This is a genomic window from Rothia sp. HMSC075F09, assembly GCF_001810515.1.
Lineage (GTDB): Bacteria > Actinomycetota > Actinomycetes > Actinomycetales > Micrococcaceae > Rothia.
Genome location: NZ_KV801798.1, coordinates 150774 through 208444, shown reverse-complemented (window position 1 = coordinate 208444; position 57671 = coordinate 150774). Strand labels below are relative to the sequence as shown.

The window sequence follows — 57671 nt, the reverse complement described above, 5'->3', positions numbered from 1 at the left end:
CACGATAAATAACACTAGATAAGGAGCCCGGCGTGGCTTTTGTGAATAAAACAATGCTCCATATCGATCATTCCGAATTGCACTCTTTGCAGCAGGAAACCTCGTGGGAGGCTCTACCCGAGGAAGCACGCACTCTCAGCGTTGCGGCGGCTTTCTCTCTGCTCCGCCATTTTGAGCGCGCGCAGGATCGTGGCGAGAAGGTTTTCTTCCCCGATATGTACACCCCGGTTGGCGTGGACCTGGGTTTCAACATGACTCAGCGTTTCATTGCGGTCGGTGACAATGTCCTCTTCCGTGAGGCACTCAATAAGCTGATTGCGGCGCTGGTCAATGCTGATTATCTTGAGGTGTCCCTCAGCCAGTTGCATCCGGGCAATCTGCACTACACTCTGAGCGAAGCGGGCCGCGAGCTTCTGGGCACCGCGAAGGAGCAGCAGGCGCAGGCTCTTCTGCCGGTTCTGCCTCTGCAGAGCGGCGTGTACCTGCACTATCTGAAGCAGTTCTACCCGGTTCTGCTCTCGCACATTACGGTGCGTGAGCTTCTGCCCATTGTCCTGAGCGTTACCCCGTCCTACCCTGCGGCGGCGCCCGTGAAGATTCGCGAGCTGGTGCTGCGTGAGTGCGGTTTTGTGCAGGGCTGGTACGGTCTGTCGTACCTGGAGCAGCGCATTGTTGAGCCGGTGATTGCTCAGGCGTTGAGCCTGCTGACCCGTGAGGGCTACCTGCGCACCAAGACCATTCACGAGCACACGGATTCTCCGCTGACGCTGTACTCGCTGTCGCCTTCGGCGAAGGATCTGGTGGCACGCCACGGGGAGACTGGCGTGCCGGCAAGCGAGCTGAGCTCCGTGCTGGCGCTGGTGAAGGATGAGGGCGCCTCCATTACGGCTGAGGATATTGCCGCAACTGACGCTCTGCTGACTCATATGGGCGTTCTTCTGCTCGACACCCTCAACGACCACGGCGCCGATGTGGAGCTGAGCCTTCCGAGCCTGGAGCAGGTCTTTGACCGCGACGAGCGCATTCAGCAGGCGTCCTCGAACCCCTATTTTGTGCAGATTGACGCGCAGGATTACCTCTACGATGTGCTGATTGCCCACCACTATCTCTCCGAGCGTGAGACCGTCTACTCGCTGGGTCCTGCGTTTGCACCGGCTTTGGCGCAGATGGTTGAGCCGAGCGTTCAGAAGCTGGTGGCTTCGGCTCTGCTGGATCCCGCGGCGGTGGATGCTCTGCCGTACCCGCATCAGTTGCTGTACCCGATTCTGAAGCTCGTGGAGGAGAACCCGCGTATCTCCTACTACGACATCTACGATGAGTTGAAGCTCGCCCTGGATATCCCGTACCTGCAGGGTGAGATTGCTCCGCACCGTTATAAGCTGACCCCGCGTCTGCGTAACCGCTATTCGGTGGCGATGCACGTGCTCAAGGGCGAACGCTACCTGAACGCTCTGCGTGAGGGTACGGGCCGTACCTCCCGCAAGAACCCGGAGCGTTACGAGCTGAGCGAGGCGGGTAAGGAGCTGCTCAAGCGTTTCCCGGAGGGTGCTCCGGAGGCGGTGACCGCCCGCATGGCGCCGCTGCCGCCGCAGTCGCTCAAGCACAAGCTGCCTCAGGATATTGCGGCTGAGCTGCAGGCTCGTGAGGAGGCTCTTCAGGCTGCTAAGGAGGCGCGCGCGGCGGAGCGTCAGGCTCGCCTGGCGGCTCGTGAGGGTGCTTCGCGTGAGCCGTTGGCTCCGGTGCCGGGTGCTTCTCCGGCGCTGTTGGCGCGTCCGGCTGGTTCGCCGGTAGCGGCTCCTACCCAGGCGACTACTGCCCAGGCACCCGCTGAGGTTCCGGCGGCACCGGTCGCTGCGACTACCGCCCAGCCTGCCGTGCCCGCTCCTGCTGTTTCTGCACCCGTTGCAGCTCCCGTTCAGCCGGTTGTTTCCGCTACTGCTGTGTCCGCTCCCGCTGGTTCGACTGTTGAGCCCTCGACTGCTCTGCAGGTGGCTGCCACTCAGGTGCGTGAGGCTCTGAAGCGTTACCGTCAGGTCTTCCGCCGTGAGGCTCTGGCTCCGGCGCTGGCGCAGGTGTCTGAGGAGCGTTTCCGTAGCATTGGTTTCGATTTGTTCCTGATGCGCGGCTACACGGTAGAGGCGCTGGAGGCTCGGGGTGTGGACGGCGTGGCGACCCCCGCCACCGGTGAAAAAGAGCGAGCGTTCTACGTTCGTACTCTGCGCCCGGCATCTAACGGCGTGCTGTCCGCGAGCGTTCGGCCTCAGGACATTACCGCGTTCTTCCTGGCAATTCACGCCCGCGGCGGTCAGCTCGGCACCTTCATCACGAACGCCACATTCAGCGATGAGGCGTACGACGAGTTCATCCGCTGCTCGACCAAGTACCCGAACATTCTGGTGGATCTGGTATCCGGCGATGAGCTGCAGGACCGCCTCATTGCGCACCGCCTCGGCGTGGTCCAGAGCGCGAACGGTCTGCTCGGGCTCAACGGTGAATACTTCACCGGCTAAGTCGCCAGCTAGCAGCTTGTAACCCATCTGGGTGACGCCCCGGTCTTCCTCTCCTGCACGTTCAGGAGAAGAAAGCCGGGGCGTTTTCGCGCATCCTCCCCGGTGAGTTGTCCACAGGTGGGCCCTTTTCTTGGCGTTCGGTGCCGCTCAGCACGTAATATTGCCGGTTTAAGCGACCCATATCACCGAAAATCGTGGTTGAAGGCACACCCCTGAGTTAGGATATGAACATGAGCACTTACCAGGAACTTCCCAGCATCTACCGATTGAAGCGCTCGCTGACCGACGTCGATCAGATTGCTAACGAATATTTTGAAAAGGTCCTCGACCTGAACCCCGTCCATGCAACCGAGCTTGGTCGCAAAGGCGTAGAGACCCTGTACCCCGACTACTCGCCCGCCGGCGAGAAGGCTTTCGCGCGCCTTGCGAAGAAGACTTTGAAGAAGGTCGATAACGTCCTGCCTATTGATGACGTTGACCTGGTCACCCTGGATGCTCTGCAGGAGCGCCTGAGCCTGTACCGCAAGCAGCACAAGGCTGGCTTTGGTGGCTGGCAGCTGAACAATATTGCCTCCGTCCCGCAGGAGGTGCGCTCGGTCTTTGACCTGATGAAGCGCAACACCCAGCAGGACTGGGAGCACATTATTGGTCGTATGCACCGCGTGACTGAGGCGCTGGAGGGCTACATCCAGACCCTTGAGGCGGCTCGTGAAGAGGGCAAGGTCGCCCCGCGCCGCCAGGTGGATATTGTCATTGAGCAGACCGCCGCGTACTACGCTCCCGGTGGTTTTTTTGACGAGCTTGCCGCTGAGGTCGCCGAGGCTGTCCCCTCGCTAAAGGATGAGGCTACCGCAGGTGCCGAGGCTGCAAAGGAAGGCTACCGCCGCCTCAACAGCTACCTGGTGGAGAAGCTGCAACCGGTCGCTCCCTCCCGCGACGCTGTGGGCCGTAAGGCGTACAGCCTGCACTCCCGTTCGTTCCTGGGTACCACCATTGACCTGGACGAAACCTACGCTTGGGGCGTGAAGGAACTGGAGAGCATTATCGCTCGTCAGCGTGAGGTTGCCGAGGAGATTGAGCCGGGCGCAAGCATTGAGCGTGCGAAGCAGCTGCTCGATGAAGATCCGGCACGTCAGCTGCACGGCACCGATGAGCTGAAGGCGTGGATGCAGAAGCTCGCCGACGCCGCCGTGGAGAACCTGGCGGGTAGCCACTTTGAAATTGGCGGCCCCATGCGCCGTATTGAGTGCTGCATTGCGCCCACGAACGAGGGCGGTATCTACTACACCGGCCCCTCCCCTGATTTCTCGCGTCCTGGCCGCATGTGGTGGTCGGTTCCCGAGGGTGAGGACACGTTCACTACCTGGCGTGAAACCTCCACCGTGTACCACGAGGGCGTTCCGGGTCACCACCTGCAGATTGCGATTGCTACGGCTCTGCAGGGCACCATGAACTCTTGGCGCACGAACATGCTGTGGGTGTCCGGTCACGGTGAGGGCTGGGCGCTGTACGCCGAGCGCCTCATGGAGGAGCTGGGCTATCTGAAGGATCCGGGTGACCGCATGGGCATGCTGAATGCTCAGCGTATGCGCGCCGCCCGCGTGGTCTTCGATATTGGTGTTCACTGCGAGATGCCGATTCCGGACGAGTGGGCTGAGCAGCTGGGCGTTGAGCCGGGCACCATCTGGACTTCTGAGCTGGGTTACGAGTTCTTGAAGCTGAACCTGGACGAGTCCGAGGGCCACCTGCGTTTCGAGTTCCTGCGTTACCTGGGTTGGCCGGGTCAGGCGCCGAGCTACAAGATTGGCGAGCGCCTCTGGCTGGAGCTGCGCGATCAGGCTGTGCGCCGCGGCGATGACATGCGTGCATTCCACACGCGTGCGCTTCTGCTCGGTTCGGTGGGTCTGGACACTCTGCGCCGCGCTCTGACCGATGAGATGATGCTCCCTCTGGACACTGAGGATGACGACGATGAGGACGACGAGTAGCCTCTAGTCTGCTCGCTCCTCGCCGAGTGGATTTCTGGAGTCTCTGGTTAAGAGCTCTATAGATGAAGCCCCCGCTTCAGCTTTATAGCTGAGGCGGGGGCTTCACCTTTTCATGCAAGGTTTATCTATCGGGATTCCGGGCTATCCGAAGTTTGCGGTGCCAGGGTCCGTGGTGCCGAATCCCATGCCGGTGGAGTCGTTCAGGTCCACCAGGTGCGGGGCGAAGCGGCACCAGTAGTCGGTGAGCGCGCCATTCGATTCGCGGATGCCCACGCCTACGGTGCGTCCGTCGACCACCCACACGCCGAGAATGGGGTGGCTGACCGGATTGATGATGCCCTCGTAGCGCGGTGCCGGGATGTACTCCTGGTAGATGAATTCGCTTTCGGGGGCGTTGGCGAAGAAGTCGTCGTCTTCGGGCTTGATGAAGACGTCGTAGTCGGGGGCGTAGATTTCTACGCCGTCGCCTTCGCGTCCGAAGATGGGTTTGCGAACCCAGTTGCGCATGCCGCCGCGGTGACCCGCGTAGGTGGGTACGAGGTTCGGGTGGCCGGGGTACTTATCCCAGAGCGCGGCAAGCAGCAGCTTATTGGAGAGGAACATCTTCCACGCCGGCTCAATCCAGCGGTCCATGGCGCCGTGGTAGGCGAAGAGGAGCTTGTCGTAGCCTGCTTCGCTGTCGGTGACCAGGTCTTCCCAGGGGTAGAGCTTGAAGAGGTTGGTGATGGCGCGGCCTTGTGCGTCCTCCCAGCTCTTGGTGTCCTCGTTGAAGATGACTTCGTCGATGGGCATCATGTGGGTTTTGATGCCCGCCTGCTGCGCCGCGTAGGCGATGAGCCAGAGGTTGTTGTAGTCCTCGTTGTTCTCGTCAATCTCGGGGCTCACGTGCGCCAGGTGCAGTACGGGCTGCACGCCGGCGGCAATTTCGGCTGCGAAGATGTGGCGCCAACGGTTGGTGAAGGCTTCGCCGATTTCACCCCAGTGGGCGTAGCCGCGGGTATCGAGGCGCTGGTCTTTCGCCCAGGTTTTCTGGCTGACTGCCGCCTCCACGATGCCAGTGGGGGTGTCTGCGTTGTATTCGAGCAGCTTCATGGGGTCGCCAGGCACGCCCGAGTAGGTGAAGTCGAAGCGTCCGTAGAAGTCGGCGTCGCGGCGGTTCCAGGATTCTACGGCGAGGTTGAACGCCGCCTGGGGCAGACCGAGGGTGCCGAACGCGCCGGAGGCAATGTACTCGACGGTTTCCAGGCACATGCGGTGCATTTCTTCCGCCTGGGCGCGCACAGAGTCCATTTCTTGCGGGCTGAAAATGTAGGCGGCGTATTCGTTCCAATAGTGGTCGGTGTCGTGGGGGCCGTCCACGCTGTAGGTGAGGCCTTCCTCAATGATGACGTTCTCCCAGTCGGGTCGGCCGACGGGAAATTCTTCACGGCGCATGAGGGGCTAGGCTCCTTCGAAGTAGTGATTGGAAAATAGTGAGGAAAATGCGGGCGGGACCGTTCAGTCCCTGCCCGCATTTAGTGTGATGGCTTATGGCTTAGCCGCCGGAGGTACCGCCACCGGACTTGGAGCCGCCACCGAAACCGCCCTTGCTACCTGACTTCGAGGAAGAGCCAGACTTGGACGAAGAACCCGATTTAGACGAGGAACCGGACTTCGAGGACGAACCCGACTTCGAGGTGTTCGACTTGCTGTAGGAGCCGGTGCTACCGCTATTGCTGGTGCCCTGCTTACCGCTGGAGACCGAGCCGGTGGTCTTATTACGCACCGAAGAGGTCTTACCGGAGTTATTGGTGCTGGTCACCTTACCCGAGGAGACAGTGGAGGACTTCTTCGCACTACGGTAGGAGTCTTCGAAACTACCGCCCTTGGAGGACACGCCGCTGTAGACGGTGCCGTTGCTGGGGCGGGTGGTGCTGCCTCCGGAGAGCTTAGTGCCCACACCCGGAACCGTGGGGGTGCCGGTGGAGTTTGCGGCACTCTGGCGACCTAGGTAGTACCAGAGGAACGCATTCGAATTATTGTGAGTGGTGGTCGAACCAGAAGTGCCCGAAGACCCAGAAGATCCGGAGGAACTAGAGGAACCCGACGAGTTCGAGGAGCCCGAGGAATCGCTGCTGGATGAGTCGGTCGGCTCCTGAACGCCTGCCTTCTCACATTCGCTATCTTCCACGCGCAGGCCGGTCTTCGCGTCCTGGCAGACGCGGGCGTACTCTTCGCCCTGCGACAGGAACGCGTTCTCTTCCTGGTGCATGGAGTTGTAGGCGAAGATGCCACCGCCAACCAGCAGCACGCCAGCGCCCGCTACGGCAATCATCTTGGCGATGCCGGGGCGGGTCGCGCCCAGGTTCAGGGTCTGCTGGGCAGAGGTCTGTGCGGCGCGGGTAGCAAAGTTGGCGACTGCTTCCATGCGGTTGCCGGGCTTCTTCGGGCCGTTGGGGGTGGTGGTTCCGCCGGGGTATTGGGGAGCAGAACTCATGCATCTCTCCTTGAAAGGTGGTGCGTGGCGTATTGCTCAACGCGTACATGAAGCTGAGTGGGTACAGCATCATCCGGCGACTTTCGCCGGACTATCGGTGTGATTCCAGCATATCAAGCTCTAGCTTTCGGCTTATTAGCTGACGGCAAAATCTCAGCAAGCTTCCCCGCATGTTGCGCAGTTGTTTCCTTTCTGTTTGCTTTTGCGGCAATTCCTAATTAACTATCAGCCGATTTAACCGCCTATGTGGGGGGCTGCTGGCGGCACTGGTGGCGGCGTTGCTGGTTGGGCAGCGGGGTTGGGCTGTGTTGCTGGTTGGGCTGCGGGATGTACAGCCGAAAGGTGCCGCCGGAAAGTCATGGTTCGTCATACATCCCCTACACTGCACCGGGTTTGCAATACTTCTTCACACAAACTCGCGCCGGAGCGCGTAAAAGTTTTAGAGTATGCCACATGTCTACACCGCATGCATCATCTCGTTCACGTCTGCCCAAGTGGGCTACTTCTTTCGGCAACCAAATCATTGCTTCCCTCATTCTGGGTATTGTTCTCGGCGCGCTCGCCCTCGCACTGGGCGGGGACGCGAAGAGCAACCCCAACTGGCTCATGGTGACCTTAGATACCATCGGCTCCTCCTACGTCACCTTGCTGAAGGCGGCCGTTGTTCCGCTGATTTTCACCGCCGTGGTCGCCTCCATCTCGAACCTGTCGCAGGTGACGAACGCGGCGCGTCTGGCGGTTAACACGCTCATCTGGTTTGCGATTACCGCGTTCTTCGCGGTGCTCATTGGTATTGCGATGGGCCTGATTGTTCAGCCGGGCGTGGGTGCGCAGGTGCAGGGTAAGGCGTACACCGGCTCGACCGGTTCGTGGACCGCGTTTTTGACCGGTCTGATTCCGGTGAACTTCTTGGGTCTGGGTGTCAGCGCTAAGTCCGGTGATTCCGGCATCACCGCCTCGGCATCCTTCAACGTGCTGCAGATCCTGGTCATTTCCGGCGCAGTCGGTATTGCCGCGCTGAAGGTCGGTGAGGCAGCCAAGCCGTTCATTGACGTAGTCAAGAGCGCTCTGGCGATTATTCAGAAGATTCTGTGGTGGATTATTCGCCTGGCACCGCTGGGTACCGTGGGTCTGATTGCTAAGGCAGTGTTCGCGTACGGTTGGGCGTCGATGGGTTCGCTGGTCGCGTTCGTCATCGCCCTCTACATTGGCCTGCTGCTGGTCTTCCTCGTGGTCTACCCGATTATTGTTCGCGCGAACGGCCTGTCGGTCCGCCAGTACTTCTCGGGCGTGTGGCCGGCGCTTCAGCTGGGCTTCGTTTCCCGCTCCTCGATGGGTTCGATGCCGATGACCCAGACCGTTGCCGAACGCAACCTGGGCGTTCCCCGCGCCTACGCATCCTTCGCGGTTCCGCTGGGTGCGACCACCAAGATGGACGGCTGCGCTTCGGTTTACCCGGCTCTTGCCGCAATCTTCGTGGCTCAGTTCTACGGTATTCAGCTGGACTTCACCCAGTATCTGCTGATTGTGATGGTGTCCGTGCTCGGTTCGGCTGCGACTGCCGGTACGACCGGCGCTATCGTGATGCTGACCCTGACCCTTTCCACTCTGGGTCTGCCGCTGGACGGTGTGGGTCTGCTCCTGGCGATTGACCCGATCGTTGACATGGGTCGTACCGCCCTGAACGTTGCCGGTCAGGCTCTGGTTCCCGCGATTGTGGCTCGCCGCGAGGGCATCCTGGATGAGGAGCTTTACAACGCTCCCCGTTCGGAGGGCGGCTTCGTGGCTCAGGAATTCTACGATGAGCGCATCGCCGGTGAGGCGCAGCGTCTGCACGAGGTGGAGGACAACACCGTCGCGGCACGCCGCTAACCTGGCGACTCTTGAAGCTACACGGCGCTAGGCTGTACTGCCTAGCGCCGTGTAGCTTTCTCGCTCTCGTGCCCCAACATGGATGACATACTTTTGCCAAACGTCATAAAACGTCACGATTGATTCTTCTTTTCTTTAATGTTTGAGAAGAGTTATGATTTTGAACGGCGTGTTCCATCTCCTACGTGGTTGAGGGGGATGGGACACGCTCTTTCTCTATATCCCCTGCTTTTCCGCTCCCTCCCACCGGCTTCTCAGCACCCTCAATCTGCACCCGAGAGTAAGGGTCACTCGTGAGGCTCTAAAATAGAACCTATGAGTACCACATCGACCCGACTGATTCTTGCCTCCGCCTCCCCGGCTCGCCGCAAGCTCCTGGAGGACTCCCGCATCGCGTTCACGGTGCGCGTCTCCTCCGTAGATGAGGACGCCGCGCTCGCTACCACCAACGAACAGGCGCGAGCGCAGGGACGTGCGGGACTCACCCCGGCTGAAACCGCCTCCCTGCTGGCGCAGTTGAAGGCGCAGGCAGTTGCCGCTGAACTTGCCGCCGAGGGTGTGCGCGATGCGCTGGTTCTGGGATGCGATTCGGTCTTCGAGTTTGAGGGAGTCGCCTACGGCAAGCCCCACACGGCGGAGGCGGCACGCGAGCGCATCAGTGCGATGAGCGGCAACTACGGCGTACTGCATACCGGTCACGCGCTCGTGGATTTACGCGGTATTGAGCCGGGCGCCGCACTGCCTGTTGCTTCCGACCTGCCTACCGTTTCCGAACTGCGCAGCGCCACCGTCCACTTTGATGAGCTCAGCCCCGAAGAAATCGAGGCGTACATTGCTACCGGTGAGCCGCTCTGGGTGGCGGGATCCTTCACCCTGGACGGTTACGGTTCGGCGTTTATTCGCGGTATTGAGGGTGAGTTCCACACGGTGGTGGGCCTGTCCATCCACGCACTACGCGATATGCTGCGCCGCCGCGAAGTAGCGGTGACCGAGTTGTGGCTACCGCCCGAGGAAGAGAATTAGAACCAACCCACAGTATAAATCTGTCTCAAAGCGCGCCCTGAAATACACATTGTTGAACACCAATCGATAAGATAGAACAGTATGATGCGCGTTATATTCGCCAATCCTGCCGATGTATCCTTGGAGCAGGAGATTAAAGGAGAGCTTTAAGTGACTCAGCACCAGGCAGAAGCCGCCAAGAAATTTACTGCAGTCCCCGGCCGTCACACCGGCCCGGTCAGCAAGATTCTGATCGCTAACCGCGGTGAAATTGCTGTCCGCGTGATTCGCGCAGCCCGCGATGAGGGTCTGCAGACCGTCGCCGTCTACGCTGACCCGGACCGCGACGCCCAGCACGTGAAGCTTGCCGATGAAGCCTACGCTCTCGGCGGTGCCACTGCGGCGCAGTCCTACCTGGTGATGGATAAGCTCATTGAGATTGCTATCCGCTCCGGCGCTGACGCCGTGCACCCCGGTTACGGTTTCCTGTCTGAGAACGCGCAGTTCGCTCAGAAGTGCATCGACGCGGGTCTGACCTGGATTGGCCCCTCCCCCGAGTCCATTACCCAGCTGGGCGATAAGGTGGCGGCACGCCACATCGCGCAGAAGGTGGGCGCTCCCCTGGTGCCCGGCACCAAGGATCCGGTCAAGTCCGCCGATGAGGTTGTTGCCTTCGCGGATGAGCACGGTCTGCCCATTGCGGTGAAGGCCGCATTCGGTGGTGGTGGCCGCGGCATTAAGGTTGCCCGTGACCGCGAGAGCATCGTCGAGATGTACGAGTCCGCTGTTCGCGAGGCTACCGCGGCGTTCGGTCGCGGTGAGTGCTTCATCGAGCGCTTCCTGGATTCGCCCCGCCATGTTGAGACCCAGTGCCTGGCGGATGCGCACGGCAACGTCGTGGTGGTTTCCACCCGTGACTGCTCCCTGCAGCGCCGTAACCAGAAGCTCGTTGAGGAGGCGCCCGCCCCCTACCTGAGTGATGAGCAGAACGAGCGTCTGTACGAGGCGTCCCGCGCGATTCTGCGTGAGGCTGGCTACCAGGGTGCCGGCACCTGTGAGTTCCTGGTCGGCACCGACGGCACCATCTCCTTCCTTGAGGTGAACACTCGACTGCAGGTGGAGCATCCGGTTTCCGAGGAGATTTCGGGTATTGACCTGGTACGCGAGCAGTTCCGTATTGCCCGCGGCGAGAAGATTGAGGAGAAGGACCCGGTTCTGCGCGGTCACTCCTTCGAGTTCCGTATTAATGGTGAGGATGCGGGCCGTTCCTTCATGCCCGCCCCCGGCACCATCGAGAAGATGACCGTGCCCACCGGCCCCGGCGTTCGCTGGGATTCCGGCTTCGTGGCTGGCGACGTTATCGGCGGCAACTTCGACTCCATGCTGGCTAAGCTCATTGTCACCGGCGCGAATCGTGAGCAGGCTCTGCAGCGTGCCCGCCGTGCCCTGGCTGAGCTGACCATTGAGGGTATGCCCACCGTCATCCCGTTCCACCGCGTCGTGCTGGATGATCCCGCCTTCGCGCCGGCTGAGGGCGGCGAGTTCAAGGTGCACACCCGCTGGATTGAGACCGAGTTCAACAACACCATCCCCATGTACTCCGGTGCGCCCGGCAGCGTGGATTCCGATGAGGACGAGCGCACCACCGTGGTCGTTGAGGTCAATGGCAAGCGTATGGAGGTGTCCCTGCCCGATCTGGGCGGTGGCGCGAAGCCTGCCGCTAAGCCCGCCGCCAAGACCCGCAAGTCCCGTTCGGCACGTAGCGCGGCAATGGGTGGCGGCGACGAGCTGACCAGCCCCATGCAGGGCACCATCGTGAAGGTAGCGGCTTCTGACGGCGACACCGTCGCTGAGGGCGACCTGATTCTGGTGCTGGAGGCGATGAAGATGGAGCAGCCCATTACCGCGCACAAGGCGGGTAAGGTTTCGGGTCTGTCCGCTAAGGCCGGCGATACCGTCACCTCCGGCGCGGTGCTGGCGACCATCAAGTAACGCGCTCTATCTCGCTACTGCGGTCTCGCGACTGCGAGCGCCATAGGCTATACGAATCCCCCGGGAGGGCATGAGGTAATGTCTCATCTCTTTCCGGGGGATTTTCTATGTCCGCTCTTGCCTGTTTAAGTGGGATTTACGCCGCTAACCCTTGTGTTCGCGTCCAGATAGTGGCTGTATTTGTTTGGGTTTTTCTGAACAGAGTTATAATGTTGCACTTTAGAGGAGCCTTTCAGAATCCGACGCCTGCCGCACCCCACCCGGTGCGGTCACGGCACCCAGTACGCGCCTACGGCACACCCGCCTCACGCGCTGACCGGTAACGGACGCCCCGGCTCCACCTGTACACACAGTTCACCATTTCGGGAGTTTTCCTTATGAGCACCTCTGCACCCGACACGAAAGTGTCTGCTGCATCGGTGAAGAATACGACTCCTCGCAGTCGAGTTATTCTCGCCTCGCTCGTTGGTACCACCATCGAGTTCTACGATTTCTACATTTACGCCACCGCAGCAGTGGCGGTGTTCCCTGTGCTGTTCTTCCCCGCGAAGGACGCAACCACCGAGCTTCTGGCTTCCTTCGCGACCTTCGGCGTCGCCTTCATTGCCCGCCCCCTCGGTTCCGTAATCTTCGGTCACTTCGGCGACAAGATCGGTCGTAAAGCAACCCTCGTTGGTGCGCTACTGACCATGGGTCTGGCGACCTTCATCATCGGCCTGCTGCCCACCTACCACCAGATTGGTCTGTGGGCACCGGCCATGCTGACCATTATGCGTTTCTGCCAGGGCCTGGGTCTGGGCGGCGAATGGTCCGGTGCGGCACTGCTCGCCAGCGAATATGCTGAGGACGGCAAGCGCGCCCGCGCCGCCATGTGGCCTCAGCTGGGTGCACCCATCGGCTTCGTGCTTGCGAACGGCTTCATGCTGCTGCTGACCAGCTGGATTTCCTTCAACTCCGCAACCGACGGCAAGAACCTTGATCACCCCTTCCTCATTTGGGGTTGGCGTATTCCGTTCCTGCTGTCCATCGTGATGGTTGCTGTCGGCCTGTACGTGCGTTTCAAGCTGGAGGAGACCCCCGTCTTCGCCAAGGCTGCTGCTAACAACGAGAAGGTTAAGACCCCGCTCGTTGAGGCGTTCAAGGTCGCTTGGTGGCCCATGATTCAGGGTACCTTCATCATGGTGGCATGCTACGTGCTGTTCTACCTGATGACCGCGTGGGTTCTCTCCTACGGTATCGGCAAGGCGGATAAGGGCGGCCTGGCTATCCCCTACCGCGAGTTCCTGATCATTCAGCTGATCTCCATTATTGGCTTCGCAATCTTCATTCCGATCTCGGGTTGGCTGGCTGACAAGTACGGCCGCCGCACCCAGCAGCTGTGGACCACCATCGCTATGGCTGTCTTCGGCCTGTCCTTCGGCCTGTTCATCTCGCCCTCCGTCGTTGGTACCGGTGCGAACGCGAACGCCGCAGTGGTTACCCTCTTCATCTTCATCGGTATGTGCCTGATGGGTCTGTCCTTCGGTTCCATGTCCGCATACCTGCCGGAGCTGTACCCCACCAACGTGCGTTACACCGCCAGCGGTATCGCCTACAACGTGGCATCCATCCTCGGCGCGGCACTGACCCCGTTCGTGGCTGTTTGGTTGAACTCCACTTACGGTGTGGCTGCAGTGGGCGGCTACCTGGCATTCGCATCGATTCTGAGCGTTGTCTTCATTCTGCTCACTCACGAAACCCGTGACGTGGACATGAACGCCGTCAGCACCACGAAGTAAAGCTTCGCGGCGCTAAGCGTCTCTACGGCAAAGCGGTGGGGGTCACCTCCTGATTCTTAGGAACTCAGGAAGTGACCCCCACCGCTTTTGTGCGTTTCAGAGATTCTGTGAGCTTCTGAGATAGCGGCTCTCTACAAGCCCAGGGTATCTATGCGCCGGCTACAGGCCGCGAGTGTGCAGCTTGCGCGCAGCCTCAGCAATAGAGCCGGAGAGCGAGGGGTAAACCGTGAAGGTGTCCGCCAGGTCATCCACCGCGAGCTTCTTCTCCACAGCCAGGGCGATAGGGTAAATCAGCTCGGAGGCGCGCTGACCAACCACCACGCCACCGATGACGGTGCCGGAGTGGCGGCGAGCAAAAATCTTCACGAATCCATCGCGCATCGCCATCATCTTCGCGCGCGGGTTGGTGCTCAGCTGCAGGGTCACCGCATCGCCACGGTACGCCCCCTCGGCAAGGTCCTTCTCACTCACACCCACAGTCGCAATCTCCGGGGAGGTGAAGATATTTGCGGCAACCTTATCGGTACGCAGCGGGCGCACCGCATCACCGAGGATGTGCGCCATAGCGATACGGCCCTGCATTGCAGCCACGGAAGCCAGTGGGTACACGCCCGTGCAGTCGCCAGCGGCGTAAATGCTGTTCACGCTCGTGCGGGACACGCCGTCCACCTTAATATGGCCGCTCGGGGTCTGCTCCACACCGGCAGCTTCCAAGCCCAAATCCTCAGTGTTCGGAATCGAACCAATAGCCACCAGGCAGTGAGTGCCAGAAACCTTACGACCATCCGACAGGGTCACGATAACGCCGGAGCCATCCTCAGTACGCTCAACAGCAGCCGCACGGGAACGCGGCATCACTCGCACGCCGCGACGCTCAAAGACGTCCTCCAGCACGCGGGCTGCGTCCTCGTCCTCACCGGGAAGCACGCGGTCACGCGAAGACACCAGGGTCACCTTCGAACCCAGACCGTTATACGCCGAAGCGAACTCGGCACCGGTCACACCCGAACCAATCACAATCAGTTCCTCGGGAACCTCGGAGAGGTTGTACAGCTGAGTCCAGGTCAGGATGCGCTCGCCATCGGGCATACCGGTCGCCATTTCACGCGGATGCGTACCCACCGACAGCAGCACAAAGTCCGCGTGCAGGGGGTAGACGAGGCCCGCCTCATCAGTCACCTGGACAGTGTGGCGGTCAAGAAGCTTACCAGTACCGTGAATAATCTTCACGCCAGCAGAAGCCAGGGCACGCTTAATGTCGGCAGACTGCTGCTGGGCCAGGTCGCGGACTCGGCGGTTCACGCGGTCCATATCAACACGAAGCTGCGGCGCCTTACCCTTCGTGTTTTCAATGCCCAGGCTACCGGCCTCGGAGAAGCGGGTCATCATATCCGCCGTAGCGATCAGGGTCTTAGAGGGCACAACGTCAGTCAGAACGGCGGAGCCACCAATGGCATTACGCTCAATCAGAGTCACGTCCGCGTTGGATGCGGCAGCCACCATCGCTGCCTCGTAGCCGCCGGGGCCACCACCGATAATTACAATTCGCTGAGATGCGTAGTTCACCTTTGAAGTCATGCCTTAATTGTGAGCTATGCCGCCCCTACGGGGCAAACGCACTCGCCGTGCAGATATGCCATATTGTGGCAACCTGCACGGCGAGCATCTTCATGGTTCGACAGCATGGTTCGGCAGCCCGATATGACAGGGCGGCACCTACCCCTGTAGGTCTCTACTCCTCGAGAGCCTGCGGCTTCTCCGAGTAAATCGAGTTAATGAACTTCTCAGCCCACTGCAGCATCGCGCCGTCCATCAGGTCCTTACCGCCCACCGGCATGGTCTTCGGGCGCGGAACCAGCGTCAGCCAGGTGTCCATACCCTTCGGCTGGGTGTGCGTGGAACCCGGGTACACGCGCTTCAGACGCATCTGGCGGGACTCCGGCAACGGCGTAGCGGTTACCACGCGAACCTTCGGACCCAACACCACCAGCTCGTGAATACCGGCGGCACGAGCGTGCATACGCACCGTCGCCACAGCAAGCAGATTCTCTACCGCCTCCGGCAGCTCGCCGTATCGGTCGACCAGTTCCTCGCGAGCCTCCGCGATCTTCTCTTCGGTATCGGCGGCGGCAATCTGACGGTATGCCTGCAGGCGCAGACGCTCCGAGTCAATGTAGGTGTGCGGAATATGCGCGTTGACGGGCAGGTCAATCTTCGTTTCGACCTCGCGTTCTTCCTTCTCGCCGCGGTAGTTCGCCACCGCCTCGCCCACCAGACGCAGGTACAGGTCAAAACCGACACCGGCAATATGGCCGGACTGTTCGCCACCGAGCAGGTTGCCGGCACCGCGAATCTCCAGGTCCTTCATCGCGAGCTGCAGACCCGCACCCAGCTCATTGTGGGTCGCGACGGCCTTCAGACGCTCGTGCGCAATCTCGCCGAGGGTCTTATCCACCGGGTACAGGAAGTACGCGTAGGCGCGCTCGCGGCCACGACCCACACGTCCGCGCAGCTGGTGCAACTGGCTCAGACCGTAGTTCTGGGCGTGGTCCACGATGAGCGTGTTCGCGTTCGAAATATCCAGGCCGGTCTCCACGATGGTCGTGCACACCAGCACGTCAAAGCGGCGCTCCCAGAAGTCCACAATAATCTGCTCCAGGCGCGACTCACTCATGCGGCCGTGGGCGGTGGCGATGCGCGCCTCCGGCACGAGCTTGCCGATTTCGGCGGCAACATCGTCGATGTCAGCCACGCGGTTGTGCACGAAGAAAACCTGTCCTTCACGCATGATCTCGCGGCGGATCGCGGCGGTAATCTGGCTGTCGGTACGCGGGCCGACGAAGGTCAGCACGGGGTGGCGCTCCTCCGGCGCGGTGGCAAGGGTGGAGGTCTCACGAATACCGGTTAGCGACATTTCCAGGGTGCGCGGAATCGGGGTAGCACTCATGGCGAGCACGTCCACGTTGGTGCGCATCTGCTTGAGCTTTTCCTTATGCTCCACACCGAAGCGCTGCTCCTCGTCAATGATGACCAAGCCCAGGTCCTTGAACACCACGCTGTCCGAGAGGATGCGGTGGGTACCGATCACCACGTCCACCGCGCCGGATGCGATTTCTTCGGTAATCTGGCGGGTTTCTTTCGCCTTCTGGAAACGGGATAGCACACGAATCTTCACGGGGAATCCCGAGAAGCGCTCGCTGAACGTCTCGTAGTGCTGCTGAGCGAGCAGGGTCGTGGGCACGAGCACCGCAACCTGTTTGCCGTCCTGTACCGCCTTGAATGCGGCACGCACGGCGACCTCTGTTTTGCCGAAGCCCACGTCGCCGGAGATGAGGCGGTCCATGGGGATTTCTTTCTCCATGTCTTCCTTCACCTCGTGGATGGCGGTGAGCTGGTCGGGAGTCTCGTTGTAGGGGAAGGATTCTTCCAGCTCTCGTTGCCAGGGGGTGTCTGGGGCGAAGGCGTGACCGCGCGATGCCTGGCGTGCCGAATAGAGTTTCACCAGGTCGGCGGCGATTTCCTTGACTGCCTTGCGAGCGCGGGACTTGGTCTTAGCCCAGTCGCTGCCGCCCATCTTGGACAGGCTCGGGTTCTCGCCACCCACGTAATTGGAGATGAGGTCCAGCTGGTCGGAGGGCACGAAGAGGCGGTCGGGTGCGCCGCCGCGCTTGGCGGGGGCGTACTCGATGACCAGGTATTCCTTCATGGGCTGCACGCCGTTGACCGGGGATGCACCAGCCACCGGGCGGGAGGTCATCTCGACGAACCTGCCGATGCCGTGGCGTTCGTGTACCACGTAGTCGCCGGGGTTCAGCGCGAGCGGGTCGACGGCGTTGCGGCGGCGGCGCGTGGCGAATTTCTGTCCGGCGGCGCCTCGGGGTGCGTAGGTTCCGCGGCGTCCGAGCAGTTCGGCTTCGGTGAAGACGGCGAGCTTCGCCTCCTCAACGAGGAAGCCTGCGGAGGCGGGCGCCTCGCACACCTCGACGATGCCGTGTTCGAGTTTGCCAGCGGGGTCGGCTTCGAGGCTGGTTCGGCGGGCTGCGGGTACGGCGGGTGCCCCTTCGCCGGAGTGGAAGAGGTCGATGAGTCGGTCAGTGGAGCCGCGGCCGTTGGTGAGGGCGAGGACGGTCCACTGTTGACGGATGAGGTCGCCGACCTGGCTGAGCATGCGTTCGACGGAACCGTTGAATGCGGTTGCGGGGGTGGCGTTGACGGTGTAGGTGTCGATTCCGTCTTCGATGGCGTCAGCGATGTTCTGGTTTTCGAGTGCGCCTGCGGCGGCATCTTCGAGCAGGTCTGCGTCGGTGACGAGTTCGGTGATTTCCCACCAGCTGAGTTTGGCTTCGAGTGCCTGTGTGGTGGTTTGGTCGATGGTGCGGAATCCGCTGTCGCTCATGCGGAGCTGGCCGAGGTCGATGGGTGCTACTGCGTCGGCTTCTGCGGAGGTGTCCCAGGCGGCGGCGAGGAATTCTTCGTTGGTGGCGACGAGGTCTTCGGCGCGGGCACGCACACGCTCGGGTTCGACGTTGATAATCATGGACCCAGCCGGCAGTAGCTCGGTGAGGGTGTTCATGGATTCGATGAGTAACGGGGTGAGCGATTCCATGCCTTCGACGTAGATTCCGCCGGCAATCTTTTCGAGCATAGTTGCGGCGGCCGGGTAGTCGGCTTTCAGGCGTGCGGCGCGGCTCATGACCTCGGGGGTGATGAGCAGTTCGCGGCAGGGCAGCAGGGTGAGTTCGGTGAGCTCTTCTCCCCCGCTGAGGGTGCGCTGGTCGGCGACGGAGAAGTGGCGCATTTCGTCGAGTTCGTCGCCAAAGAATTCGAGGCGCACGGGGGTAGTTGCGGTGGGCGGGAAGACGTCGATAATGCCGCCTCGTACGGCGTATTCGCCGCGCTTGGCGACCAGGTCTACGCGGGAGTATGCGGCGTCGTTGAGGCCGCGCACCACATCTTTGAAGGGGTATTCTTTGCCGCGGACCAGGTGCACGGGTTCGAGCTTTTCGATGCCGGTGACGATGGGCTGGATGACGGCGCGTACGGGTGCGATAACGACCTGGGGGCGTTTATCTGCGTCCCCGGTCATGGCGCGCAGTACCTGCAGGCGGCGGCCTACGGTGTCGGAGCGCGGTGAGAGGCGTTCGTGGGGCAGGGTTTCCCAGGCGGGGAAGAGCGCGATGTCTGCGGCGGGCAGGTAGGAGCGCAGGGCTGCGGCGAGGTCTTCTGCTTGGCGGTCGGTGGGGGCGATAATGAGGCTGAGCGCTTCAGCGGTGGTATCGCGTACTGCGGTGGAGATGTCTGCAATGAGCGCAGCGTGGGTTCCGGCGACGGCGCCGATGAGGGAGCGTGCGCTGCGTTCGGTGGGCTTCGCGGAGGCGGCGGTACGGATCGCGGCCCAGCTGCTGAGTTGGTTGAGGGTGTTCAGGAGGGGGTGCAGGGGTGCCTCGAGGGGCTGTGCGGTAGCTTTTCGGGTGGTGCTCACGGGTTCTCCTGAATCTGGGGTCTTCGCCTGCAGCGGTTGAGCTGGTGGAGGGCTGCTATGGATGGTCGGTATTGGGCGGTGCCGGTTGGGGGTGTCCGAGTGAATTTGCCTTTATTTCACGGTGCTTTATATGTGTTTTGGGTGTGTTTTATGCAGCTTTTCCATTGTAGGGCTAGTCTGCTTTTTCTGGCATTTTTCTCTGGTGTTCTTCTGCGATGGAATATATTCCTTTTTGCACTCGATTGTCGCTTTCGTGGGTGATACTTGAGTATGGTTTTCTTCCGTGTCTGTTCCTGTGCCACAACGTTCATCGCATGGAGCGTAAATCACACACTCACGGGCATCTTTGCACTTTGTGCACCATTATTTTCACAGCTTCATCCTGTACCCTAATCATTAACGCTTACAGAAAAACCAGACAGTATATCCCCTTCCGGATTCTGTTTACCTCTTCCAACCAACCTCAGGTTTTCAGTATTTACTGCGGTTTTTCTAGTGCGCTAAATTCACCGTATCTTTCGATGTTTCTTCCGGAACGTCGCATCAGAAAGACGCATATGACAACCACATACACGAACAAACCCGCTGAAAAGCGCCATGCCCGTTCATGGTCTGCTAAAAAGTGGGCCGCTTTCGCACTCGCTTTTGGTACCGCTTTCACTGCGGCACCTCTTACTCCTACTACTCCCGCCTCGGCTACGACCGGAACCCATGACGGTTCCAGCAGCGATAAAGCGGCTGCTTCCTGTTACGAGGTCAAGCAGGTTAATCCTTCTGCCTCCTCTGGCACTTACTGGCTGTACACCCCGCAGATGAGCGGCCCGGCGCAGTTCTACTGCGATCAGGAAACTGATGGCGGCGGCTGGGTCATGATTGGTCGCGGTCGTGAGGGTTGGACCGAGTCTTACAACGGCACCGGCGACCCGAATCAACTGCACCAGAACCCCACTGGCCCTTCCGCTTTTACTCCGGTCCAGCTTCCCGCAAACACTGTTGATGCACTGCTGAACGGCATTAAGCCTCAGGACCTTCCCGACGGCATGCGCCTGCATCGTGCCCACAATGCAAGGGGCACCCAGTGGCAGAACGTTTATGTTCAGCGTCCTCAGACTGAGCAGTGGACCTGGGCGATGAGCTACGGTCAGCGTTGGGGCACCGTGAAGTTCACCGGTGCCGGTATTAACCGCACCGCTCATATGGGTCGTCATGCTTCGGAGATGGCTCCGGGTATTACCACCAGTTCTGTTCGTTTCTTCGCGAACCCGAACCAGGGCTACCAGATTGGTTTTGCGTACGGTGCGCTGGTGAACTTCGGTAATGAGAATCCGGATTCATACATTTACCAGAAGCGCGGTTCCTTCGGTTACTCTATCCCCTTCACTCAGGTGTTCCTGCGCCCGAAGCTGACTCAGCGTGACTTGAACTTCTCGCAGATTGGTTCTGGCTCTGCCGCCAGCAACCGTCGTGCTCTGCCCAATAGCTACACGATGCCCGTTCGTTGGCGCACCAGTGAACAGACTGGCACCGGCAAGAAGAACGAGATGAACACTTACGTTCAGGCTATTACTCAGGTAGGCGACACCGTCTTCACCGGTGGCGACTTCAAGTATGTGGAGTCGGCTGGCGGCGAGCGCGTTGATCAGTCGTACCTGGCTGGTTACAACGTGGATTCGGGTGAGCTGGTTCGTTCCTTCCGCCCGACTTTCAACGGCCAGATTAAGGCTCTTGAGGCTCTGCCGAATAACCGCCTGGCAGTTGGCGGCGAATTTACCGAGGTGAATGGCGAGAAGGTTAACCACTTCGTCATTCTGGACGCGACCACCGGTCAGATTGACCGCACCTGGGACCTTCAGATTCAGCGTCGCAATGGCGATGCCGCACAGGTGAAGACTCTGCTGGTTCAGGATGGTTACCTGTATATTGGCGGTAACTTCACCCACGTGAAGGGCAATACTTCTAAGGCGTACGCTTACTCGCGTGGTGCCGCTCGTATTAAGCTTTCGAACGGCGAGGTGGATTGGAACTGGCGCCCGAACTTCAACGGTACGGTCAACGGCATTACTGCCGCCTCGGATAATTCCACTGTTCACGCTGCGGGTTACTTCACTGAGCTGAATAACCAGCGTGCGTTCCGTCTGGCTGCTTTGAATGGTTCTAACGCTTCGAACATTAAGTGGGAGTGGGAGCCGTCGTTGAAGCTGAACATTACTGACCGTATTGTGTACGCGTTCCAGTTCGATGTTCAGGATGCCGGCTCGACTGTGTGGACTGGCGGTGCTGACCACCTGATTGCGAACTACTCGAAGAATGGTTACGGCCGTATTTCTTCGTCGATTTCTAAGTACGGTGGCGACTGGCAGGATCTGCACTTGAGCGGTAACACCATTTACGGTGCATGCCACTGCGGTGACGTACTCTTTGAGGGCTCTACCGGTTACCACACCTACTGGAAGGAGTCGAAGGCAGTTCACCGTATGCGCCTGGTCGCAGCGTTCGATAAGGACAGCGGCGAGGTTATCGGTGAGTTCAGCCCGGTTCTGAAGGGCGCTAGCGGCTACGGTGTTTGGGAGTCCTTCGTGGATTCTCGCGGCAACCTGTGGGTTGGTGGCGACATTAACCGTTCGCTGGGTGCTAATGGTGAGCAGCGCACTGTCGGTTTTGCTCGTTTTGCTCCTCGCGATGTGACCGCCCCGTCGACTCCGTCGAATCTGTCGGTTCAGCGTGATGGCTCGACCGATAAGCTGTCTTGGTCTGGTGTTCGTGAGAGCGGTGCTCGCTACCAGGTGCTGCGTGATGACCGTGTGATTGCTACGGTCTCGGGCACCAGCTACGAGGTTGAGCATACTGATGGCGCTCGCTACTATGTGCGTTCCATCGATGCGTCTGAGAACTTCTCGGCTTCCACGGGAGCTGCTCAGGCTTAGATCAGATTGTTGATCTAGTTTCTTTGAGCCGCCGCCTGGTTCGGGCTCTGCAGGGTTTGCGGGGTCCGAATCAGGCGGCGGTGCACCCGGGGTGTATGCCCTCTATAGTTTTGGTTCGGTCCGGTTTTCCCAGTTTGCTATCTCTTCGCCCCTGTGGCGGCTATGATGGGTTGGGATTCATTGCGTCGGATGGGTTGCTTCCGTCCTTTCCGATGATGGGCTGAATCTTGATCTGTGGTGTTTCTTCGCTGTTGGTACGACAGAGGAAACTTCACAGATTTTTAGCGTTCCGCTTCGTACGGGTGCGTTGCCACTGTTGGCTTCGTGCGTGAGGGGTGGGGCGTATTCATTCAATTTCCGATAACTACACTCACTGATTCCGGCTACAGACTCGCTGTTAGCGCAGTTCATAACGCTTCCCCCTTACCCCGATGCCTGGTCACTATGCTGTGCCTTGTGTGGGGTGGGTGTTGCTGTGTGAATTGCAGTTTTCTGCTGTGTGCCGGTTGAGGTCTCTAGGAGAGACAAATGAATTTTCTTCCGTTCACGCGTGGAGGGCGCGCGCAGGGTGCTGCTTCCTCCGCTTCTGAGGGCTCTCGCGTAGCTTCTCGCTCCGGGTCCCGTGCTTTGGGTGCGGCGGCTGCTTCTTTTGCGATGGTTGCGGCTTCTTTGGGTCCGATTGCTTCGGGCGCGCAGGCTGCTGATGCACGCTACTATGACGGTTCGTCGAGCGAGCGCGCGGCTGCGAGCTGCTGGGAGGTTAAGCAGAATAATCCGCGTGGCAAGAGCGGCGCGTACTGGCTGTACACCCCTGCGATGAGTGCTCCTGAGCAGTTCTATTGCGATCAGGAAACTGATGGCGGCGGCTGGGTTATGATTGGCCGCGGTCGTGAGAGCTGGACTGAGAACTACTACGGTCGCGGTAATGCCGATCAGCTGTATAAGAACCCGACCGGCTTTGATGCGGTGCAGCTCTCCGGCGTGACCGTGAACGCGCTACTGAACGGTACCCGTCCGCAGGATTTGCCCGATGGCGTGCGTTTCCATCGCGCGATGAACGTTGAGGGCACTACCTGGCAGGATTTTAAGGCTCACCGTGATTCCAGTACCGAATGGACTTGGACTTTGCGTTCGAAGATGTTCTGGTCAAATATTTCGGTCAAAAACACCTGGCAGTACAGTAACCGTTATGACTACGCCAACCGTGGTCAGGTGGCTGGTAACATCTTCACCCATGATTCTGATGACTTCCGTTCCCTGAACTTCGAAGAGAAGGCATCGCAGGGCTACAAGTTGGGCTTCACCTACGGTCGCAACGCCAAGATTACATGGTGGACCGAGACCTACCTGATGAACCGTCCTTCGGCGTATATTTACCGCCCGGCGGATGATTCGACCACTCCCCTGGTATTTACTCAGATGTTCTTGCGCCCGAAGGTGACTCAGAACGATTTGGTGGCTAAGGGTCTGCATGATTATGGCCAGCAGGGCGCTGCGGCAAGTAACCGCCGCGCGCTACCCAATAGCTACTCCGAGAAGTGGAAGTGGCGTACCAGCGCTGATACCGGAACCGGTAAGAACGGCGAGATGAACACCCAGGTTGAGGCGATCACCGAGGTCGGTGGCGCTGTCTTTACCGGTGGCGATTTCGCGTATGTTGAGTCGGCAAGCGGCGAGAAGGTTGAGCAGGCTTTCTTGGCTGGTTACGAGGTGGGTACCGGCGAGCTGCGCCGTTCCTTCCGCCCGAAGATTAACGGTCAGGTGAAGTCGGTTGAGGCTCTGCCGAACGGCCTGCTTGCTGTGGGTGGTTCTTTCGACCAGGTGAACGGCGAGTACTACAACGGTTTTGTAATTCTGGATCCGCAGACCGGTCAGGTTGCTAAGGACTGGGATATCCGCGTGGTTAGCCGCATTGCTTCCGTACCGGTACAGATTAAGACCCTGCACGTGCGTGATGGCTACCTGTACATTGGTGGTTCCTTCACTCACTTGAAGGGCCAGACCTCCCCCACCTACGCGTATGCGAGGAACCTGGCTCGCATTAAGTTGAGCAACGGTGAGGTGGACTGGAACTGGCGTCCGGTCTTTAATGGCACAGTTAACGGCGTGAGCGCTTCTGAGGGCAATGCCGATGTGTACGTCGCTGGTTACTTCACCCAGCTGAATAACCAGGAGGCGTTCCGTCTCGCTCATATGCAAGGCAGTAGCACGAACCCGGTAGCTTGGCACCACCGTCCTTCGTATACCCCCAAGAATGCCCAAACCTGGGATTTGAAAAACGAGCGCAGGATGTGGGGCTTCCAGTTCGATGTTCAGGATGCTGGTTCCTCCGTCTGGGTGGGTGGCACCGAGCATATGATTACCCGTTACGAGAAAAGCTCGATGCGCCGCACGGACAGTGCGATTACTCGTGAGGGTGGCGATTTCCAGGATCTGCACCTGAGCGGCAACACTATTTACGGTGCGTGCCACTGCGGCGATTTCCTCTTCCAGGGCGCAGACACTGTCTATTCGGAGTGGGAGAACGCGACTAATGCTCAGACCATTCGCCTGGTAGCTGCGTTCGATAAGGACAGCGGCAAGATGCTGCCGGAGTTCGCACCGATTATGAACGGCGCGTATGGCTACGGTGTGTGGGAGTCCTTCGTGGATTCCACCGGCACTCTGTGGGTTGGTGGCGATATCCGTAAGTCGCTGGGTGCTAACGGCGTGCAGCAGACCGTTGGTTTCGCACGTTATGCACCTCGCGATGTAACGCCTCCGGCTCCCCCGAGCAACCTGAAGGTTACGACGAACGGCTCCAAGGATCAGCTGACCTGGTCGGGTATTTCCGAGCATAGGGTGAAGTATCAGGTTCTGCGCGATGATCGTCCTATTGCGACGGTTACGGGCACGAGCTATTCGGTGGATCACCGCGACGGCGCCCGCTACTATGTGCGTGCGGTAGATACTGCGGATAACTATTCGGCAAGTACCGAGGCTGCTCAGGCGGCATAACCCCTCATCAGGGCGATATTCACTTTTATGACAAATAATTTTAGTGATGTTCGCCCTATTCTCCCGGGCTGGTTTTAAACCAGCCCGGGATTTTTTTGCACATAGTGAATCTATTTCATTCATTTACATGAAGGTTTTTTCATGCAGAGATATATACTTACCTTCTAATCGAGTCAAAATAGAGCATTAGTTAGGGCTTATTCTCATCATTTATAAAAACGTTATTTTTGCGGGTCTAAGTATTTTCCCAGCTTTGCGTGTTAGCCTTTAGGTGCCTTACCTTCGTGCGAGGTATTATCTTCCGGAATATAGTCATTCTCACTCCAACCACTAAAGAGGCTTCCATGTCAGTGTTCTTCAAGTACCCCTCCCGGTCCCGCCTTCTGGGCACCTTGGGTACCGTTGCGGTATCCACCCTGGTCCTGAGCGCTTGCGCTACTGAAAACCCGAGCTCCGATAGCTCTTCGCCTGCTTCTGCGTCCGCGAGCGTTTCCGCGTCGGCGCATGCTTCCTCAAACAAGTCTTCGAGCGCTTCCCCCCAGGTTTCTGAGCAGGGCACCGCAGAAGCATCCGCCAATGCTTCCTCTGGGGCTTCGGCTGAGGCAAAGGATGGGGCAAAGAGTGAGGCGACCTCTTCTGACGGCCAGAAGCTTGAAGAGATTTACACTGGCGCTGAAGAGATGAGGAACGCTTCTTCCGTACCTGTTGACGCTGAAGAAGTTAAGAAGACTACCGAACTGGTTAACTCTTTTGAGACCATTCTGACCAAGGTGAAGGCAGCCCCCTCTGCTGAGGCTTCGCCTGAGCGTGCCGCTGATCCGACCAGCGACGAAGAGGCTGAGCAACAGAACGTTGAGCGGGCCCGCGCTGTTCTCGATGATGAGACGATTCGCTCCATCGAGGCCGTGGCTGTTGATTCCGCTGCCGCTGAGTTTGCCGTGCAGGCTTCCGAGTACGCACTGGCTGGCTGGCACTATGAAGGTTCTTCCACTGTCGTGGGCACTCCCCGTATGACTGAAACCCAGTACAAGGGTCAGCCCGCGCGCATGCTGGAAGTATGCATGGATTCTTCCTCTGTGAAGATCTATGACGAGAATAATCAGCCCGTTAAGGATGACAATTCTCCGAAGCGTTCACTCAATATTTACACCCTCGTTCAGGTCGATGGTCAGTGGAAGATTGCGACCCATGATTTCCCGAACAATCCTGATTGTTAGGGTCTAATTAAAGATGCCGGTTTCCAGCTATGATTCGCTGGAACCCGCGCATTATCATCCATAGCGCATTAATGTTGATGCGCACTCGATAACATTTCTTGGCATTCATTTGGAGATATTATGAAAGCCCACCTTGGCATGACGGGCTCTGGCTTTTCACGTTCTGCTATAACTCGCTCAACTCTTTGCTTGAGCATTGCTACGGCGTTGGCTTTGCCCGTAGCTATCCCCGCTATTACGCCGAGTACCGCTGTCGAACAGACTGCGGAAAAAAGGGACTCTGCTTTCTACAATGGCACGACCTCCGAGCGTGCTGCCGCTAGCTGTTGGGAAGCCAAGCAGGCTAACCCCGAGGCAAAGAGCGGCGCCTATTGGCTGTACACTCCTTCGATGAGTCAGCCGACTCAGTTCTACTGCGATCAGGAAACTGATGGTGGCGGCTGGGTCAAGATTGGTGAGGGCCGCGACGGCTGGACTGAAAACTATGAAGGTCAGGGTGACACTTCGCAGCTCTACAGCGATGCCGCACCCGCATCTTCCGGTATGACTCTTGAACAGGGCAAAGCTCTGAGCTCCCTGCCCGCCGCGAAGACCCCGATTCAGCTTTCGGGTACCACCATTTCGCAGTTGCTCAACGGCACCCGCCCCGATCAGTTGCCCGATGGTTACCGTTTCCGTCGCGCGCTGAACACCTCGGGCACCAAGTGGCAGGAGGCGACGGTTGACCGCCGTCAGACCTCCGAGTGGACCTGGGCTCTGCGTTCGAACGCTGTCTGGTCTAATGCGATCGTCACGAACCCTGACGAGTTCTCTTCCTACAATGAAAATGGCCGCAGGGACTGGCCTGATGGCACGTGGGAAGACCACATTCTGCGTGGACAGAACAACGGCTTCAAGACTTTGATGTTTGATGAGTTGGCGTCCCAGGATTACCGTATGGGTTTCCGTTACGGTGCAAACTCTCCCATTTCGCAGGATGGCTCTGAGCCGGCAATCACCGATGCGCGGAACTCCTACATCTACGGTAAGGAAAGCAACGGTGAGGCCTCTTTCGGTTACACCCAGATGTTCCTGCGCCCGAAGCTGACCCAGAATGATTTGAACCTGGGCGCTATCCCGGATTCCGGTACCCCGGCGAGCGCTCGTCGTGCCCTGCCCAATAGCCGTTCGGCGGATTGGCGCTGGCGAACCAGCGCCAGGACCGCCTCCGGTAAAACCGGCGAAATGAACACCTACGTTGAGGCCATTACCGAGGTCGATCACGGTAACGGCACCTCCAGCGTGTTTATTGGTGGCGACTTCGAGTACCTTGAGTCCTCTACCGGTGAGCGTGTTGCGCAATCTAATATTGCTGCTTTTGACCCGGTGACCGGCGAGTTGCGCCGCGATTTTAAGCTGACTGTTGACGGTCAGGTGAAGGCTGTTGAGGCTCTGCCGAATAACCGTTTGGCTGTTGGCGGTAACTTCAAGCTTGTTAACGGTGAGAAGCATGAGAGCTTCGTCGTTGTTGACGCCACAACCGGTGAAGTTGCCCCTGAATGGGCCCAGGTTAAAGTCGAAGATCGCATTCGTACCGAGGTCATGACGGTGAAGACCATTCACCGTCAGGGTGACTACGTGTATATTGGCGGCACCTTTACCCACATTTATGAAAGTGAAAAGGCGGGTGAGGCGTATTCGCGCAATATTGCCCGTTTTAAGTTGGGCGAGCCTTCTAACGGTGTGCCCGGTATTGTGAGTATAGACCGTAACTGGCGCCAGGTGTTCAACGGTACTGTCAACGGTATTAGCGCCTCCGCTGATAACTCTCATGTTTACGTAGCCGGTTACTTCACCTGGCTCAACGGTGGCCTTGCCTACCGCGTGGCTGATATTACTCAGCATATGCAGAAGGGCAGCCCGTGGGCGTACCAGCAGTCTGAGATTCCTGCTGGCGCTAATGTCTCTGACCTGCGTAATGAAACCAAAATTTGGGGTTTCCAGTTCGACGTCCAGGATGCCGGTACCGGCGTCTGGGTGGGCGGTACTGAGCACCTCATCTCTCGTTACGATAAGGCGTCCTTGACCCCCACCTACACCGCGATTACCCGCGATGGTGGAGACTTCCAGGATCTGCACCTGCACGGTAACACCATCTACGGCGCCTGCCACTGCGGCGACTTCCTCTACCAGGATTCGCGTAACAAGCGGACCCCCGTGGGCGGTTCGAGCGTGATTCACTCGGTCAAGCTGGTTGCTGCTTTCGATAAGGACAGCGGTAAGATGCTGCCGGAGTTCTCCCCTGCTATTAAGGGTGACCACGGATTCGGTATCTGGGAGTCTTTCGTGGATTCGAAGGGCACCCTGTGGGTTGGCGGCGATATTCACCGTTCGCTGGGTGTTCACGGTACTCAGGATACCGTCGGTTTTGCGCGCTTTGAGGCCCGCGATGTGACTCCTCCGGCTACCCCGCAGAACCTGCAGGTTGAGCTGAAGGACGATAAGGACGTTCTGACCTGGGATGCTGTACAGGATACCGGTAGTGTCCGCTACCAGATTCTGCGTGATGACCGCGTCATTGCTAGCACTTCGGGTACGAAGTTCGAGATTGACCACACCGATAACGCACGTTACTTTGTGCACGCTGTGGATAGCTCGGATAACTACTCTGCGTCCACTCCGGTCCAGGTAGCTCCGGTGCGACCGACTCCTACCCCCACGGAGACCGCGACCGCAACGCCTACCGCTGACCCGACTGCTACTGCAGACCCCACGGCAAGTGCTGACCCGACCGCGAGCGCTGACCCCAGTGCTTCGGCAAGCGCTACCCCGAGTGCAGAAGCGACTACTGAGGTACCGAAGGAAGAGAACCCGAAGCCTGCCGATCCGAAGGAAGAAACTCCTAAGGACGATCAGAAGGACGAGGCCGCTAAGGACCAGATTGTTCTGCCCTACGCGTCCGAGTGGAAGTACATGGTCTCCAGCAAGGCTCCCAACCGTAAGTACGGTTGGAAGTACAACTTCCACTTCAGCCTGGAAGATATCGCGCAGGAAGCATGGCAGACCGGCAAGACCCCGATTGGTGTCGGCTCCGGTAACCTTAACACCTCCGTTAATGTTCCGCTTGTGCGTACCCGCCCCAATATCTACGCCTACACCACCATCCAGCTCACTCGTGAGCAGGCGAGCCGCGATCTGGTGCTGACCACCTACGCGGATGACGCTATTGCGGTGGGTGTCAACGGTAAAGAGGTTGGTCGTTCCAACTTCGACACCCGTGGAAAGCTGTGGAATAGCGCGATTGCATCGAGCTCGATTGATACCGCTACGGCTCAGAAGACTCCGGTGACCTTCACCGTTCCGGCTTCTCAGCTGAAGGCTGGTGAGAACCTCATCGCTGTTGAGGTTCACCCGGGCATTAGCCGACGTAACGTTCGCCCGAATGTGAGCTTCGATTTGCAGGCTACCTCCAAGGCACCGGTTGCTGAGCAGCCCGCCGAGAAGGAAGGCGACAAGGAGGCGGATGCTCCCGCCGCACACGAGGCTGAGCAGCCCGTGGTCGACAACGCGAACAACGCGGCAGCCGGCCCGGGCGAGCGACGCATCGTCAATAACGGAGTCGGAACCCGCGTTCCGATGCAGTCCCGAAGGAACTAATACCTTCTAGACAATCTCAGCTAAATGGGGTTTGATTTTCTGAATGATTCAGGAAATCAAACCCCATTTGCGTATATTCCCCACTTTTCCGTGTTTTTTGCATCATTTATTCCCATTATTTGTGCTTCTGTCATGCGCCTCTCTGCACAATGTTCAGAAATGTTTTCTAAATCCACAATTCACGAGAACAAAGCGCCGATAACCCCCTCTAACAGCACACCAAGCCTACCCGAAGGATCCCGCAAATCTGCACCAAAGCGCATTGTCAGAGGGTTTTTACGACACAATTGTTGACCCTGACCACACGCCCCCTGTTGCACTTCATCTCGTTGTAAAATATCTATATAGTGGTGTACGTGAAAAAAGGGACCAACCACCTCTTTTTTCGCGTGCGAGACTTCCGGACTTTCTCGCAACCACCCCGAAAGAGAGTAATTCACTCTCCTTCACTCCTCTCACCGATTAAAAAGGAATGTGCATGTCCACCTCTGAGGCACCTCACGCCCCGAACTCCGCACCCGCATCGGGATTTTCTGCGAAGTTTTCCCACACCCTGCGCTCCCTTGAGGCAGCGCAGAAGCCCGGCGTCGGCGTTCCCGCCTACACCCGCTGGGTCAACCGCCGAGTAGCACGCTACTTCGCTGCGGCAGCTGTTGCGCTGGGCATCACCCCCAACGGCGTCACCGCAATTTCCGCTGCATGTTCCGCGGCAGGCATCATCGTTCTGATTACCTGCCCGCCCAGCGTTGGTGTAGGTATCTGCGTTGCCCTGCTTTTCGCGCTCGGTTACGGTCTGGACTCCGCTGACGGCCAGGTTGCTCGCGTGACCGGCGCGTCCTCCCCCGCCGGTGAGTGGCTCGACCACGTGGTCGACTCCATCCGCGTGCCTTCCGTGCACATGGCAACCCTGCTCTCCTTCCTGCTGTACCCGGCGCACTACTCCTTTACCGGCTCCAGCGCATTCAACGGCTGGATCATTGCGATGCCGATGATTTTCACCGCGCTGACCGCAGGTCACTTCATGAGCCAGATTCTTGCTGAGCAGCTGCGCAATAACCGCAAGACCGCCGCTCCCCCGACCGGTGGCCCCCTGCGCTCCTTCATCAACCTGCACATGGACGCTGGCACCCTCTGCTGGATTTACATTTTCCTTGGCTTCGGCCCGGTATTCGTCATCGTCTATGCGCTGCTTCTGCTGGCTAACGCCGCAACCGTCCTGCTGTCCATGCGTCGCAAATACGTTAGCCTCGCGACCCCCGCTGAGTAAGGAGAATCCCAATGATGCACTTCACCTCTCGCACCCCTGCTGTTTCCGCCGTTATCGCAACCAACGGCAAGCGCCCCGAACTGCTGCGCGTGGCTGTCCGCTCCATCCTTGAGCAGAGCTACCGCGGTTTCGTTGAAGTTGTTGTTGTCTTTGACCGTGTTGAGCCCGACCGCCTCGAGGACATTGAGGTCGGCGAAAACCGTGCCCTGAAGATTGTCTCCAACACCCGCTCCGGCGGTCTGGCTGGCGGCCGCAACAGCGGCATCATCGCCTCCAGCGGCGAGATGATTGGCTTCTGCGATGATGACGACTACTGGATGCCTTCCAAGCTCACCCAGCAGGTCGCTCTCTGGCGCGAAAACCCCGAAGCAACCGCTATCTCTTCGGGTATTACCGTCCGCTCCGGTGGTCAGGATATCGTGCGCCTGGCGCCCGAGCGCGCAACCTTCGCTGACTTCCTGCGTTCGCGCATTACCGAAATTCACCCCTCCGCCATGCTGTACTCCCGCGAGGATCTGCTCGGCGTTGACGGTAAGCCCGCCCGCATCGGCCTGGTCGATGAGGAACTGCCCGCCGCCTACGGTGAAGACTACGACCTGCTGCTGCGTGCAACCCGTCACGGCGATGTACTGAGCGTGCCCGAACCGCTGATTCTGGTGCTCTGGGACCGCCCTTCCTTCTTCTCCGGCAAGTGGCAGTCCATGGTTGACGGTCTGAGCTACATTCTGCGTAAGTTCCCTGAATTCGAGCAGGATCCCAAGGGTCTGGCACGTATCGCCGGTCAGATTGCGTACGCTCAGGCGTCGCTGGGCAACAACAAGGAGGCGCGCGCGTACGCTCGCGCGGCTCTGCGCCGCGACCCCATGCAGCTTCGTGCTTGGGCGGCGTATGTTGTGTCCACCGGTCTTATTAAGCCCGCCACTCTTCTTGATCTCGTCCAGAAGACCGGTCGAGGTCTCTAACCAGGTATCGCACAGACATGGTTTCCTCTTCCGTTCTTTCCTCTCCGGGCACTTCGCCTACGGGGCTGAAGGATTCCGCCGGATCGGATAGTACTCCGCCCAGCGGTATTCTGCGTGCCCGCGCACGCATCCGCCCGTTGTCTACGGCGCAGAAGAAGCTCCCGGCCTGGCCTCTGCTGGCATTGCTGTACGGCTTCCCGGCGCTGTGGGCTTTGGGTGTGCTTCAGATTGCACCGCTGGTACTGGCAGCGATCATGCTTTTTTACCTCATTATTCGAGGTAATGTGCGTGTGCCCGGTTCCCTGTGGGTGTGGGGCGCGTTCTGCGTGTGGGTTGTTGTTGCGGCGCTTGCGCTGACCCGTTCCACCGACATTATTGGTTGGGGTCTGCGCTTTGTGAATATTCTCAGTGCAGGTATTTACGCCCTGTACTACTACAACGCGCGATCCTCTATTAGCATCAATAGGCTGCTGGGCGGTCTGGCGACCCTGTGGGTGACCCTCATTGTCCTGGGTTACGGCGGCGTTCTCTTCCCTGAGTTCCGTCTGCGTACCCCGATGAGCTTCATCATGCCTTCTGGTTTTATGCAGAATCCGCTGGTGCGTGACTACATGCTTCCTCCCCTGGCTGAGGTTCAGCGCCCGTGGGGCGCTCCCGAGGCGTATATTCGCCCCTCCGCGCCGTTCCCCTACGCGAATAGTTGGGGTCTGGCGTACACTCTGCTCACCCCGGTGATGCTGGCGTGCTTGCTTCGCCTGCATTCCATCTGGCTGCGTATTGCGTTGCTGATTGGTATGGCGCTTTCTACTGTGCCTGCGATTGCGACCAGTAACCGCGGCATGTTCATTGGTCTAGGTATCAGCGCAGCGTACGTACTGCTGCGTCAGTTCCTTGCGGCTAATTGGCGTGCTGTGGGTACGGGTGTTGCGGCGATTACGGCTGTGGTTGTGGCGCTCTTTGCGTCGGGCACCGTGGATAACATTCTGGGTCGTCAGGACTACTCTGACTCCACCGGTGGCCGTGCGGCGCTCTACCGCGCCACCTGGAAGGCGACCTTGGAGTCCCCGATTATTGGTTACGGCACTCCGCGTATGGAACCGAGCATTGGCGTGTCAATGGGTACCCAGGGGTACCTGTGGACTCTGATGTTCTGCTTCGGCTTCGTGGGTCTGGCGCTGTTCGCGCTCTTCATGGTGTGCACTGTAGCAGGCGGCGCACGAGTGAAGACCACCTCCGGGTACTGGCTGCATAGCGTGCCGGTCGCGTGCTGCGTCGTCTTTATTTTCTACAGCTTCGATATTGCTCAGATGACCATTCTGATGCTCGCATCGATGGCGTGCATTCGTTCCATTCGGGATGGTGAGGGGCTATGACGAAGAATCAGTCCCCTCGTGGTTTAGATACTTCTGCGGTTTCATCTTTCGAGGATGCGTATTCGACGGGTGGTCATCCTAGCCGCCGTGCGCGTCTGCGTGAGAGCGGCGAGTACATCGAGCCGGTAGTGGAGCAGGGCGAATCGCTGGCTGAGTCTTCTGCCGATGAGTTTGCTCCGACGGTGGACGATATCCGTTCCGGTCGTTTTCCTGCGACCACGGCGCTGTCGATTGTGCCTCCGGCTCGAGGCTTTGCTTCCGAAGAGTTACTGCCCGATTCTTTGGAGGCGGGTTCTTCGGAGTCAGGTACTTCGACTGCTGGTTCCTCAGCGGCAAACGCTACCGCTGTAGTGGGTGCTCATCTGTCCGGTTCCCGGCGGGTTGCCTCGGCTACTGCTGAGTCTGTAGAAAAGGCGCAGGAAGAAAAGACTCCGAATGAGAAGGCTAAGCCTTCCGCGTCAGGTGCTCAGGCAGATAGCGCATCCGCGAAGAGCGTGCCGGTTAAGAAAGCTCCCGGAAAGGCTAAGCAGCCCAGCCTGGCAAAGAGCGGCTCTCTTGCTTCTCTGTGCGTGATGTACGGCGCGGGTATCGCGTTCGTGACCACGATGGTGGTGTCGAACGGTATTGGTGCTGAGGGTTCGGGCGAGTTTTTCCGTCTGATGGCGTTGTTCGCGATTGCGATTTCGCTGGTGACTTTCGGCGCGGATACGGGCTTGGTTCGTACGATGAGTGCTCAGCGTGCGCTGGGTCGTTACGGTGTGCTTCCGCAGCTGATCCGTTACGGTCTGATTCCTTCGCTGGTGACTTCGGTGCTTCTGGTGGCGGGTGTGTACATCTACACCGGGATTGTGCCGATGGCTCCCCAGTATCAGGCGGCGATGCGTGTCAGTTCGGCTTTCGTGCTGATAGCGGCGCTGATGACGGTGTTCTTCGGCGCTCTGCGTGGCCTGCATCGTGTGGTGACCTTTACGCTCCTGCAGAATGTTCTGCTTCCCACTCTGCGTTTTGCGGCGGTGGGTTTGGTTGTTCTGTTCTCGGGTCAGCTCATGGATTTGGTGTACGCCTGGACCATCCCGGTGGCGATTACTGCGGTGGTTGCCCTGTGGCTTTTGGAGCGGGCGTTCCCTTCCGAGGAGCATGTGGAGGTTCTTTCTTCTGAGGATTCTCCGCCTGAGACGTTCCGTTCGTTCTGGGGTTTCAGCTCTGCACGCGGTGTCGCTACCATTGTGGAAACCATCCTGGAGTGGATTGACGTGCTGGTGGTGACGGCGTTCTTGGGTGCCGCTGCCGGTGGTATCTATGGTGCTGTGAACCGTTGTGTTCGTGTGGGCACCATGATTGAGCACACCGGACGCGTGGTGACCGGACCGTCGATTAGTGCGGCGTTGGCTACCCGTCAGCTAGATCGTGCTCGAGAGATTTTCTTGTCGACCACTCGCGTGTTGACTGCTCTGTCGTGGCCGTTCTACCTCTCCCTGGCGTTCTTTGGTCCGGTGCTGTTGCATTTCTTCGGTAAGGGCTTTGAGGCTGGCGCCGGTATTCTCTGGGTGATTTGCCCGGCGGCGATGCTGTCGATGAGCGCCGGTGGCGTGCAGTCCGTTCTGCTGATGAGCGGTAAGAGCCGCTGGCAGCTGTTGAACAAACTCTCCTCGCTGGTGGTGGCTGTGACCTTGAACTTCACCTTGGTTCCGGTTTGGGGCTTGTACGGTGCGGTGACGGCGTGGGCGTCTGCTCTGCTGATTGACACCTTCCTGGCGAGCTACCAGGTATTCCGCCTCGTTGGTATTCGCGCTTCGGTTCGCGAGATGGCTCCGTCACTCTTCTTGGGTGCGGCTGTTCCGACGGTGTGCGCTCTGGCGTCTTTGGCTTTCTTGGGTCAGAGCGTGCTGGGCGTCATCGTGTACGTGGTGCTGCTCGTTCCGGTGTACGGTGCGGTACTGTACCGCTTCCGTAAGGCTCTCGGTATTGAGCGTTTCCTTTCCGCCCGCCGCGCGAAGTCTTAGCCTTCCGCTTCTTCTACGTTTTTCTCCGATATTTAGTGTCCGTTTCTCTTCCTCTAGGATGTCCTCATGGATAACACCTCTCATACCTCCTCGGTTACCCTTGGCAACCAGGTACGTCGCATTTTCCGACACCGTCTGCTGATTCTGCTGTCGGTTGTGGTTTTCGCTGTGGCGGGTGCCGTCTACGGCTACATGACCAATAGCAAGTACACTTCTAAGGCTTCGCTGGTTGTTTACCCGCTGGTGGTTGATCCCGCCGGTACCGGTAGCGCTAACTCCGCGAAGGTGGATATTGCGACCGAGTCTCGCGTTGCATCCTCTCGCGAGGTTGCACAGAACGCGGCAAAGTCTCTGATTGCTAATGGCGATACCCTCTCTGAGGCTCAGCTGACCAGCCGCTTGATGAACTCCGTCAAGGTGACCGGCACCTCCCAGACTGCTGTTCTGGATATTGAGGTGACCCGCCCCAACGGTACGGAGGCTGCACGTTACGCTAACGCTATGGCGAACGCATACCTGCAGGTTCGTTCCGAGTCGCTGAAGAGCAGCGTTGATTCTGCTCTGCACCAGATTGATGAGCAGATTTCGGCCCTCGAGGGTGATAACAACCGTGCGGGTCTGCTCTCTCAGTTGCAGGACCGTCGCGCTCAGATTCAGCTGACTTCCACCACCGGTGGTCGCGTGATGAGCGAGGCTCAGGTTCCTTCTTCTTCCTCGGCTCTTGGCCCGGTGAAGATGGGTATTGTTGGTGCTGTTGCCGGTCTGCTGATTGGTGCTGTGCTGGCGTACGGTCGTGACCGCACTATGCGTCACGTTGGTTACGCTGATCGTCTGGAAGATGCTGGTATCCCGGTTCACGAGCTGGGTTCCACTTCTGAGGCGAATGACGCGTTCATGCTGCTGCGCACCATTGGTGCTCCCGACGGCGACGTGAAGAGCGCTGGCGCTTCCGGCATTGTGATTCTGCCCGGTACTGACCGCGGTGTTGAGCACCTATACCAGATGCTGCAGCGTGTTCTGCCCACCGAGTACGCACGTTTCACCGATTACGCTTCGGTCCGTGACGCGCTGACCCGCCACACTCCCGAGTCGCTGGTTGAGAAGAGCGAGACTCCTCTGGTGATTAGCCTGAGCACCGCTACTCCCCTGTCGACTCAGCTGCGTTTCGTCCAGGCTGGCGGCGTGGCTCTGGTTCCGGTGACTGCGGCTACTTCTCTGCAGCAGGTTCGTGAGCTTTTCGCTCAGCTGGATCAGCTTGAGGGCGTGAACGCTCTGGCTGTGTTCCTGGATCGCGAGTAATCAGACCGCGAGTACTCGGGGTTCTGTTGATGGATGCCTCGCCTCTGTGCGGGTTCGTCCTTCGTCCTTGAGCGTAGGGTGCGGTGGTACCTGCTGAGGCGGATCTATTGTGATAGGTCTGTTGATGCAGGTGCCGCCGGGCCCGTCAGCTCACCTTTATCTTCTCTTCTTATTTTTCTCTTGTATTGGGGCTTTAGGAGAACACTATGACTGAGGCAACTTCCTCTCAGGCACCGAAGAAGAAGCTTCTGCTGGTTTCTAGCAGTGGCGGACACTTGAAGCATCTGACGGCTACTTCTGCTGCGTGGCAGGATTATGACCGCGTGTGGGTTAGCTTTAAGCAGCCCGATGTTGAATCTTCTCTGGCTGATGAGAAGACCTATTGGGCGTATTACCCGACCACCCGAAATATTAAGAACGCTATTCGTAATCTGTTCTTGGCATTTCGTATTTTTCCGAAGGAACGTCCGGATGCGGTTGTTTCTGCCGGCGCCGGTGTTGCCGTTCCTTTCTTTGTGGCGGCTAAACTCTTTGGAGTAAAGACTCTTTATATTGAGTGTTTTGATCGCCCGACTCTGCCGACGATGACCGGCAAGATGCTGTACACCTTTGCTGATCGAATTATTGTTCAGAGCGAGGAACAGCAGGAGAATTTCCCTGATTCTCGTGTGATTCATCCCATTTTCTAAGAGTGATGAATTTATCCTGAAAATAGCGTCCTCGCGTGTGCTGAGGGCGTTATTTTCAGGGTATAGTATTTATTAATACATACAGATACGCATAAGTCGTGCGCTCCACTGTGGACTCACCATCCAAGCGAACTAACCACTCGCCAGAGAAGCGTATGCGGAGATTACTCACCATTTTCTCCGGCACGACGCCGCCGCGTATACCAATGATGCCCTCCGGATTTTTGCGTCAGGTATACGGGGTTACTACCGATAAATACATAGAGAGGAATAGGCTATGTCTATTCAGGACTTCCCCCACGTCAGCGTTGATACTTCCAAGTTCGACCTGCCCGTATTTACCCCTGCCGTCGCGCCCGTTCGTATTCCTACTAAGACTTACGATTTGGTGGTGTCCCTCGGCACCGACGTTCACACTTTTGATCGTCTTCTGCGTTGGGTTGAGGCTTATCTTGAGGCTCACCCCGAGGTCACCTGCCTCGTGCAGCATGGCCACACTGCGCCCATTAAGCACGCAGACAACCTTAAGCTTCTTCCCGCCTCCGAGCTTTTGGACTACTACGCAACCGCACGCGTAGTACTGGTTCAGGGCGGCCCCGGCTCCATCCAGGATGCACGCCGCACCGGCGCTCTGCCCCTGGCTGTTCCGCGCCGCGCAGAGTTCAATGAGGTCGTTGACAACCACCAGGTCCCCTTCACCGCTCTGATGGAGAAGCGCGGCCACGCTGTTGTCGTTGAGAGCCGCGAAGATCTCTTCGCTAAGCTCGATCTTGCCCTGGCGAACCCCTCCCTGTTCCGCACCGCTGAGCCTTACGTCTCCACCCCGGAGATTTCCGCAGCTCAGCTGGGTGAGGAACTGCAGGACCTGCTCGCCGGCAAGACCCACCGTAAGGATTCCTTCTGGGGCCGCCTGAAGCAGGCTGCTCGCGCGCACCGTGCGGGTAAGGCTGAGATGGCTCGCATCGACGCGATGGCTCCCAGCGCCTAAGGTTTTCTTGCTTTCTAAGCTCAGCATCCTCGTGATGCGGTGTGGGAGGTGCCCGGCCGGGCGCTTCCCACATTTTTAGACCGGCATGCGAATCCTCCAACCACCCTGTGAGAGGCTGTGGATGTTTTCCCTTGTTCACGGCATATTCTCAGGTGGATTCGCGTCTTTACATTGGTTGCGAAACCCCGCGCACCGTATCCTTAGTAAGGGATAATGCGCGGGGTTTTCGCGCACTACGAAAGGAACAATTATGGCAGTTCAGGAATCGACCGTTATCAACGCAAGCGTTGAACAGGTTATCGAGGCGTTCTCTAGCGAGGATTTCGCACGCTTCGTATGCTCCGAGGTTGGCGTGGAGTTCGGTAGCTTCTCCGTTTCCGGTGACACCTCCGCCGAGTTCACCGCAACCACCGAGCGTACCGTACCCGCTGAGCGCGTGCCGGACATCGCTCGTAAGTTCGTCGGCAACGGCGTTGCTATGACCCAGATGGACACCGTAAGCGCACCGGCTGCTGACGGATCCCGCACCGTTTCTACCGAGGTCAAGGTCAACGGCGTGCCCGTGTCCGCTCAGGCTACTCAGAAGCTGACCCCCGAGGGCGAGCAGACCCGCCTGGACGTCAACGGTGAAGTCTCCTGCTCCATCCCACTGGTGGGCAAGAAGATTGCAGCCGCTGCTGAGCCGCAGGTTGGCCGCGTGCTGAAGGTTCTGGGCTCCTCCGCTGAGAAGTGGCTGGCACAGCGCTAAAGCTTATGAGACGCTCACCTTTGAGGTGTAGCTGATATACCGCCAATATGCAGAGAATCCCCGCCGTAAGTACTTACGGCGGGGATCCTCTTTGTGTCTTTATGAGTCTTATGAGCTCTAACGCACCTATGAAGGGGTAGGAGCGTTAGGAGGCGACGGTCGCCTCGGAGTATTCGCGTTCGCCAAGCAGCTCAGCAAAGCGGCGCATCTCTACGCGCAGGTCGTGCTCTGCTTCGAGTAGGTCAACGACCTTGCGCAGCTTGGTGCTGGAGGTGTGCTCGGTGTAGGGGAAGTAGTGTACTTCCACGCCGACCTCTGCGAAGCGTGCTTCCAGGGCATTGCCCTTTTCGGTGCCCTTCCAGTCGTCGCCCTTGAAGAAGACGTTGAAGGGCTTCTGCTTCCAGGTTTCGAGCTTGTCGGGGTTGGTTTCAACGTGCACTTCGTCCACGTAGTCGATGTGGCTGACGATGGCGGCACGCTCTTCGATGGGGATGACGGGGCGACGACCCTTGGTCACTTCCAGAACGTCATCGTGCACGACGCCGGCAATGAGGTAGTCGCAGTTTTCCTTAGCCTTGCGGAGAATCTCGAGGTGGCCGTAGTGGAAAAGGTCGTAGGCGCCTGCGGCGTAGCCAATAATCATAGGGCTTCCTTGTGGTTGGTAGCGGCGATGGTTATTCCGGTGTGGTTGAAGTACCGGAGGGTGAGAAACGTATCCGCGGTCTAGGGTGAGAGCATGAGATGAAACGAAGAATGTGCAATATTGAGAAAATATTTTCTTATATTGCCCTATTTCTTCGCGCTGTTGCCTTAGAACGTGCGGGTCCGAAAAGAGTTTCTCGAGGGTGCTGGTTGGGCGCCCTTCGTCCTTTTATTTTACCAGTCACCTTTTTGAAGGAAAAAGGAAAAGATATAAATATGAGGCGGATACGGTGTAGTATCCGCCTCATATTTTCATCCTATTGATTTAAATCAAAGAAAACTTATATCAAGAAAGGGCAGGGGGTAGATTCTCAGCTCGGGTCTCGTTCGGTGCTTACCGCTAAAAGTTCATCAAAAAATATTACACATAAATGCAATATATTGTCGATGGTTCCATTCGGTATTTTCGATTGGCGTTCAAATACTAGCTACTCCCCCGCCGTTTCCACTACATTCTCAGCGAAGAGTTAGTTCTTGGCTGCCGCTTCCTTAGTGGCTTCTTCAACAGCAACCCACGAGAGCATTGCGCACTTCACGCGCGCCATGAACTTCGAAACGCCGGAGAAAGCCGCCATATCGCCGTACTCCTCTTCGTCCAGAGTCACCTTACCGCGCGAACGCAGCATCTCGCGGAACGCATCCACGTGGCTCTGCAGCTCGGAGGTGGTCATGCCGGGAGCCATTTCAGAGAGCACGGAAGCGGCAGCCATCGAAATGGAGCAACCGTCGCCTTCCCAAGAGATCGACTCGATGGTCTTCTCGCCATCCTTCAGCTCGTCAGAGAGCACCACGCGCAGGTTGATTTCGTCACCGCAGGTGGGGTTGTACTGGTGGTTATCGGCGCTTGCGTGGCCGGCGGGTACCTCTACGAGGTGCTCGCCGCTACGCTGCTTGGAATGCTCCAGAATGATTTCCTGGTACAGGGATTCAAGAGACACGGTGTTCTTCTTCCGTCAGTTGGTCTGTCTGAAAAATTGAGGCGTTAGCTTCTAACGCGTCTACGTTTAGAACCCGAAGTAGGGGCGCACCTCGGCAAGTGCCTTCAGGAAAGCGTCCACATCTTCGGTGGTGTTGTAGATGTAGGTGGATGCACGGGTCGAGGCGGTCACACCGGCGCAGCGGTGTAGCGGCTGGGCGCAGTGGTGGCCCACGCGCACAGCGATACCCTGGGTGTCGAGCAGCTGGCCCACGTCGTGCGGGTGCACACCCTCAATGGCGAGGGCTACCAGGCCGGCACGCTTGGAGGGGTCGGCGGGGCCGAGCAGGCGCACGCCCTCAATCTTCTGAACACCCTCAACCAGGCGAGCGCCCAGTTCGTGCTCCCATGCCTCAACGTTCTCCATGCCCAGGTGCTGCAGGTAACGCACGGCGGCGGCGAAGGCGACTGCCTGCGAGACGCGCTGGGTACCCGCTTCAAACTTGATGGGGGCGGGCATGTATTCGGCATCCTGCAGACCCACGCGGGTAATCATGGAGCCACCGGTCAGGAAGGGGGGCAGGGCCTCAAGCAGTTCGGCACGACCGTAGAGGGCGCCAATGCCGGTGGGAGCCAGCATCTTGTGGCCGGAGAACGCCGCAAAGTCGACGTCCAGGGCGTGGAAGTCTACGGGCATGTGCGGCACGGACTGGCAGGCATCCAGCACAACGAGAGCGCCGTGCTTACGAGCCATGGCGACCATGCGGGGCACATCGGTAATCGCGCCGGTCACATTCGAGACGTGGGTGAACGCCACGATGCGGGTCTTCTCGTTGATGATGCCCTCGGCAGCAGCGTAGTCGAGCTGACCGTCCTCGGTGGAGGGGATGTGGCGCAGGATCGCGCCGGTACGCTGAGCAAGGATCTGCCAGGGGATGAGGTTCGCGTGGTGCTCAATCTCGGTGGTGACGATTTCATCGCCGGGGCCCAGCGCAAAACGCTCGGCGGCGGGACCGCCGATACCCTGCGAGGCGTTACCAATGGAGTAGGCAATCAGGTTCAGCGCCTCGGTTGCGTTGGAGGTCCACACTAGCTCTTCGTCGGTAGCGCCCACGAAGTTGGCGACGGTGATGCGCGCGTCCTCAAACAGGTCGGTTGCCTCAACCGCGAGGGTGTGTGCGCCACGGTGTACGGCAGAGTTAGCGTGCAGGTAGAAGTCGCGTTCTGCGTCGAGCACCTGAAGGGGTTTCTGGCTGGTCGCCCCCGAATCCAGGTAGACCAGAGGATGCCCGTTAACCTCAGTGTTGAGGATAGGAAAATCCTTACGAAGCTGGCGTACAATGTCGTCGCTCAGCGGGGTGTTGGCGGGGGTGGAGTATTCAGCCACGGGTACCTTCTTCTCTCGCTCATACGCTCCACGGTCGGGTGTTTTCCCGTCGTGGAGCGTATAACGTCATTCTTTTCTAGCTTATTCCCTCACCGGGCTCTTGCATAGTTAGGTAGAGCCTAGTTCACACATCGGCCCGCATCATGCATTACCCCAGTTCAGTGTTGACCCAGTTCAGTGTTTACCCGGCACGGGTCATACGGCTAGGAACCTGCGCCGTGGTAGCGCTGCTGGGTTGCCAGCAGGCCTTCCTTTACGAGCATCATGGTTGCATCCGCTGCGTTTGAGATGAGGAAGGGCAGGTCCTTCGCTTCAGTGCTACTGAAGGGCTTGAGCACGAAGTCTGCGGTGTCCATGCGTCCGGGAGGACGACCGATGCCGGTGCGAACACGGTAGTAGTCCTTGGTGCCCAGCGCCTTGGTGATATCGCGCAGACCGTTATGGCCGCCCTCTCCCCCACCAATCTTGAGCTTAATGGTGTCGAAGGGGATATCCAGTTCATCGTGCACCGCGATGATACGGTCGGGGTTAATATCGTAGAACTGGGCTAGAGCCGATACCGGGCCGCCCGAGGTGTTCATATAGGTCAGGGGCTTGGCCAGCACTACCTTGGGTCCGCCTATACCCAAACGTCCTTCCAGCACCTGGGCGCGCGCGCGTCCGTGCTTCTTGAAGCCACCGCCTACTTCACGCGCCAGTTCATCAACCACCATCTGGCCGATGTTATGGCGGGTTTTCTCGTACTCCGGGCCCGGGTTCCCCAGACCAACAATGAGCCACGCATCAGACATATCTTCGCCCTTTCCACGGCGCTGTAAAAGGTTTTTAGAAAATTCATGGACTACACCATTCTATGAGTATGGCCCGCTACCACCTCAGAAGAGAGGTAGCGGCGGGCCATCCACAAATCATTGTTGCGCTAGGCGCAGGGCGCGGTCTAGTGCTTTGAGTTATCTGAGTCGTGAGCTTCGCCAGCCTGATCTGATTCCTCGGAAGCTTCAACGATGTCACCCTCGGGTGCGTTTTCGCCTTCTTCACCGGGCTCGGGAACGTCGAGTTCCTCGGGCTCAGAAACGTTAACGATCAGCAGTTCAGCGTCTGCAACCAGGGTTACGCCTGAGGGCAGTTCAACGTCTGATGCCAGAACGTGAGCGCCAGCTTCGCGGCCTTCGATGCTCACGGTCAAAGCTTCGGGTGCCTTCAGTGCGTCAGCTTCAACCAGAAGAACGGTTTCTTCCTGGTTAGCAACGGCGCCAACAGCAGGCTCGCCTTCAACGTGTACAGGAACCTCAATCTCAACGCGCTCGCCGCGCTTAACGGTCAGCAGGTCGATGTGCTGCAGTTCAGGGCGGATTGCGTGACGCTGGATGTCCTTGATCATTGCGAGGTGTGATTCACCTTCGATGTCGAGGTCGAGGATAGCGTTGGGGACGCGGGCAGCCAGGGTGGTTGCGTGGCCGGGGAGTACTACGTGCTTGGGCTCTTCGCCGTGGCCGTAGATGACGGCGGGGATGTCGCCTGCCATGCGGATGCGGCGCGCGTAGCCCTTGCCGAAGTCGCTACGTACGGTAGCTGAAATTTTGATGGTATCTGACATGAGTTGTCCACCCTTTCTTGGTTAGAAGTTATGCGCCAAGTGGAATAGGGACTGGCGCCAGAAATCTCTTTCCAACCAGCCACCGTCAGTTACGGACCTACACGTTTCGTGTATTCCACCGCCTTGGCCAAGACAATATTGTACAGGTTCCCGGCTCTTCTTCAAGGGCCGGGAACCTGTGATATGGCGCTTTTCACGCCTTTTATGCTGTTATCAGCAGATATTAGGACCAAATCCTAGAGGATTAGGAACCCATTTCTGCAAGGTAGGCGGCGAGCGCCTCGCGGTGATCGCGCGGGGTGAAGCCTGCAGCAATCAGCTTGGACAGGTCCATTGCCGAGTTCGTCGGACGGTGAGCGAAGAGCTCAGCGTTGGCGAAGTATTCCTCGGTGGTGGTGTCGCTGACGCGTGCCGGGTCATGGCCGGTGCCCTCGTACACTGCACGAGCGAACTGTGCCCAGTTGATGACCTCACCGGTGTTCGACACGTTGTAGGTGCCGTATTCAGCGCCGGAGAAGAGCAGGTGCAGGGCAGCTGCTGCCAGGTCCTGGGTGAAGGTCGGGCGACCCCACTGGTCGGCGACCACGGACGGGTCGATACCGCGCTCAGCCAGGGACGCCATGGTGCCCACAAAGTTCTTGCCGGCGCCAACAACCCAGCTGGTGCGCAGGGTGTAGTGCTTACGCCATGCGGCGGCGGCAACCTCACCGGCAGCCTTGGATGCGCCGTAGACGCTCAGCGGTGCCAGGGGGTAGTCCTCCGGGTATTCCTCGCCCAGGGGCAGGGAGCCGTCAAAGACGTAGTCGGTGGATACGTGAACCAGCGGCAGGTTAGCTTCTTCACAGATGGAGGCAAGAGCGCTCACACCCAGGGCGTTAGCTGCCCAGGCGTCACGGCGCCCCTCGGGGGTTTCTGCCTGATCCACTGCGGTGTACGCTGCAGCGTTGATGACCGCGCGGAAGGAGCGCCAGCGGAATGCGTCGCGCCACTGCTCGGGCTTGCCCAGGTCGAGGCGGTCGCGATCCACAGCCAGGAAGGGTACGTTCTGCTCGGTGAGCTGGCGAACCAGCTCGGTGCCGAGCTGACCGCCCGCACCAATAATCAGGATCGGGTCGGCTTCCAGGGGCTTGATCTCGTTCAGACGCGGGTGGTTACGGTCCTTCTCGGAGAGTTCCGCCTTCGCCAGGTCGATAGGCCAGTCGATTGCGACGGTCTCATCGGCAAGGTTCAGGAAGCTGTAGCCAGATACTGCATCCGCCGACCAGTGGTCGTTCACCAGGTAGGTGTAGGCGGTGTTCTCTTCCAGGGTCTGGAAGGAGTTACCCACGCCGCGGGGCACGAAGATTGCGGTGTCCGGGCCCAGCTCCACGGTGACGACCTTGCCGAAGGACTCGCCGGCACGCAGGTCAACCCACGCGCCGAAGATACGGCCGGTCGCAACAGAAACGTACTTATCCCACGGCTCGGCGTGGATACCGCGGGTGGTACCTATCGAAGCGTTGAACGAGATGTTGTTCTGCACCGGGTTGAAGTCGGGCAGACCGGCTGCGACCATCTTCTCGCGCTGCCAATTTTCCTTGAACCAGCCGCGGTTATCGCCGTGAACCGGCAGGTCAATGATGAGCAGGCCGGGAATCTCGGTTTCAGTAACCTTCAATTCCTTGGTCATTACTGGCCAGCCTTTGCGTACTTCGCCTCAACCTCAGCCTTCAGGGGCTCCCACCAGCCGCGGTTATCGGTGTACCACTTAATAGTGTCGGCAAGACCGGATTCGAAGTCGGTGAACTTCGGCTCCCAGCCGAGCTCTGCACGCAGGCGGCTACCGTCGATTGCGTAGCGCAGGTCGTGACCGGGGCGGTCAACCACGTGCTCGAAGTCGTTCTCGTCCTTGCCCATCAGACGCAGGATGGTGCGCAGAACGGTGATGTTGTTCTCTTCACCGTCTGCACCGATGAGGTAAGTTTCGCCAATCTTGCCCTGCTCCAGGATGCGCAGCACAGCAGAAGAGTGGTCGGATGCGTGAATCCAGTCACGAACGTTCAGGCCCTCGCCATACAGCTTCGGGGTCAAACCCGAGAGGATGTTAGTGATCTGGCGGGGGATGAACTTCTCGATGTGCTGGTAGGGGCCGTAGTTGTTGGAGCAGTTAGAGATGGTTGCTTCAATACCGAAGGAGCGGACCCATGCGCGCACGAGCAGATCGGAGCCTGCCTTAGTGGAGGAGTAAGGGGAAGAGGGGTTGTAGGGGGTGGTTTCGGTGAACTTTGCCGGATCGTCCAGATCGAGGTCGCCGAAGACCTCGTCGGTGGAGATGTGGTGGTAGCGAGTGCCGTGCTTACGGACTGCTTCCAGAAGGCTGAAAGTACCGATGAGGTTAGTGTGGATGAACGGTTCGGGGTTGGACAGGGAGTTGTCGTTGTGCGATTCCGCAGCGTAGTGAACGACAGCATCTGCCTTGCCGACCAATTCGTCAGCCAGCTCGCGGTCGGCGATGTCGCCTACGACGAGCTTAAAGCGGGATTCGGGAAGACCCTCCAAAGACGCAGCATTTGCGGCGTAGGTCATCTTATCCAGCACAGTAATAGTGTGATCAGTGTTATCGATGAGGTGGTGAACAAAGTTCGAACCAATAAAACCGGCACCGCCGGTAACAAGAATGTGAGCCATACGGTAGATTTTACCTGGCTAAACAGTGATTTTTATGCCTCAACAAAGAGATAAACATGACACAATAAGAAGTTATGAAGGGAATTATTCTTGCCGGCGGTACCGGAAGCCGTTTGCACCCTATCACTCAGGGTATTAGCAAGCAGCTCACTCCGGTCTATGACAAGCCGATGATTTACTACCCGCTGTCCACTCTCATGCTGGCGGGTATCCGCGATATTTTGATTATTACCACTCCTGCCGACCAGGAGCAGTTCCAGCGACTGCTCGGTGACGGCTCCCGTTTCGGTATTAATCTCGAATACAAGGTGCAGCCTTCCCCGGACGGCCTGGCACAGGCATTTATTCTGGGTGCCGACTTTATTGGCAATGACCCTGTAGCGCTCGTGCTCGGTGACAATATCTTCTACGGTCCCGGCCTGGGTACTCAGCTTGCCACCTACGAGCAGAAGGACGGCGCAACCGTCTTCGCTTACCGGGTTGCTGATCCTCGCGCCTACGGCGTGGTGGAGTTCGACGAGAACTTCAACGCACTGTCCATCGAAGAGAAGCCCGAGAACCCCAAGAGCGACTACGCTATTCCGGGTCTGTACTTCTACGACTCCAAGGTTGTAGAGTATGCACGTCAGATTAAGCCTTCTCCGCGCGGTGAGTTGGAAATCACTGACCTCAACCGCGTCTACCTGGAACAGGGTAAACTGAAGGTTGAGGTTCTGCCTCGCGGTACCGCGTGGCTCGATACCGGAACCTTTGATTCACTCGCTGATGCCACTAACTTCATCCGCACTGTTCAGAGCCGTCAGGGCCTGTCAGTTGGTTGCCCGGAGGAAATTGCGTGGCGCCACGGTTGGCTCTCCGATGAGCAGTTGCGCGACATTGCTACCCCGCTTGTTAAGAGCGGTTACGGTAGCTACCTGCTCGGATTGCTCCGCTAATAAACACCAGGGGATTTTCGTATCCCTTCACCGCCTGCAACAACACTCCACGTTGCAGGTACACTAACTCAAACTTTCTGGAGTATTCTCACTACCATGACCATTTTGGAATTTTTCCGCACCACGAGGGCTAACCTCTGGCTGCTGATTATTGGCATCGTTGTCGGTGCCGCAGCGGGCTTCGGCTATGCCTCTCTCCAGCCGAGGGTCTACGCTGCTTCGTCCTCGGGCTACGTGACCGTGGGCGAGTCCGGTACGGTGGATGTTCTCTCCGGCTCTACAGCCGCTAAGGAGCGCGCTCGTTCCTACGCTGCTATCGTCTCCTCTGAGGCCGTGGCACAGAAGATTAAGCAGAACAACCCCGAACTCTCCATGACTACCGGGCAGATTCGTGCAAGCCTCACTGCAACTGCGGGTGATAACGCCGCGCTGATTACCGTGAGCGCGCAGGCTTCTTCCCCGAAGAACGCACAGTTGCTCGCTAACGGTGCGTTGCAGGCTACCGCCGACTACATCAAGGAGATTGAGCAGAACCCCGGTAATGCTCAGGCTCTGGTAAACGGCGAAAACACCGGTGCATCCCCGACTGGCGGCAACACCGTTCGCGTGATTCCGCTGAATAACGCAAGCGTGAACCCGCCGCTGGTAGCTCCGAATTACCAGCAGAACACTCTTATCGGTGCTGGCACCGGTTTGGTTCTGGTCTACGCTGCAATCTTCCTGCGCCGCGCACTGGATCAGCGCATCCGCACTCGTGACGATGCTACCAAGGCAACCGGCGCGAGCATCCTGGGTGTTCTGCCCGTCAGTGACGACCTGAACGAAGAAAACATCGTTAACGGCAACACCGACGACCACATCGCACAGGAATCCATTCGTCAGTTGCGCACCAACCTGCGCTTCGTGAACGTTGACACTCCCCCGCGTTCGTTCATCGTCACCTCCGCAGTGCCCGGTGAAGGTAAGTCTACCGTGTCGCTGTCGCTGGCTCGCGCAATGGCTGATGCGGGTTCGCCCGTCATCCTCATTGACGCCGACCTGCGCCGCCCGACCGTGGCTAAGAAGCTGAAGCTCGACGCTAAGGTCGGTCTGACCCAGGTTCTGGCTGGTCAGGTTGAGATTGCTAACGCTGTGCACCAGCTGGGTGATTCGAACCTCTTCGTCCTGCCTGCAGGCCGTATCCCCCCGAACCCCTCCGAACTTCTGGGTTCGGATAAGATGCGCCAGCTGATTAACGAGCTCTCCGAAGAGTTCATCGTGGTCGTTGACGTTCCGCCGCTGTTGCCCGTGACCGACGCTTCGCTGCTCTCCCACTCCGTGGATGGCGTGATTCTCGTTGGTTCTATCGGCCGAAGCCACCGTGAGCAGATGACCGAGGCTGCCAACATCCTGAAGAAGGTCAACGCTAACCTCCTCGGTATGGTTCTGAACCGTGCACCCCGTAAGGGTCTGGGTAACTCCTACTACGGCTTCGGCTACGCAAGCGCCTACGTTGGTTATGCAACCTACTACGGTTACGGCAAGGACGGCGACAAGAAGTCGTCAAAGAAGTCCTCGGCTAAGAAGTAATAACGTAATAAGCGCCCTAAATTATAGGGAGCGACTTAGGGCGGGATGGGCAGTATTTTCTGTCTGTCCCGCCTTATACTTATCTGGTATACATGTGCACCGAAAGGCTATTGTGACCACTCACTCATCCAATACCCCGGAGCCGCAGACTACTCCGCTCGCGGCACGGATTCGGCTTGCGCACGCCTACTTCCAGCGAATTGCCGACATGCACTCCATCGATATTCTGCATGTCAAAGGCTACGCTTTCTCCCAGGAAATTTACCGCAAGGGCAGGTACAGCTCCGACGCTGACCTGCTCGTCCGTCCCTCTCACGTGGACCGCTTTGTAGAGATCCTTCTGGCAGATGGATGGCGTATCCAAGCCCACTTCGAAACAGGTTCCGTGTTCGAGCACGCGATGACGCTCTACCACGCTTCATGGGGCCTGACTGATATTCATCGTTTCTTCCCCGGTCTAGGACGCCACGGCGATTATGAGAAGGCGTTTGACCGCGTCTGGGCGGCACGCAAGACCCGTATGATTGCTCACCGTCCCTGCACTGTCCCCAGCGATCTGGACGCGCGTCTTCTCGTGGTGCTTCACCGCGCCCGCGCAGCATCACGCTACAGTGCAGATATTAACTACCTGGTCTCTCTGCTCTCCTACAGCGATTGGCAGCGCCTACAAGCCCGCGCCGAGGAGCTTGACTCGTCCCTGGCATATAGCGCGGCTATGGGCGGTCTGGAGCAGTACCGTGACGACCGCGACTACCTACTGTGGCTGTCGGTCTCCCAGGATGTGCCCCACTACATCCAGTGGATCGGACGTCTGCAGTCGGCGACGACCCTGCACGATAAGCTACGCACCCTCAAAAATATTTTCTTTGTGAATAAGGACCATTTGGCGATGCAGCTGGGACGCACCCCCACTAAGGCAGAGATACGTGCAAAGTTCTTTGATCGTTTCGGAATCAAGGTGAAAAAATGAGCAATCCGGTAGATTCCCGTCAGACCGTATACGGCATCCCCGAGAACATCGCGTATGTTCATTCTGAAGAGTTCGCTAAGTACTCCCCCACGGCAACTTATCTCGCGAATCTTGCCAACGGTGAGCTGTCTGTTCTTCAGGATTCTGCCTCCATTATTTGGAGTATTTTTGAGGACCCGATGTCTCTGCAGGATGCTATCGACGAGCTCTGCGAAATGTATGAACAGCCCATAGAGACCATGGGACCGCAGATTGAGGGTTTCATTCCCGAGCTACTCTCCAAGGGGCTCCTAGAGGCCCGCTAAGGCCTCCAGAAGGCGCAAAGAAGGCGGGGCGGTAGAAAAAAACCTTAGTTTCTACCGCCCCGCCTTCTTCTATGAGCCGTTGAGCTCTTTTAGTCTTCAGGCAGAGCCTGCACGTACATCTTCAGGCGGCTGATGAAACGAGCCTCCGAGAAGCCATCAACGTGCTCACGGATGTAGTCGGCATCCCAGTCATCCGGATTGAAAGCCTTGAGGGCTTCCACCAGCTGTTCCACAGTCGGCTGGTTGATGAACATGCCGGTCTTACCTTCCTGAATGGTATCCAGGAAGCCACCCGCACGGTAGGCAATCACGGCCTTGCCGCTAGCGCCCGCCTCCAGCGGGGTAATACCGAAGTCCTCATAAGAGATAGCCAGCAGCGCCAAGCAGTGACGGTACGCGTAACGAAGCTGCGCATCCGAGACACCCGAAGCAATACGAACAGTCGGGCCAGCAAGGGCCTCCAGGCGTTCCTTCTCCGGGCCGCGACCAATCACCAGCAGCTTCTTACCCAACTCATTACACGCCTCAACAGCCTTATCAACATTCTTGTAGGGCAGCAGACGCGAAACAATCAGGAAGTAATCGTCCGATTCGGTAAACTCTTCCAGACCCGGAATAGGCTCAACCGGTGCGGTGGCGTCTACCGAGTGCGGCGGGAAGAAAATCGGAACGTCCTTCTTACCGTAGACGTTCTCAATACGCTTCTTAATCACGCTCGCATTCGCCACGTACACCGCCGAACAGTGAGCCGCCCAGTGATCCCACAGCATCAGTGCAGGACGCAGAGTCTTCAGCAGCAACGGCACGGGACCGGTGCTCTTCTCACCCAGGTACTGATCGCTCAGGTACAGCCAACGCGCCGGCGAATGGCAGTAAATGAACTTACGACCAGCAAAGTTGAAGCCGTGCGCCCAGCCGGTCGTCGACACCACAGCACGCTCAGCCGGCACCTTCAAGAGAGAAGAAGCAAACGGCAGAATCGGCAGAGCCATACGGTGGTTACGACGCAGGTAGCCAATCTTGTTCAGCGGACTCGTGATAATCTTCGCGTCCTTGAACTCGGGGAAGGTGCCCTCCGGGTCGTACAGAGTCGTGTAAATCGGTGCATCCGGGAACGCACGGTGCATTGCCAGCACAACACGCTCCGCACCGCCGCGCTGAGTCAGGTAGTCGTGGGCAATTGCAATCTCTTCAGTAGCCTCAGGCTTCACCAGCGGCACGTAACGACGCACCAGGCGGCCAAGCTTCTTGAGGCTCTTCGGGATATCCGCAAGCACCGCGTCAGGGTTCTTCGGCCCGGTAAACGGAGCGGAGGTCAAGAGCTGAGTGAGTGACATTTTCTTTTCCTCCTAGAAAACTTTCTGAGCTCGCTCAGGATAGTGAATACCGGCGTAAGATGCAGCCTCAACCTGCAAAGCCACAAGCTTCTCAGCCGCCTTAGCCGGCAGCTTGAGCAGAATCTTATCGCTCGCATCCCCCAGAGCCTTGATGGTCTTCTCGGTGGTGAAACGAGCGAGGGTCTTGACCAAGAAACCCCAGGGACCGGTCGGGTTCGGGGCAGGGTGCGCCGCATCGCCGTGCTTACGCACGAAGATGGTGCGAGCAGAACCCGAGTGTAGGGCACGCAGGGCACGCACCGCAGTGGTGGTAGCCTCAGCATAGTGCTTGACCTCAACCTCATCAGAGATGATGATGCGGCCACCAGCGTCATGGACCATTTTGCCCATGTCTACGTCTTCCCACCCGTAGAGGCGGTACGCAGGGTCGTATCCGCCAGTACGGTCAAAGTACTCCGCAGAGATAGAAGAGTTGCCGTTCCAGTACAGCCAACGGCCTTCTTCAGCTACGCTGAGGGCTCCCTCCTTGAATCGGGCATCGCGGAAGTTACCGTACACACGAGAATAGGGAGTGTCCGGGTACACGTTCTTCAAGGTACCAATCACACCGTCATAATCACGGTGCAGGCGAATCTGCGCCTCGACATAGTCAGCAGCAGGCTCAAGATCGTCATCACAACGGATGAGGATATCCGCATCAGCCGCACGGTGACCAGCGTTCAGCGCTGCCACACGACCGCGGTTCTCCTCGAAAACAATCTTGGTCAGGTTCAGCTTGCCTTCCGCAATGTAGCGGTCAAGCACAGCTTCGCTGTTGTCAATATCGCCGTCGAGGACCACGATAACCTGGAAGTCCTTCTCGGTCTGGGCGGCAAGCGCATCCAGCGGGTAGTGCAGAATATCTGCACCACCGCGAGAGGGAATGATAACCGCAGCCTTGTAGCGGTGGGTAGTCGTCATAATTTTCCTTCGGGGTTTGAGTGAGAGGATATCCGTTGGGAATGATCTATAGGTTTAGAAGCACCTTAGCGGATAAAACGTTCCAGGATCTCACCGACACGGACCTGACCAGCCTCAGGCGAATAGTTCTCCTGCCAACGCCAGAACAGCTCGGAGGTTCGCTCCGCCAGGGCATCCGTATCTTCTCGAAGCTCAGTACCCAGGCTCTTAATGGCCTGTGCAAGAGCTACCGGCTGATCAGCAGGCACAACGTACGGGTACGACGCGCCGCCCAGCACCTCCGACAGAGCACCAGCATCACTGACAACCACAGGGACGCGCGCGCTCATCGCTTCAGCGACCACCAAGCCAAAGGACTCAGGGGCAATCGAAGGTACAACAAGCATGTCAATGTCACCGAAAAGACGGTCTGGGGTAGTCCAGCCCAAACGCGTGCTGAACGTAGCAACACGGGCTAGGGCGTCCTCAACCTCAGCACGTTCTTCATCAGTTGCGAAGACAGGCTCGCCACCAATCACCAGGTCGTATTCAATGCCGTTAGCGTTCAAGGAGCTCATCGCCTGGCACAGGGTTGCAATACCCTTGGACGGGGTCAAACGTCCCAGGTAACCGATACGGAGGCGTCGCTCCCCCACCCGGTGATCCAGCTCAGTGGACACACCACTGACCCAGTTCGCGAACAGCTCGCTACCGGGGCAGGCACGAGCCACATAGCGGCTAGGCACCAGGGTGACAGACGCCTTATGGCGGGCAAAGGGTACGAGCTTCGCGTTCACACCGGTAGGCAGCTGGTGCAGGTGCACGATGCGGTTCTTACGGCCGCCCGTTGCCGCTGCGGGAACCAGACCATTGCACCACAACAGAACGTCCTTATGGCGAGCGTGCCAGCTACGCAGAGCCACCATGTACTGTGCGCGGTTCTTAGCCGGCAAGACAATGCGGGGGAACCCCTCATCCGCAGCAGCTTCTACAAGCTGCTTCGGCTCGGAAGGACCCACAATAGTGACCTTGTAGCCAAGGCTACGGGCTGCGCGAGCAATATTCAGGAGCATGACCTCGCCGCCGCCTATGTCACCGTTATTGGTAGCTATATAAAGCTCTTTCATCGTTATATTTTCCTTGCCCGCTGGCGGATAGAACTGACGTCAAACGATTTAGAAGTAGTCGGCTTCTTAGGCGTTTCTTGGGGGGGTACAGAGACAGGAGCTTCTTGCTCGATGAGCTTGCCGTTCTGCGGCTCAGGTTTTTCATCACTGCTCTGCACCTTCTGCATAGCACCTGGTTCATGATGACCGCTATCCGAAGCGTCCAGATCCTTATCCGGGTTCAGGTACAGCAGTGCAAGACCCACCACGATAGCCCACGGCACAGTCAGAATCACCTCACCAAGACGCTGGGAGGTAATAATGATAATCACCATTGCGGCTTCGGCAATAACAATGCGCTGAGCACGCGGCTGCTTCCAGATGAATGCGGCAGAAATCATCAAGGATACAATCACAATCATATAGAGCCATCCAGCCTCCTGGACCAGCGTCATATATGAGTTATGGAAGTAAAAGTATCGATCTTGTAGTGGAACCTGTGCAGTACCCAGACCGCCGCCGTACCACGGAACCACATCAATCATGCGGTACATTCCTTCATCAATTCGCTGACGCAATAGGTCACTACCGAGTCGATCCGCGAAAGCACCAGCACGCGCGAAATTATCTTCCAGGTAGTTCACGCCTAGATAAAACAGATACGCCAGAACAGCTTTGCCGAAGAGATTCAGACGGTAGGAGAAGTACAGCCACAGGACGGCGAATGCATACGCAGCCAATGAAGTACGAGAACCAGTCAACCACAACATGCCCGCAGTAATAGCGATAGCGACAAGGCGGTGACTTGTCTTTCTGACCATGGCGACAAAGAGGAAACCGAAAAGCGCATAGTACAGACCCGATTGGTTCTTATCATTGAGCCAACCGGTCAACGTACCGCCATAGTTATCAGGTGCTATACCCGCATAGAAGCCAATGACGTTGACCAAGAGGCCAAAGGCCACACCAAACAGTAGAGAACGGATATCAATCTTCTTCTGCGCAATCTGCAGAGCAAGCAGTACCACAACCGCCATACGCACAGCACGACGAATCGCATACTCAACAGGGAAGCTATTGAACGTCAAAGTCTCGAATAGTGCCCAACCAATGGCTAGCAGAAGAATCGTAAAGAATAGCCCGTTGTAGGTGTTCTCGATTTTGGCAGGCTTAGTCAAGTTGTAGAGTACAAGCACCATCACCACGACAGTTCCCACCGGCATAGCAAAAAACGCTGTTGTAATACCAATAAAAATCAGGCCAAACCCTGCCCAGAAGTCGAGCATTGACAGTTTCGAAACACTACTAGCAAGGTATTTCGCTTCAGTCTTCGTAGCCTGTCCAAAACGAGTAGCATTGCTCGAAGAGGTACCTGCGGAAGCTGGGTACTTAGTTCCAGATGCAGGTTGAGAGTGAGCTGCAGTCATTTCTTCTCCAAAGTACGAGCGTATATCTCAGTAGTTTGAGCAGCCATCTGCTCATTCGAGATCCAGGTGAAAGGCTCAGACTCGCCCTTCAGCAGCTGCTGGCGCATAGCCTGCAGAACATCCTGAGTCAGGGTTGCACTCTGGCGGTCCACCAGCTCGTCGGCACCCAGAATCTCCGGGTTGCCGCCCACAGCGGTAGCGACCGTCTTCAGGCCGGCTGCCTTAGCATCCAGCAGAGTGTAGGAGCAGTTCTCCCACACCGACAGCTGAACAATCATGTCGCTACGGCCCATCGCCTCAATCGGGTTAACGAAACCGCTGAAGGTCACCGAATCACCCAGGTTCAGACGCTGCGCCTGAGCCTGCAACTCGGACGCCAAATCGCCAGAGCCCGCAATCTCAAGATGAGCCTGCGGGTAATCAGCACGAAGCTGCGCAAAAGCATCCAGCAACACGTCAATACCCTTCTCAGGGGACAGACGAGACAGCGAAAGAATACGCGGACCGCCCTCGGCAGGTACACGCTGCTGCTCAACAGCCGCGCGCACCTCAGGGATATCCACGCCGTTGTACACCAGCTCCACGCCGCGAGCGCCCCACTTGGCACGCATCTGATCAGCGGTGGAACGGGAAACAGCAATCGCCTGGTCGGTGCCCCACAGGCGCACACGGTGTACGGTTTCCATGAGCTTAGAACGCCAGGAGCTGCCGTGGTACACCGAATCATTACCGGCGATACCGTGTTCAGTGGTCAGAAGCTTCGGCACGCAGGTGCCGCGCTTGATAACGCTACGGATGCGTAGCGCGTTGACTACAGCGGTCGCTACAACGTCCGCATACGCCAGGTGGCTGTGCACAATATCCGGGCGAAGCTGCTCAACAGCCTTCTGCAGAGAAACAAAGGAAGTCTTAAAACCGTAGTCGGGGCCGAACTCAGCCTTGATGACGGTGACGCCCAGTTCCTCAAGGCGGCTCGTGAGCTTACCTTCGGGTGCGAGAACCACCAGGTTAAAGCCGGGGAGCCCGGCACGTGCCATATCGACAACGTGCCGAGCTACTCCACCAAAATCGGGAACCGGAACGACCCAAAGAGCCGTTGGTGTAGAGGTCATGCCTTAGTCAACTTTCGAGTGAGGAAAGAACGGAAGGATGCAGAAACCTTAGTTTCAATGGAAATATGCACCAGGTAGGCGAAGCAAATCACCAAAACCAATGCAATAATACGTGCTCCCCAGGGGCCAGCCACCGGGTAGAACATATCAACAAGCATATAACCGACCATAGCGTGGCCCAAGTACAGGGGGTAGGAAATACGCCCCAAGAAATTCAGCGGACCCTTCGAAAGTACCGGAACGTTCTTCAGGTATACAACGATGAAGAACACCAGACTAATCAGTGCCACACCGATTCCATGAGCAAGATCATGCATCAGTGCTGCGTTGAGGGAAGCCAGAATCGCAAAGTACGGAATATGCCAGGTGAACTTCCGATCATGGCTGTACATGAAGAACACCATGCCCAGGCTAAAGAGCGAGGAGTGCTCCGCAACAGCAGCCCACACAATCATCTTCGGTGCTCCACCGAGAGAAGCCTCCGGGTGGAAGAGCAAACACAGAACCGTACCGATAACCGACCAGGTGAGCAGAATCGTAGTCAGTTCCCTACGGTAGATCTTTCCCTTCCGGATAATCAGGTACAGGGCAACCATCACGTAGAACTGCAGCTCCACTGCCAGGGTCCAGTACACCTGATCCACGTTATCCACACGCAGGAAGCGTTGCAGCATCGTCGTGTTAATCAGGGTCTGCGGAATCGTAATATGGCGTCCGGGGTTTCCGTAGATGAAATACACCAGAGCCGATACAGCCAGCGCGAACCAATAGGTCGGGTAAATACGAGAAAAACGCGAAATAGCGAACTTCAGCGCAGACCCGCTCTTGATGGCACTGAGCAGAATTACGAAACCAGAAATGATGAAGAAGAGCTGAACACCCAACTCGCCCAGAGGAATGTCATAGGGCGAAGGAGCAGTCCGCGGATAGTTCTCCGTAGCAGGAACACCCAGGTGATAAATCACCACAGTAATAGCAGCCAGGCCACGGAACCCGTCCAGCTCCCGGAAACGCCCGGGAGTGATGAAGTCCTGATCTAGAACTTCACCCTCCCGAGCTTTTACGGTCTGAGACTTGGCCATAGACGCCGGTCCTACAGCCACTTCTCGAGGCGGTCCAGTGCGGTGAAGAAGCCCTCACCGTTGTTGATGTGGCCCTGCCAGATTTCGGGAATGAAGGAAGCCTTCGGTGCCAGCTCACGCAACTGCTTGCCCAGGGATGCCCAGTCGACATCGCCTTCGCCAACCTGAACGCCCTCACCGTCAACACCGGTGCCGTCCACCAGGTGCAGGTGGATGGACAGCGGTGCCAGCTGCTCAACAGCCTCCGACAGCGGAATGTTCAGGAAGTTGCAGGCAAGCATGGTGTGGGAGATGTCCAGGCAGAGCGCGGTGTCGAATGCACGCGAGAACTCCGCGGTGTCCTTCGGATCCAGGAACAGGTTGTGGTACTGCTGACCACCCATCAGCCAGGGGTACGGAGGCAGAGTCTGAGCAGCC

Annotated in this window: 40 protein-coding genes (1 of these 40 only partly in view); 22 read left to right on the top strand and 18 right to left on the bottom strand. The window is 58.2% G+C overall.

Translation table 11 applies throughout. From position 1 onward, the window contains the following. Positions 1-32 precede the first annotated feature (32 nt). The gene (locus tag HMPREF2749_RS08270) at positions 33-2510 is read left to right on the top strand and encodes a restriction endonuclease (protein WP_070594054.1); all 2478 of its coding nucleotides are present in this window, start codon (positions 33-35) and stop codon (positions 2508-2510) included. Positions 2511-2740: 230 nt separating this feature from the next. Then, the gene (locus HMPREF2749_RS08265) at positions 2741-4498 is read left to right on the top strand and encodes a DUF885 domain-containing protein (RefSeq protein ID WP_070594052.1); all 1758 of its coding nucleotides are present in this window, start codon (positions 2741-2743) and stop codon (positions 4496-4498) included. A 141-nt stretch (positions 4499-4639) separates the two neighbouring features. Here the strand turns inward: HMPREF2749_RS08265 and HMPREF2749_RS08260 are convergent, their stop codons facing one another. Both HMPREF2749_RS08260 and HMPREF2749_RS08255 read right to left on the bottom strand, forming a co-directional pair. Next, positions 4640-5932, bottom strand: coding sequence for a glutathionylspermidine synthase family protein (locus HMPREF2749_RS08260; RefSeq protein ID WP_070594050.1), 1293 nt, complete (start codon positions 5930-5932; stop codon positions 4640-4642). 100 nt (positions 5933-6032) lie between these two features. After that, complete coding sequence (locus tag HMPREF2749_RS08255; protein ID WP_044150695.1) at positions 6033-6974, bottom strand: hypothetical protein; 942 nt, start codon at positions 6972-6974, stop codon at positions 6033-6035. 453 nt (positions 6975-7427) lie between these two features. Here HMPREF2749_RS08255 and HMPREF2749_RS08250 point away from each other — a divergent pair, with 453 nt between their 5' ends. The 4 genes from HMPREF2749_RS08250 (at position 7428) to HMPREF2749_RS08235 (ending at position 13618) form a co-directional block, all read left to right on the top strand. After that, a complete protein-coding gene (locus HMPREF2749_RS08250) occupies positions 7428-8846 on the top strand; it encodes a dicarboxylate/amino acid:cation symporter (protein WP_049341627.1) in 1419 nt (472 codons plus the stop codon). Positions 8847-9161: 315 nt separating this feature from the next. Continuing rightward, positions 9162-9869, top strand: a complete 708-nt coding sequence (locus HMPREF2749_RS08245) for a Maf family protein (protein ID WP_049341625.1) — start codon at positions 9162-9164, stop codon at positions 9867-9869. Positions 9870-10019: 150 nt separating this feature from the next. Beyond that, entirely contained in the window at positions 10020-11840 is a 1821-nt protein-coding gene (locus HMPREF2749_RS08240; RefSeq protein ID WP_070594049.1) for an acetyl/propionyl/methylcrotonyl-CoA carboxylase subunit alpha, read from the top strand. A 377-nt stretch (positions 11841-12217) separates the two neighbouring features. Continuing rightward, entirely contained in the window at positions 12218-13618 is a 1401-nt protein-coding gene (locus tag HMPREF2749_RS08235) for an MFS transporter (RefSeq protein WP_049341622.1), read from the top strand. Between the two features lie 159 nt (positions 13619-13777). Here HMPREF2749_RS08235 and HMPREF2749_RS08230 read toward each other — a convergent pair whose 3' ends face one another. Together HMPREF2749_RS08230 and mfd are read right to left on the bottom strand one after the other, a co-directional pair. After that, positions 13778-15196, bottom strand: coding sequence for an NAD(P)H-quinone dehydrogenase (locus tag HMPREF2749_RS08230; protein WP_049341621.1), 1419 nt, complete (start codon positions 15194-15196; stop codon positions 13778-13780). 154 nt (positions 15197-15350) lie between these two features. Continuing rightward, on the bottom strand, positions 15351-19100 hold the full coding sequence (mfd, locus tag HMPREF2749_RS08225) for a transcription-repair coupling factor (protein WP_070594048.1): 3750 nt from the start codon (positions 19098-19100) through the stop codon (positions 15351-15353). A 557-nt stretch (positions 19101-19657) separates the two neighbouring features. On the opposite strand from mfd, the gene HMPREF2749_RS08220 reads away from it, so the two are divergent. From HMPREF2749_RS08220 to HMPREF2749_RS08165, 12 genes are all read left to right on the top strand, one after another. Continuing rightward, complete coding sequence (locus tag HMPREF2749_RS08220; protein WP_070594046.1) at positions 19658-22024, top strand: fibrinogen-like YCDxxxxGGGW domain-containing protein; 2367 nt, start codon at positions 19658-19660, stop codon at positions 22022-22024. A 528-nt stretch (positions 22025-22552) separates the two neighbouring features. Then, a complete protein-coding gene (locus HMPREF2749_RS08215; protein WP_070594043.1) occupies positions 22553-25021 on the top strand; it encodes a fibrinogen-like YCDxxxxGGGW domain-containing protein in 2469 nt (822 codons plus the stop codon). Between the two features lie 344 nt (positions 25022-25365). Next, the gene (locus HMPREF2749_RS08210; protein WP_070594041.1) at positions 25366-26238 is read left to right on the top strand and encodes a hypothetical protein; all 873 of its coding nucleotides are present in this window, start codon (positions 25366-25368) and stop codon (positions 26236-26238) included. A gap of 120 nt (positions 26239-26358) precedes the next feature. Beyond that, positions 26359-29874 carry a fibrinogen-like YCDxxxxGGGW domain-containing protein gene (locus tag HMPREF2749_RS08205; RefSeq protein WP_070594039.1) on the top strand — a complete coding sequence of 1172 codons (3516 nt, stop codon included), beginning with the start codon at positions 26359-26361 and terminating at the stop codon, positions 29872-29874. Positions 29875-30352: 478 nt separating this feature from the next. Beyond that, positions 30353-31141, top strand: coding sequence for a CDP-alcohol phosphatidyltransferase family protein (locus HMPREF2749_RS08200; RefSeq protein ID WP_049350000.1), 789 nt, complete (start codon positions 30353-30355; stop codon positions 31139-31141). Positions 31142-31152: 11 nt separating this feature from the next. Continuing rightward, positions 31153-32103 (top strand): glycosyltransferase family 2 protein, encoded by a 951-nt coding sequence (locus HMPREF2749_RS08195; protein ID WP_049341609.1) that lies wholly within the window; start codon positions 31153-31155, stop codon positions 32101-32103. 17 nt (positions 32104-32120) lie between these two features. After that, positions 32121-33476 carry an O-antigen ligase family protein gene (locus HMPREF2749_RS08190; RefSeq protein ID WP_049350001.1) on the top strand — a complete coding sequence of 452 codons (1356 nt, stop codon included), beginning with the start codon at positions 32121-32123 and terminating at the stop codon, positions 33474-33476. After that, a complete protein-coding gene (locus tag HMPREF2749_RS09435) occupies positions 33473-35479 on the top strand; it encodes a lipopolysaccharide biosynthesis protein (RefSeq protein WP_070594037.1) in 2007 nt (668 codons plus the stop codon). Before HMPREF2749_RS08190 ends, HMPREF2749_RS09435 begins: the two co-directional genes overlap by 4 nt. Before the next feature lie 66 nt (positions 35480-35545). After that, on the top strand, positions 35546-36778 hold the full coding sequence (locus HMPREF2749_RS09430; protein ID WP_049341605.1) for a Wzz/FepE/Etk N-terminal domain-containing protein: 1233 nt from the start codon (positions 35546-35548) through the stop codon (positions 36776-36778). Positions 36779-36984: 206 nt separating this feature from the next. After that, complete coding sequence (pssD, locus tag HMPREF2749_RS08175; RefSeq protein ID WP_049327955.1) at positions 36985-37467, top strand: PssD/Cps14F family polysaccharide biosynthesis glycosyltransferase; 483 nt, start codon at positions 36985-36987, stop codon at positions 37465-37467. Positions 37468-37744: 277 nt separating this feature from the next. Next, a complete protein-coding gene (locus HMPREF2749_RS08170; RefSeq protein WP_012904007.1) occupies positions 37745-38455 on the top strand; it encodes a glycosyltransferase in 711 nt (236 codons plus the stop codon). A gap of 250 nt (positions 38456-38705) precedes the next feature. Then, positions 38706-39203, top strand: coding sequence for a DUF2505 domain-containing protein (locus HMPREF2749_RS08165; protein WP_012904008.1), 498 nt, complete (start codon positions 38706-38708; stop codon positions 39201-39203). Between the two features lie 145 nt (positions 39204-39348). Here the strand turns inward: HMPREF2749_RS08165 and HMPREF2749_RS08160 are convergent, their stop codons facing one another. The 7 genes from HMPREF2749_RS08160 to rfbB form a co-directional block, all read right to left on the bottom strand. After that, the gene (locus HMPREF2749_RS08160; RefSeq protein WP_012904009.1) at positions 39349-39846 is read right to left on the bottom strand and encodes an FAD synthase family protein; all 498 of its coding nucleotides are present in this window, start codon (positions 39844-39846) and stop codon (positions 39349-39351) included. Between the two features lie 526 nt (positions 39847-40372). Beyond that, entirely contained in the window at positions 40373-40843 is a 471-nt protein-coding gene (gene sufU, locus HMPREF2749_RS08155) for a Fe-S cluster assembly sulfur transfer protein SufU (protein WP_005506960.1), read from the bottom strand. A gap of 66 nt (positions 40844-40909) precedes the next feature. After that, positions 40910-42208, bottom strand: a complete 1299-nt coding sequence (locus HMPREF2749_RS08150) for an aminotransferase class V-fold PLP-dependent enzyme (protein WP_049341601.1) — start codon at positions 42206-42208, stop codon at positions 40910-40912. 203 nt (positions 42209-42411) lie between these two features. Next, entirely contained in the window at positions 42412-42999 is a 588-nt protein-coding gene (gene pth, locus HMPREF2749_RS08145) for an aminoacyl-tRNA hydrolase (protein ID WP_012904011.1), read from the bottom strand. 146 nt (positions 43000-43145) lie between these two features. Next, entirely contained in the window at positions 43146-43805 is a 660-nt protein-coding gene (locus HMPREF2749_RS08140) for a 50S ribosomal protein L25/general stress protein Ctc (protein ID WP_012904012.1), read from the bottom strand. A gap of 244 nt (positions 43806-44049) precedes the next feature. Continuing rightward, positions 44050-45474: a dTDP-4-dehydrorhamnose reductase gene (gene rfbD, locus HMPREF2749_RS08135; RefSeq protein WP_070594036.1), complete on the bottom strand. Its 1425-nt coding sequence runs from the start codon at positions 45472-45474 to the stop codon at positions 44050-44052. After that, the gene (gene rfbB / locus HMPREF2749_RS08130; protein WP_070594035.1) at positions 45474-46472 is read right to left on the bottom strand and encodes a dTDP-glucose 4,6-dehydratase; all 999 of its coding nucleotides are present in this window, start codon (positions 46470-46472) and stop codon (positions 45474-45476) included. The genes rfbD and rfbB overlap by 1 nt, the downstream gene beginning before the upstream one ends. A gap of 74 nt (positions 46473-46546) precedes the next feature. Here rfbB and rfbA point away from each other — a divergent pair, with 74 nt between their 5' ends. From rfbA to HMPREF2749_RS08110, 4 genes are all read left to right on the top strand, one after another. Beyond that, positions 46547-47407 (top strand): glucose-1-phosphate thymidylyltransferase RfbA, encoded by an 861-nt coding sequence (gene rfbA / locus HMPREF2749_RS08125; protein ID WP_012904014.1) that lies wholly within the window; start codon positions 46547-46549, stop codon positions 47405-47407. A 96-nt stretch (positions 47408-47503) separates the two neighbouring features. Further along, entirely contained in the window at positions 47504-48976 is a 1473-nt protein-coding gene (locus tag HMPREF2749_RS08120; RefSeq protein WP_012904015.1) for a tyrosine-protein kinase domain-containing protein, read from the top strand. 112 nt (positions 48977-49088) lie between these two features. Next, complete coding sequence (locus tag HMPREF2749_RS08115; RefSeq protein ID WP_049352238.1) at positions 49089-49946, top strand: nucleotidyltransferase family protein; 858 nt, start codon at positions 49089-49091, stop codon at positions 49944-49946. Continuing rightward, entirely contained in the window at positions 49943-50251 is a 309-nt protein-coding gene (locus HMPREF2749_RS08110; protein WP_012904017.1) for a PqqD family protein, read from the top strand. Before HMPREF2749_RS08115 ends, HMPREF2749_RS08110 begins: the two co-directional genes overlap by 4 nt. An 89-nt stretch (positions 50252-50340) precedes the next feature. Here the strand turns inward: HMPREF2749_RS08110 and HMPREF2749_RS08105 are convergent, their stop codons facing one another. The 7 genes from HMPREF2749_RS08105 to HMPREF2749_RS08075 all read right to left on the bottom strand — a co-directional run. Next, the gene (locus HMPREF2749_RS08105) at positions 50341-51588 is read right to left on the bottom strand and encodes a glycosyltransferase (protein WP_070507830.1); all 1248 of its coding nucleotides are present in this window, start codon (positions 51586-51588) and stop codon (positions 50341-50343) included. 12 nt (positions 51589-51600) lie between these two features. After that, complete coding sequence (locus tag HMPREF2749_RS08100; RefSeq protein ID WP_070507832.1) at positions 51601-52548, bottom strand: glycosyltransferase family 2 protein; 948 nt, start codon at positions 52546-52548, stop codon at positions 51601-51603. A gap of 65 nt (positions 52549-52613) precedes the next feature. Then, positions 52614-53654: a glycosyltransferase family 4 protein gene (locus HMPREF2749_RS08095; protein ID WP_049352043.1), complete on the bottom strand. Its 1041-nt coding sequence runs from the start codon at positions 53652-53654 to the stop codon at positions 52614-52616. A 2-nt stretch (positions 53655-53656) separates the two neighbouring features. After that, entirely contained in the window at positions 53657-55060 is a 1404-nt protein-coding gene (locus HMPREF2749_RS08090; RefSeq protein WP_049352044.1) for an O-antigen ligase family protein, read from the bottom strand. After that, positions 55057-56172: a glycosyltransferase gene (locus HMPREF2749_RS08085; RefSeq protein ID WP_049352053.1), complete on the bottom strand. Its 1116-nt coding sequence runs from the start codon at positions 56170-56172 to the stop codon at positions 55057-55059. Before HMPREF2749_RS08085 ends, HMPREF2749_RS08090 begins: the two co-directional genes overlap by 4 nt. Next, positions 56169-57254 carry an acyltransferase family protein gene (locus HMPREF2749_RS08080; RefSeq protein WP_049346745.1) on the bottom strand — a complete coding sequence of 362 codons (1086 nt, stop codon included), beginning with the start codon at positions 57252-57254 and terminating at the stop codon, positions 56169-56171. The genes HMPREF2749_RS08085 and HMPREF2749_RS08080 overlap by 4 nt, the downstream gene beginning before the upstream one ends. An 11-nt stretch (positions 57255-57265) precedes the next feature. Then, positions 57266-57671, bottom strand: partial view of an N-acetylneuraminate synthase family protein gene (locus HMPREF2749_RS08075; protein WP_070594034.1) — the final stretch only. It continues 1838 nt past the right edge of the window; only the last 406 of its 2244 coding nucleotides appear in the window; its start codon lies beyond the right edge, outside the window; the stop codon is at positions 57266-57268.

What these genes read in the sequence shown, in the direction of transcription:
- HMPREF2749_RS08230 (WP_049341621.1), bottom strand. Translation starts at nt 15,196, where the DNA reads ATGACTTCAAAGGTGAACTACGCATCTCAGCGAATTGTAATTATCGGT.
- rfbB (WP_070594035.1), bottom strand. Translation starts at nt 46,472, where the DNA reads ATGGCTCACATTCTTGTTACCGGCGGTGCCGGTTTTATTGGTTCGAAC.
- HMPREF2749_RS08165 (WP_012904008.1), top strand. Translation starts at nt 38,706, where the DNA reads ATGGCAGTTCAGGAATCGACCGTTATCAACGCAAGCGTTGAACAGGTT.
- HMPREF2749_RS08080 (WP_049346745.1), bottom strand. Translation starts at nt 57,254, where the DNA reads ATGGCCAAGTCTCAGACCGTAAAAGCTCGGGAGGGTGAAGTTCTAGAT.
- HMPREF2749_RS08085 (WP_049352053.1), bottom strand. Translation starts at nt 56,172, where the DNA reads ATGACCTCTACACCAACGGCTCTTTGGGTCGTTCCGGTTCCCGATTTT.
- pth (WP_012904011.1), bottom strand. Translation starts at nt 42,999, where the DNA reads ATGTCTGATGCGTGGCTCATTGTTGGTCTGGGGAACCCGGGCCCGGAG.
- HMPREF2749_RS09430 (WP_049341605.1), top strand. Translation starts at nt 35,546, where the DNA reads ATGGATAACACCTCTCATACCTCCTCGGTTACCCTTGGCAACCAGGTA.
- HMPREF2749_RS08190 (WP_049350001.1), top strand. Translation starts at nt 32,121, where the DNA reads ATGGTTTCCTCTTCCGTTCTTTCCTCTCCGGGCACTTCGCCTACGGGG.
- HMPREF2749_RS08090 (WP_049352044.1), bottom strand. Translation starts at nt 55,060, where the DNA reads ATGACTGCAGCTCACTCTCAACCTGCATCTGGAACTAAGTACCCAGCT.
- HMPREF2749_RS08250 (WP_049341627.1), top strand. Translation starts at nt 7,428, where the DNA reads ATGTCTACACCGCATGCATCATCTCGTTCACGTCTGCCCAAGTGGGCT.
- HMPREF2749_RS08205 (WP_070594039.1), top strand. Translation starts at nt 26,359, where the DNA reads ATGAAAGCCCACCTTGGCATGACGGGCTCTGGCTTTTCACGTTCTGCT.
- HMPREF2749_RS08235 (WP_049341622.1), top strand. Translation starts at nt 12,218, where the DNA reads ATGAGCACCTCTGCACCCGACACGAAAGTGTCTGCTGCATCGGTGAAG.
- HMPREF2749_RS08160 (WP_012904009.1), bottom strand. Translation starts at nt 39,846, where the DNA reads ATGATTATTGGCTACGCCGCAGGCGCCTACGACCTTTTCCACTACGGC.
- HMPREF2749_RS08120 (WP_012904015.1), top strand. Translation starts at nt 47,504, where the DNA reads ATGACCATTTTGGAATTTTTCCGCACCACGAGGGCTAACCTCTGGCTG.
- HMPREF2749_RS08095 (WP_049352043.1), bottom strand. Translation starts at nt 53,654, where the DNA reads ATGAAAGAGCTTTATATAGCTACCAATAACGGTGACATAGGCGGCGGC.
- HMPREF2749_RS08140 (WP_012904012.1), bottom strand. Translation starts at nt 43,805, where the DNA reads ATGTCAGATACCATCAAAATTTCAGCTACCGTACGTAGCGACTTCGGC.
- HMPREF2749_RS08260 (WP_070594050.1), bottom strand. Translation starts at nt 5,932, where the DNA reads ATGCGCCGTGAAGAATTTCCCGTCGGCCGACCCGACTGGGAGAACGTC.
- HMPREF2749_RS08220 (WP_070594046.1), top strand. Translation starts at nt 19,658, where the DNA reads ATGACAACCACATACACGAACAAACCCGCTGAAAAGCGCCATGCCCGT.
- HMPREF2749_RS08105 (WP_070507830.1), bottom strand. Translation starts at nt 51,588, where the DNA reads ATGTCACTCACTCAGCTCTTGACCTCCGCTCCGTTTACCGGGCCGAAG.
- HMPREF2749_RS08100 (WP_070507832.1), bottom strand. Translation starts at nt 52,548, where the DNA reads ATGACGACTACCCACCGCTACAAGGCTGCGGTTATCATTCCCTCTCGC.
- HMPREF2749_RS08200 (WP_049350000.1), top strand. Translation starts at nt 30,353, where the DNA reads ATGTCCACCTCTGAGGCACCTCACGCCCCGAACTCCGCACCCGCATCG.
- HMPREF2749_RS08265 (WP_070594052.1), top strand. Translation starts at nt 2,741, where the DNA reads ATGAGCACTTACCAGGAACTTCCCAGCATCTACCGATTGAAGCGCTCG.
- HMPREF2749_RS08195 (WP_049341609.1), top strand. Translation starts at nt 31,153, where the DNA reads ATGATGCACTTCACCTCTCGCACCCCTGCTGTTTCCGCCGTTATCGCA.
- HMPREF2749_RS09435 (WP_070594037.1), top strand. Translation starts at nt 33,473, where the DNA reads ATGACGAAGAATCAGTCCCCTCGTGGTTTAGATACTTCTGCGGTTTCA.
- HMPREF2749_RS08255 (WP_044150695.1), bottom strand. Translation starts at nt 6,974, where the DNA reads ATGAGTTCTGCTCCCCAATACCCCGGCGGAACCACCACCCCCAACGGC.
- HMPREF2749_RS08110 (WP_012904017.1), top strand. Translation starts at nt 49,943, where the DNA reads ATGAGCAATCCGGTAGATTCCCGTCAGACCGTATACGGCATCCCCGAG.
- HMPREF2749_RS08170 (WP_012904007.1), top strand. Translation starts at nt 37,745, where the DNA reads ATGTCTATTCAGGACTTCCCCCACGTCAGCGTTGATACTTCCAAGTTC.
- rfbD (WP_070594036.1), bottom strand. Translation starts at nt 45,474, where the DNA reads ATGACCAAGGAATTGAAGGTTACTGAAACCGAGATTCCCGGCCTGCTC.
- pssD (WP_049327955.1), top strand. Translation starts at nt 36,985, where the DNA reads ATGACTGAGGCAACTTCCTCTCAGGCACCGAAGAAGAAGCTTCTGCTG.
- rfbA (WP_012904014.1), top strand. Translation starts at nt 46,547, where the DNA reads ATGAAGGGAATTATTCTTGCCGGCGGTACCGGAAGCCGTTTGCACCCT.
- HMPREF2749_RS08215 (WP_070594043.1), top strand. Translation starts at nt 22,553, where the DNA reads ATGAATTTTCTTCCGTTCACGCGTGGAGGGCGCGCGCAGGGTGCTGCT.
- HMPREF2749_RS08245 (WP_049341625.1), top strand. Translation starts at nt 9,162, where the DNA reads ATGAGTACCACATCGACCCGACTGATTCTTGCCTCCGCCTCCCCGGCT.
- HMPREF2749_RS08210 (WP_070594041.1), top strand. Translation starts at nt 25,366, where the DNA reads ATGTCAGTGTTCTTCAAGTACCCCTCCCGGTCCCGCCTTCTGGGCACC.